Consider the following 57,671-nt stretch of genomic DNA (forward strand, 5'->3'; position numbering starts at 1 on the left):
AATGCAACACGGGGGATTTTCAGAGCCGCTTCAATTCAGCTCGCGGCGGTCGCGAACGACTCCACGCGCTCATTCACGCCAAACACCCCAACGTGCTGGACTTATGAAACTGAAAAGACGCGTCCCGCGGCGCCCTGCCGATTGGAAATCGGCGATACCGCAGATTGAAAATCTGCGCTACGGTTCTCCGCTCGATCTGTCGCCAATCTCAGGGTTTGCACAATAACGTAGTTGAGGTGGGGCGAGGCTGCGAGCCAATGCCATCGAAGAAAAGCTCCGCAGGAGCGTCGCTCCACCGCCGTTACCGTCGTTAACTGAGGGGTTACGGAACACGTCGGGCTCGGCTCGCTGGGACAGCTCGCCCTACCTCTCTCCCCACTGGTTCCTCGCGAGGAGAGAGAGGAAAGAACCACGCGCGCGCAGCAGCGCCCCAAAACCGTCAGGCCAAATCATCGCGCGAAAGCCGGCCCCGCGCGGAAGTTGCCCACCGCCTCGCTGGTCCGCAGAGCGCGGTTGTAGATGCGCAGCGACCCAACCGCAGGGGCGATCTTCGCCGCGGCGGCGCCGGTTGGGGTGCGCAGGTTCGGACTAAACCTGCCCCAGCCAAACTGCCGCTCCTCGCCGCCATCACAGAGCACGCCGTTGACGACGAACGTAATGATCTTCGGTCCGCCGTCCACAGTGATGACCCCATGTTGCAGCTTGGCTGCCTCAAGCATGCCACGGTCACTTTCCCAACCACATTCCTGCCGGCCATCATTCAGGGTGATACGGATCGTGCCGGAAGCCGTGCTGGAGATGAGGAAGCCCTTGCCTGTCTCGTCACGACTGTCAAGCAACCGGGTCTCCGCCGCCACCGAATCGAGCCTGACCCACAGCTCAACGCTGAATCCCGCCCGCAAATCTTTGCCGCGTTGATCTTCAGATTTGGCATCGCGTTGATGGAAATCCGGGAGCCGCGGCATCGGCACCTGCGTCGGCATTGGCCCTTCCAGGTTCAGCAACAGTCCATTCGCGGCCACTCGCCGATTGTCCCACTGGTTGAACAGGCCTTCGATCAGCGCTTCCGAGATGACGTGGACTCGCCCGATCGTCTTCTGAGTTTCTGTGACGTAGAACTTGCCACCGTCCTCAACCAGGTCAGGGTAGCTCATCCGGATGAACGGGTCGTCGTCGTAAAGCAGGATTTCCGGCTGCGACCATTCCATTTTCAAGCCTTGAGCGGTTTGAACTTCGCGGCCCGCCATCAGCCAGGCGGGATTGCGATCGTCATAAGGACTGCGCCCGGCCTTGCCGGCTGCGCCCAGTTCGCCGATGAATCGGCCGCCGTGATTGTGGAACCAGTAGAGGAACTGCCCGTTCCCGCAGTTCCACACGAAGTTGGCGGCGCGCGGATGTTTCACGCGCCGCCCGCCTGGCGAGTGAGTCTTGTAAGCGGGCGTCGTCCACGTATGACCGCCATCTCGGCTGTAAGCGCTGGCTGGCCAGCCGTCAATCGTGCGATAGACACAGTAGAGCGACCCATCACTGAGCTTCACGATGCTTTGCTCCTCGGCGACGCGCCCGCCACCCGGCGGGGTGCGCAGGCCGATGTCTCCATCGGGCAACGTCTCGAACGTGATCTTGTTCGGGTCGCGTTCGGTGAGGAGGTTCCGGCTCTTGAGAAACGCGCCCTCCGACTGCGCGAAAAACCCGGCGCCCATGGCGCAAACCTTGTGGATCACCAGGATTGCGGCGTCGCCGAGCAGGAGCGGCCGGCCCACGTTCCAAAAGAAACGCAGCTTGCCGCCATAGACGTTGTGGCGGTCGCACTCGAATTCACGCACCGGCACCGCATAACGCTGCGCGGACCAGGTGCGTCCGTGGTCATCGCTGTATTTGAAGACATAGTGACCGAGCGAATCGACGCGTTTAAAGACGCCCTGGTCTTCGCGCTTCACCTCGCGCACACCGTCCGTGTTGTGATTATAGAAGGCGTAGATGCGGCCGAACGGAACCTTGAGCAGGACCGCGTAACTGGCCTCCGGACCGTTTGCCGGTTCGATCGGCACGATGCTCTCCCAGGTGCGGCCCCGGTCCGTGCTGCGCATCGAGACGACGTGCTGCCCGGCCGCGCCCTCCACGCCTTTGCCGGTGGTCATCACGCACAACCAGGCCCCGTCGTCGGTTTTCACGATGTAAGGTTGGTCCGCGTAACCTTCGCTGGGAATGACCCAGCCGTTGTGGATGTGTCGCGGGTCGGGAATAGTGGGTGCGGCGTGCGTTGCAGCCGAACGACAACAGGCGATCCCGATGAGCAGGAGAAACGTCAGGGACGCAGTCTTGACACTTGGCGCGGCGAAGCCGAAGGCGCCAGCCGGCCAGGGAACGGCAAGAATGGTCCGCGTTGGATTCATCAGAGGCGATGACCCTGACAAACTTTGAGCCACGGTTCAAGAAATCGAGTCACGGCGGCGGAAGCGGCGGAAGGTGGCGGAGGCAAATTCTGTTCGCACGGCAATACGCGAGTTGGTAGGCTTCCCACATGAGTTACCTGACGCTGGAAGTTCAGATTGACCACGGCAGAGTTTTGCCCAAGGAACCGGGGAAGCTTCCTGAAACTGGCAGTGGTTTATTGACAATCCTTGAGTCGGCTCCTACGGAAACGTCGTCGATGACGCCTTTGGAGGCGTTCAGAGAGCTTCAGCGCCAACTGCAACTCACGCCAGAAAAGGCACAAGTTTGGAAGGCGACCATTCGTGAAGCTCGCCGCTGAGACGCGGTTCATGGTCCATCTGGATTCGAATTATCTCGTGGATGCCCTGGTGCCCGGTTCGTCGGCGGAGGCCATGATCTTGAGCTGGCTTGCGGCAAGAGAAACTCTGGCAATGAGCGCCGTTGCTTGGGGAGAATTCCTTTTCGGGCCTCTCTCTTCATCCGCCGAGTCAGCCGCGCGACAGACCGTGACGACAATTGAATCCCTTCAGCAGGGAGATGGAGAACAGGCCGCAAAGCTATTCAACCAGACCGGACGTCGTTCCAGAATTTTTCAGGATTGTATGATCGCCGCCGCTGCAATTCGTTGCCGAGCGAGGCTGGCCACTTTGAATACGGCTGATTTTGTGCCCTTTGTCCCGTACGGCTTGACCATCGCCTGAGCGTCTTTCTGTGTCGTAAAGCCGAGCATCGAGGCTTTCAGCGCTACGGTGCCCAGGACTCCTTTACCCCACTACTCCAACACCCTGTACGGTTCCCACTCCTGCGAGCTTGTCATCTCGAACCGCTTTCCCGATTCTCCGCGCATGGACCTGGCCGCGAATCTGGAAATGGTGAACGCCCGCATCCGCGCAGCATGCAAACGGGCGCGGCGCGATCCGGCGTCGGTCACTTTACTGGCCGTGACGAAGGGCCAGCCGCCGGCTCGAGTCGAGGAAGCGGCCAACCTGGGCTTGGCGCTGTTTGGCGAGAATCGAGTCCAGGAGGCGAAGGCCAAGATTCCGCAGTGTTCGGGCCGGCTCCGCTGGCACATGATCGGCCATCTGCAATCGAATAAAAGCCGCGACGCCGTTCAACTCTTCGAGATGATCCACAGCGTCGATAGCGCCGGCCTCGCGCAGGAAATCGACAAATCGGGCGACAAGCTCGCAAAGACGATGCCCGTGTTGCTTGAAGTGAACGTGGCGGGCGAAGGCTCGAAATTTGGGTTCAAGCCGGATCAACTGCTCGCCGATCTCCCGGCCCTGAACAAGCTGCGCCGCGTGGAAATCCACGGTTTGATGACCATGGCGCCCTGGTCGCCCGAACCGGAAAAGGTCCGGCCCGTTTTCCGGCGCCTGCGAGAATTGAAGGAAGCTTGCGAAAAAGCTCTGGGCGCGCCGCTCGCTCATTTGAGCATGGGCATGAGCGGCGATTTCGAGGTGGCGATCGAAGAAGGCGCAACCCTCGTGCGGCTCGGCACGATCCTGTTCGGCCCGCGCAATTCGGCCAAGCCCGCTACAGGGTGACGGCCAATAGCCGATTCAAGTCCACGTGATGAGATGGCCATGGTCTGGTCAGATGCATTAACCTGGTAATTGGTGTGAACCGCGGATTTCGCGGATGCACGAATTCAACGACCTGGAGATTGTGAAGGAACCAGAATGAAGAAACTGTTGACTGCAACAGGCTGGCGGGCGGGGTTCATCTACGGGCTGCTCGCCGTCGTTCTCGTTTATGCCGACGTGCCTCTCGCCCTTCAGGCGTTCATTGTGATCGGAGTGACCGCCGTGGGAGCCGCCGCCGGTTATTTGATCGCGTTATTGGTTTGCTCCGGCGCGCCTGAAGAAGATCGTTGAATCCACCTGCCATGAACAAGAGAAACGTTACCTTGATCGCGATTCTGATTCTGCTGCTCGCGGCTGCGCTCGGCGTTTGGCTTCGTCGGCCAGTCCCGGCGATCATGCGCCTCAATCTGACCGGAACGCCCGGACTCAAGATTTCCGGCACCCTGGTCGCCGACGGGATTGCGCGAGAGTTCAGCGACGTGCTGCCCACGAATGTGACGGTCGAGGCTCGAATGTTTGAATAGACGTCATCGCGGTTGATGTGCAAGCGGCCATGCTGGCCAAGGTTCAAAAGCGCGTCGTGCGAGCCGGCGTGCAAGATCGCGTCGAACTGCATCAATGCGAACCCGATACCATCGCGCTGCCAACCCGCGTCGATTTCGTTCCGGCGTTCTGGATTCCATGAAGTTCCGGGTGTTGCGGCGCTCTTCGCAGAGATGCACGAAGCCCTGAATCCCAATGGCAAGCTCCTTTTGGTCGAACCCAAGCTCCACGTTCGCCCCAGATATTTCGAGCGCGAAGTGAACGCCGCGTTGCAGGCAAACTTCAAACTGATCGAACGCCCCTCCGTCCGTTTGAGTCACGCGGCGCTGTTTGTTTGTTCTACACCAGCTTCACCACCGGATGATCGCGAAAGGCCACTTGGCCGGTTTTCAAGTCCCGGGCCGTGATGAGCAGGCGTTTGTGGGCGTCGATTCCAAATTCCACCGCGAATCTGGGTTCGCCTTGCTGGGCGGGCGGCTTGGCGCGCAAGAACGTCGGTGATTGCTCGTTGATCCAGAAATAACTCCGGCGCTCTTCTTCGTCCGGCGTCACTTCCATCACGCGCGCCGCGCCGCCGGGATCGAAAACCAGTTCCACCACCGGTTCGCTGCCGCGCGCATGGCGTTCGCCGAGTTCGAAGATCGCGATGCCCAGCTCGGTTTGGCCGCTGTAGGACGCTTTAACGCTCAGGCGCGCAATCGCATCTCGGGTCGGGTAAGGCGTGCCGCGCTTGACGATGACGCGGTAATCGTAGTCGCCTTTTTGAGGGTTGGACCAACGAATCGCGTAATCGTGCTGAATGTGATCGTAAAAATCGACGCCAGCCACAAAGGCGGCCGCCCCGCGCGCCACAGCGTCGAGCGGACGCTCCAGCCGAACCAGTTCCTTCCCGAAAATCCGCTGCACAGTCTTTTGCACCGAGGGGATCAAACTGCTGCCGCCAACCATGAGCACCGATTTGACCTGGCCTTCGCCGTAGCCGCGATCGCGCGCCGCATTCAGGGCGCGTCGGATCGTCTGATCGATTTGACTGAAGACTTCATGCCGGTCCAGCAGCTCCTCGAACCGCTGCCGGCTCACTTCGGCGGAAATTTCTGCGCCGCCCGCCCGGTTTGCCGCCTTTACGACTGCCTGCTCGTGCGTCGAAAGTTTCTCTTTGGCAGCGCGGCAGGCGGCCAGCAACTCCGCGCTCGCACGCCGGACATCGTCATCGGAGTCGAGCCGATTGTTCTGCCGGAGCACTTCCTGAAAGAGCCACGTGTCGATGGTGCTGCCGCCGAGTTCCCGGCCCGCTTTGCCCAGAACCCGGCAGCGGCGGCCGGATTCGGACTTGTCCTCCTCCTCGACCAGCGCGACCGCCACGTCGAGCGTGCCGCCGCCAAAGTCGAAGATCAAATACAGGTGGCCCGGCTGAATGTGAGTTCCGTACCCCAGCGCAGCTGCGGAAGGCTCGTCAATCAGCCGAAAGCGGGGAAGTCCCGCCGATTCCACCGTGCGCGTTAGCCAATCCACGTAATGTTCGTAAGCTTCGACCGGAACGGTCAGCGCGACCTCTTCGTCGCGGACGTTCAATTCTTCGGCGGCGAACATGATGACCGCCGATAAAAAATCCTTTCCCGCGTCGAAGTGCGAAACCGGTTTCCCTCCGAGTCGCCGGGCCACGGGGCTGCGGTTGGCAATGTAACGTTTGATCAAACTGAACGTGCGCTCGGAAGCGGCGAGATTCTTCTGGCAGACCTGTTCGCCAATCCAGCGCCGGCCATCTTCCGCATAGTGAATTAGAGTCGGGATGATCGAAATGGATTCAGCGCCGGGACTCGTCGAGGAATTCTCGGCGGCGCCGATCACACAAACCCGGCCAAAGTCCGGCACGTGCACCGGGACGCCTTCGCGCCGCGCCTCGTCCCAGACGGCGACGACGGTATTGGACGTCCCGAAATCAATGCCCAAGCGGCCAGCCATGGTTGGCAAAATAATGCATATGAAATCCGACTCCGAATATCGAATTCCGAAACAAATTCCAATGACCAAAACCGGTGTGCGTCAGATACTTCCCCTGAACCCGGTAGGGCGAGCCTGTCCCCAGCGAGCCGAGTCGGACGTGTTCCACGCACGTCGAGCGGCTCGCCGGGACGGACTCGCCCTACCAGGTTCAGGGGCCGTATGCATGCATGCCAATTCTCCAGGCACCCTTTCGCCACGGCCACGCCATCGCCGAAGTTCACTTTCAGGATTCTGGGATTTCGGAGATTCAGCCGTTGGGGGCCGTCCGGTTCGTTGGGTTCGGCGTCGGTGACCAGACAAACCTGCTCGTCGTCGCGGTCGATGGTTTGCCGGAGCAATCGGGCGGCTGGGCCCATGCGTGGCGGACTCGACGAGGGCCATGGGGTCGCCTATGGAGCAAAGGCCTCGGAACGCGGCTGGGCATTCCACACCTTCAACTCTCCGCGCTTTGTTCTGTCATACTCGCCGCCAGCCGAGGCCAGCCGTTTTCCGTCTGGACTAAACGCGACGGCTTTGACTCCGCCGACGTGTCCTTTCAGCGTGAGCATTTCCTGACCGGTCATGGCGTCCCAAAGCTTCACCGTCCGATCATCGCTCGCCGACGCCAGTCGCTTCCCGTCCGGGCTAAACATCAATCCACGGACCTCGTAGGCGTGCCCTTCCAACGTCAGGATTTCCTCGCCTGTCATGGCATCCCAAATCTTCAGGGTCTTATCAAAAGAAGCCGAGGCCAGCCGTTTTCCATCCGGACTAAAGGCGACGCGATTGATCCCGTGAGTGTGCCCTTTCAGCGTGTCTGACGACGCCTCCCTGAATCGGGGTCACATCTCACAATTCAACAATTCAAGAACCTGTTTCATTCGGGCGTTCTCCGCGCAAGGGGCCTGTGGACCGTGGCAGGCCACCCTCATTTGGACACCATTTGGACCTTCCCAAAGGGAGGTTGAACAGTATCTTTGTTCATATGAACGAGCGGATTTCGATTCATCCGAAGATTTGCCACGGGCAAGCGTGCGTTGCCGGCACCCGCATCCCCGTGCACCAGATCGTTCGTATGTTTGCACACGGCGATACAATCGAAGGGCTTCTCCGAGCATATCCTTCTCTCACACGGGACGACGTTTTGGCTTGTTTGGATTATGCCGCCTCGCTTGCTGAGGAGCAGGTGACACCGCTGGATGACTTGGTGCTGACCAAGTGAAAATCTTCGTGGACGAGAACATCCCGGCCGTCACCGCCGATGCACTTCGCGCTGCGGGCCATGACGTATGAGACATTCGCGGCACTTCGCGACAGGGAATCTTCGATGACGAGCTTTGGTGGCTTGCTCAAGCCGAGGGACGCATGCTCATCACGACGGACAAGGGATTTGCAGAGCACCGCGATGAGCGGCATCACGCGATCTTGATAGCGCGATTGCGCCAACCAAACGAGGAGCGGATTCACGCCAGAGTCATGACAGCATTCCAGCAGTTTTCTGCTGAGGACTGGCCGAGATTCCTCGTCGTGATGCGCGATGTGGTGCAGAGCACCTACCGAGCACCGTGACGATGCCGCCGAACAGCCATATCTTTTACCGCAGCCATCTCCCGCGCCGTTTGCTCCCACGAGAGCTTCTTCCTTCTTCCGGCCAGCCTTGGGCTTGACCCGAGCCAACGCACCTCCTCTCCCAGCCCACTCCTCCCTTTGGGAAGAGAGGGAGAAGACTTCGTTGACCGACAGTTTTAATCACCCAGTTGCCTGGGCGGAAGGCAATCAATGCTTTGGTTGGGACGCGCGGAGGAGAGCTTCCGCCTGGCCCAGCGTGCGCCAGGCATAGGCGTAGCTGCGCTGGTCGAGATAGGTTTTGAGATCGGCGAATAGCGCGAACAGGCTGGAGATTTCCTGGGGCGTCAGTCGATTGGGCAGCGCCAGAAGTGATTCGAAAGCGCGATAGGCTTTTGCCGCGCGCGGCCTCAGGCCGGCGTCACGGACCCCTTCGCGGTCGAGCCATTGCACGACTCGGCCGATCCAGAAACCCGCCAGCACGACGCCGATTGCGCTCAACATGCCGGTCAGGATGGCTCCCATTTTCACCGAGATTCGATACTCGGCTGCGGTGAAGACAAAGAGCCCCGGCACGGGCACAATGAAAAACCAGACCAAAACCAGCAGCGCGAGCACGAAGGCGCGCTTGAACTCCGAGATCGCGCGGCTCTGGAATGAAAAATCCTGTGGCAGATCCTGAACCGGTTCGCGCAAGGCGGCGCCGAGCTTCTCCTGAGCCCAATGCAAGAGAGCGGAGCGCTTTTCGAGCGGAACGTTCGCGCGTTCCAGGCTCGCGGCAATTTGCGCCGGATTGTTCCCGGCAATTTGGAGGATCTCCCTGGCGAGCTTTTGGGCCGCCTTGCCTTCTATCCCGGAAGCGACCAGGAGACGCTCGGCTTCCTGAGCCAGCTTGCCGAGCTCCCTTCGGAATCGAAGATATTTCGCGCCCTGGACGAGCACCGCAGCCAACAGCGTGAGACCGAGTGTCGAACCGAGCCAGGCCAGCGCGCCGCCGTTCCCGATCAGAATGGAAATGATCGTGTAAAACAGGAAGGCTGCCAGCCAGGCCAGTGTTTTGGGAATGACAATCCAATTTCCCATCGGTTTCCCGAGGGCCGGCCTCAGAATGAACGGCCCGGCCACCAAACTCACGCTGAAGAGCAGCGAAGGCAGGAGCAACAGGACGTTGAGCATGTCCAGATTCGAGAGCGCGAAGAGATTCAGCACCACCGAGGGCAAGCCGACGAACCAGACGACCGTTTTCAGATTGATGAAGTGCGGGTAAGTGTCGAGCGGGCGGTCTTCGCGGGGCCCGACCCACGCGCGGAACGCCATGTTCACGCTTTTGGCATCGGCGGGCGCCGCGCCGGAAAGCACAAACTCCAGCGATTGGCGCACGCACTGGCCGAGCGCGTGCAGCACCAACTGCGGCCCGAACAGCACGATGTCGCGCACGCGCGAGTAGAGCCAGCGGTTGAGGCCGACGATGAATCCGCCGCACAGAAACCCCAGCGCGATGAATCCCGGGGCGAAGGCCTGAAGCCCCGGCGCGAAATAGGCCGCAAGCCCGGCCGCTCCTGCGACGAGCAACGCGGGGACGCGATAGAATACGCCGCTCTCCAGATACGTGTTCAGCCCGTGCAACGTCAGGACCTGATTCATCAGAAATCCAAAATTCCAGAGGACGACCAGGATTTGCACGAACGGCGCGAGGTCGAGCAGGATCGCCAGCGGCATGAGGAGAATGTTCAACAACGCAAACGGCGCCGTCAGAAAATTGCGCCCGCTGTTGGCGCGGATTTCTTTCGCGAACACGGAGGAAGAACCGAAATCGTTGATCCGTTGCATGATCGGGTCGTGCATCATTTGCAGGTAACCGCCCGACCACCGCGGGAAAGAAGCCAGCCATTCCGCGTGGCTCCAGGTCTCGCGAATCTTGTGCCAGAACGCGCGGGACAACAAAAACTTCACGCGCGCGCCAAAGGCCATCGCGTTGTGCGCCGTCTGCGACACCGCCCATGTGTCCTCGGAAATCCCGACCGCGTGCGGAGCGAATCCGATCAGGCCTTCGGCGCGCGCGGCGAAGGAGCACCCGCGTTGGATCCGCGACGTGATCGGCATTTTGGGCGTTTGCCAATCCACCATGGCCCGCTGTACGCGCCCATAAAAAACGGCCAGCAATTTCCCCAACCCGTGCCGACCGATTCGCTGGCCGTGCCGCCGAGCATCGACATGAGTCCCTTGAGGAACGACCGGTGGCCTTCCTCGACCAGTTGCGAACCCTGGCCGACGGGCGTGAGCGTGTTGGTGGTGCCCCGGCCCGGAATGACGATGATGACGTCCGGATCGGCCAGTGCGCGCGCGAGATCTTCCATCAGCGCGTCCAGGTCGTGAACGGTGGCGTTGCGATCGAGCAAGAGCATGGTCGTCAGTTTCAGCGACTCCTCGTAAATCAGATCCATGCCCGTGAGGCCGCCCGCCTTGAATCCGAAGGGCGTCCAGTTTTGGATGCTGTAGGCGCGGGCGCCCGGCGCCGCTTCGCTCAGCAAGCGCGCCAGTTTGTTGCGCTGGCCCAATTCGCCTTTGTCGTACGCCGTCTGGACCGGGCGATTGCTGTCATTGTTATCGTATTTGTTTTGGATCAGGTAAAAGACGGTGTTGGGCGCGAGACCTTCGCGGGCGAGCCGCAGGGCGATATCGACGAGATTCACGGCGGTGTCCTGCGCGTGGCCCGCCGAGGACATCATGGTCACGAGCCAGCGCCGGATATGCCAGGCGTGAAGGATTTGCTGGCGCTGTTCCTGGTTTTGCACCACGAGATGAAGTCCCAGTTCGGGGCGGAAGCGCGGCGCTTCCTCCGCCAGGCAAACCTGGGAGGGATGCCAGAGAGTGACGTCGAATTTCTTTTCCAGTTCGTACAAGGCGCTAAACCAGCCCTCGAGCACGGCTGGATTCGGGCGTTGCGCCATGTCGTGGAGCAAACCGATGGCGTCGGACGCCAGTCGATCGCGCAACAGATTCCAGCGGTCCATGAGCAAGGCCGGCGTCAGTTTCTGGTAAGACAGATCGTCGCCGCCCATATAGACAACGCCCAGCGCCTGAACCGATGTCTTGACCGCGGATTTCGCGGATTTCGCGGATGCAGAAGTGGTCCTATCCGTGTGATCCGTGTCATCGGTGGTTGAATCAGGTTCGTGGGGAGGGAATGCTGGGGCTCGCGCATCGATCAATCGGGCACGGCGGAGCGCGGCGAGAATTGAGCTTTCAAACCCGGCCAGGAGAATGCCTCCGCAGAGGATCGGATAACTCCAATACGAATAGGCATTCGCGTCCACGTTCAGCACCGGCGAAAACAACGCGAAAACGGCGTAACCCAGCGCGAGCAAACCCAGGCTGGCCTTGATCGGAAACGCCGCCAACGCGGAAGCGATCCCGGTGAACAACACAAACAGCCCGTAACGCAGAAGATACATGGTGTTCCAGAACAGCAGGCTCCCCAGAAAAAGTTTCCAGTTGGACGCCAGGAGATACGTGTCGGTGAACCACAACGAGAGAATCTCCTGGCACAGATAGCCGCCGACGAAAAAGAAGACCGCCGCGAGAACGAAGTAGAACACCACCGCCTGTATCATGCCCCAGAAACCGCCCGACGGCACGGACGGCTGCGTGTGATATTTGATCGAGAGCCAAAGCGGCGACGCGGGCGTGGTCGCCGTCAGATTCAGCCGGTTGAGAAACTGGGTGAAGGGGGACGCTGCAGGAGGCCTTGTGACGCGGTCTTGCAGGTATTTGCTGAGCAGCGTTGCGGCCAGAGGCAGGATGATCGCGAGCACTTCCGCGAAGGCGAGCATCGCGAGCAGTCCTTTGACCACGAGAAACGTGGCGAAACTCGGCGTCGGCTCGCGCAGCAGTTGCAGACCGAGAAAAGTGAACGCCACCGCGCGCAGTCCCCAGCTTGCCCATTGGTAAGGCTTCGGGTTCCACGCGCGGCCCGTTTTGATGCCCGGCATTGCGGAGTCGCGTTTGATGAAAAAGCTGGTGAGCGTGGCATCGAGCACGAACCGGGATTGCTCGCGCGAGAGGAGGCTGCCTTCAAATCGATAAACGCGGACGCCGTGGGCGGCGACCGCCGCCGCCAGGCTTCCCAACAACGGCAAGGCCCAGACCAGGGAAACCGGGTTGAGCGCGAAACCGCTGATCACCGACCAGAGATAAGGCACGATCGCGCTGTCGCCGATGCGTTGATTGTACCAGACCAGCGCGCCCAGGCCCATCAAGAGGAAATGGGGCAGCATCTTCGCAAACTCGATCAGGTACGGATGGACCGGGTGCGGTTCCTCGCGGCGTTTGAACTCCTTGTATTTCTCCACGAATCCCACGAGGTGGGTAAAAGGAATTTTCAGCTTCAACGAAGCTTCGAGCATGACCTTGCTGAGCGTCATCCCGGGTTTCTGAATAATGAGCAGGTCCATCGCCGAAGGATTCGCGGGAAAGTTGAAGAGCTTCCGCGCGTCGAAGCCCTGGCTGCGCTGCCGGATGCCCAGCGCCTGGAGCAATTGGGAAATCTGGCCGTAGCAATTGGCCTTGTCCTGATGCGTGACCAGATTGCTGTAAGTCTTCATCAGGGTGAGGAATCCCCAATAATGTTCGGACAAATACATCACCAGGCGCGACCAGATGTGGTTGCTGTCTTCGTTCTCTTCGAGGACTTCCTTCTTCGAGAACCCGTCCTTGGCGCCGGCTTTGATCACCCAGCGCATGTAAAGGCCCACCACGCTGGCGAACTCGTCCAGGCCATTGAGCCATTCGTCCGTGTCGTCTTCCGCCAGGCGCGCATCGTCCTCGTCCCAGCCGTTTTCCTGGCGGCGCCATTCGAGGACCAGCTTGTAGATGGCGCGCAGTCGCATGAGGAAGTTCTGCTCGACCGTGGCGTTGGAGAAGCGCGTTCTCTCGGCGTTCCCCGGGCTTTGCGCGCCCAGGACGCGTTTCGCCCAGCGTTCTTCGGCCCGTTGCATGACCGAATCCGGCACCAGTTGGCTGACCAGAAATTGATCGGCGGCGGCCGCTCCGGATTTCTTCTGTCCGCGGAGGCTGCGGAACAGCCACCAAAAAAATGCGGTTGATAAAATGAACCCGTAAAACGCGGCCGCGATGAGAACGAAGACGGTCAAATCATCGAGCGCCAGCCCGCCGTTTTGCGGTTCGCCGTGTTGGCCGAGCCCAATTCGGTTCCCGCCGCGGCGCGCCGCCTCATTGGGGGAGGGAAGCGCGGCTGCGGCGAGATTCTGTCCGGCGCCCAGAATCTCGCTTTCGACACTGTAGGCCGGCGGCCAGGACTGGAGATTGGTCCGGGGATAGAGGAAGAATCCTTGCCCGGACGGCAAGGGCAAAGTCGAAGGCGCGTCTGTTCTGAAGCTGGGGAAACGTTCGGCCGTTCGGAGCGCGCTGAGTTGGCCGCTGGCAAAAGCGGCGGCCTGTTCGTGCCCGATCAGCCCGGCCACGCGCGAAAACTTGGCTGTCAATGCAGAGGAAATGACCGGCGGCCGCAGCGCCGGCAGGCTGAAATCGATTCCCCAGTTCCGGCCCACCTGGACGCCATGAACGCGCGCCAGATTCTCCAGCCAACGCTGCGTTTTCTCCGGAGGAACGCCCATCCGATGGGCCGCCTCCAGAAACGCGAGCCAATCCTCCGCCGCGCTCGCACGCTCGACTCCGAAATCCGTCGTTCCTTCGTTGATGTCCTGAATCTCGAACACGTCCTGAGGCACGACGCCGCTTCGTTCGACCTGCGCCAGGATATGTTTTCTGAGCCAGGCTTCCTGCTCAGCGAGCGCGGCGGTGATCTTCGATTGCCAGATGAGTGAGGTGGGAATCAGATAAGGCCAGAGCGCGGCGGGAATCGGACCTGATTTCGGTGGCGGATATTTCGTCACTTGCAACTTCAACAATTCCAATCCGAGCTTGCGCCGGTCCACTTCGATTGCCGGCGCCTGCGCCGAGGCATTGGTGTTCCAGGGAAGGGGGCGCGCCGGGAGAATGGCTTCCGCCAGGAAAGGCAGCTTGTCGATGTCGCGCGCCTGGATGTGGGCGTGATGGAAATGAGAATAATGGTAACGGCTGGAAGGCTCGCTCGTTGGCCGTGGCGCCGAAAGCCATTGCGCCGCCTGTTCGCCTCCCTGTTTGAACAGGTTCGCCCCGATCCGATTGTTCAAGGTCGCAAGCGTCTGCGCCAGAAGGCCGCTCCCCTTCGCGTAGCGGACGGTGACGCGGTAATCGTATCCGTAATGAACGCGACTCGCCGCGATTTCGTCATCGAGGATTTTGGCGTCGAACACTTCGAGCTTCGGCAGCGCGAAGCCCTGTGCCACGGTGAAGACGTAGGAGGCGCCTCCATCTTTGAGCAGTTTGTAGTGCTCAACGAATCGGCCGGTGTCGGGCGACACCGCATAGAGCGGACGGGGAGCGTCTGCGTTGGCGTAGTCCACCACGATCAGATTCCGATATTCCGAGCCGCGCACCGGCTCGCGCGTCACAGCCACTGGCGAACCACCGGACTCGACGACCGCATTCAGGCCGTAACCGGCGTATGGCTTCCCCGGCTTCGGCAGCGTGTCACTCCAGGCGAATTGCGTGAATCCTCCGGTAATGGCCTCTTCCCGATGCGTGGCGGGAAGATAGTCGTGATCCGGAACGAATTCGCCATCGTGCGCCAGGCGATAAACAGGCGAGAAGCTGACGGACGTCTCCCGGTCCGTCGTGATCTGGAGCGCGATCGAGTTGAGCCGCCGAACGTTCAATCCCTTCGCCGCCAGTTCGGGGACGCAGACGGCCAGAATCCGGTTGGACGGGCGCAAGGAATCCGGAGCATCCGCAACCACGGCGCGTTTGGGGAACACTTTGTTCGGCAGCCATTTCACGTGCGAGGGATGAAGCGACCAGAAGGGCAGTTCACCCGCGGCATTTTCCGATCCAACCGTCACGGTGCGACCTCGATCATCCGTGATGAGGAGTCCCAGACGGGCATTCGGACCTCTTCCGCGATCCCCTTCAGCAGTCCTGCGGAGACCCTCTCTCCCACGAACGGACCCCCTCACCCCGTCCCTCCTCCGAGGGGGAGAGGGTGTCCGTAGGACGGGTGAGGGGGCCGTTCGTGGTGAGCGGGATCGCTTCATCGACCGCGCGCCCTTCTCCGTGGAACGGGCGGCTCTCCACGAAAACATACAGAAAGTCCGCTCCCGAAAAATCGGTCGCGCCCCCCGTCCCAAGCGGAAGGACGCTACTCCCCTGGGCGACCGTGTTGGATCTCAAAACCTCGTGGAGCGGAGGTACAATGGAATAGGCGAATTTCGCGGCGAGCTCTCCAGTGCTCGTCCCTTTCGTCGTTTTTGTCACCGCGGCGCGGCCCTGGGCATCATAAACGGTCCTCGAATCGAAAAGGCGGCGGCCTTCCGAATCGAGTTCGGTAAGAGTCCATTCGGCCCAGGCATCGGCGCGATCCGGCAAAAACGGATTCCGCTCCAGCTCGCGCGGGGCTTGCGCCTGCCGGAACACGTGCCACCCCGCTCCCGACGGGACAAGGCCGGTGGCCGCGTCTTGCTGCCCTTCGATTCTCGTGACCACTTGCCTCCACGCGCCTCGATTGACGGGCCAGTTCCTGATTGTCGCGGCGGGCGCTTGATTGGTGAACGCAACACTCCGTCCTTCGGCGGGCCGGGTTGTTTGTTCGACGAGCCAACCGGAGTCGTAATGGCAAGTGAATCTCTGAAAGGGGACCGCGTTGGCGCCGGCACGCCAGAGCGCCGTGGCGGTGTAGTTCGTTTGGCCAAGGCTTGGAATCAAAGTCGCCTCTTCCTCCAGCAGGTTTCCAGCCCGGTCAAATTTCTGCCGCGCGACTTTGTGCTGGAAGAGACCCCGCAGATCGACGGCCTGAATTCGGAGTGCGATCTCTGCGCCCGGATTGGCGCCTGTCGGGTTCTCCAGTCCGTCCGCCTGAGTTGAGAATACTTTGATCACGGAAGACCGAGCCGCGCCGTTGATCGTGACCGGAATCCCGCTTCCACTTCGCGCATCCACGGCGTAAAGGGGCGCTTTGTAAAGCCGGGTTCGGTCGTAGTAGGTCCTGGCTTCCGCTCCGTCGCTGAACAACGGCAAATCCGGGCATCGCGTTGGCCATGGTCCCAGCGGTAGTCCTCTTCGACGTGAGCAAGCAGATCGAATTGGCCCGAGGCCGGGTTCCGGCGAAACGTGCGCCGCGACTCCTCGATCCCGTCGCGATTGTAGATTGGCCGCGCCTCAAAGAGGCCACTCGACCGCGTGGCAATGAGTCGTCCAAATCCGCTGTAGAATTCCGATTCGGTGCGATTGGTGATTCCGGGACGAAACCACAGGGTCCGATCCATGCGCCAGCTCGCCGCCGCCGGATCGAATTGGCCGGCAAACCGGCTCAGCTCTTCGCCGGACGCCCGGCTGACGGTGGCGCCGGTGGCCGCGGTTTCATCACGATTGAAAACCGTCACCGTCCGGCGCGCAGCCGTTTCCACATGGACTGGACTTTCCCAACGGGAATCCCAAACGTTCGTGGAGAGTTTGCCCGTGTAATCTTCAACAGTTCCGGTCAGCCGCCGTGAGCGGGGATCGTAGCTTTGCGTCCGCGTCTCGGCCAACCGGACATCGTTGGCCGCGCTTTGGGTCACTGCCCGCCGCGGGATCAGTCCATAAAAAAAATCATCCGCGTATTCATAGATCGTGCTGACTTCGACCGAATTCGTGCGGTCGTATCGGTCGGCGTAACTCTCGCGGGTCTTCCTGCCAAAGCAGGCGTTGTCGAACGCAACGACATTTGTGCGTTGCCGGGTCAGGTCCACTCGCTCGATCGTGGTCCGAAAATTCTCGGTCGCAAGGAAGGAGCTATCGGCGAGTTCGCCCGCCGTTCCATTGAGGCGAAACCTCTCCCGGCCCGCGACCGGGTTGAGCAGCTTTTCAGAAAGCGCGCGTGCAAAATCCGGCTCGGCCGCGCCGTTTTCCACGACCGAGCCTGACTGAAAGATTCCGTAGCTGTTAAACCGGTTGCGCATGATGAATTGGTCGTCCGCAACCGCGACCGGCAGAGCAAACAGCCCGTAAGTTTCGCGGCTCGCCAGGCCGGTGACATGATCGAATTTCAGTTTTGAGATGGCAGGCTGGTGCGGATCGGCGTTCGCTTTGCCTGGATCGGGATGCCAGATTTCCAGCGTGCGCGTCTCGGACAGCAGCGGGCCGGGAATCGGTCGTTCGCGGCTGCCCAGGTTGAAGTGCGTGCGGCTTCGAGTTTCCTCGGCGCGCTCGCTGTAATCGATCTCGACGATCCGCTTCTCCGTCACGACGCGCTTCAGGAGACCGTGCTCGTAGTGCTGGGTCTCGGTTTCGCCCGTCAGCGGGTTCCTGGACTGCTGCCGGACTGCGCCGCCGGGAAATTCCATCGTCAAAAAAAACTTGCGCCGCTCGCCTCCGCCGGGCGGCAGTAACTCCACCAGCGTGGCGGAGAAATTGTTCAACTTGATCCGGGCCTGCTCCTTCACCGGGAGTCGATGGATTCGATCGATCATAGCCTGCAAGTTCGCTCCGTTGGTGATCACGCCGGCGCCGAAGACTTCATTCTGCGCCGCGGCCAGCAGAGGTCCGGCTTCATACCGGCCGTTCACGAGTTTGGCTTCGTTGAGAAAGATCACCGCGGAACTCCGGTTCAACGCCACGTCCCGCCGCGCCTGCTCGACGCGCCAGCCTTCCTCCGCCTTTTGCAGTTCGCGTTCGATGTCTTTCAAACTCGGAATGACCGTCAGCTTCATCAGCCGCGACTTTCCGTTCACGACTTTGCGATAAAGGAACGTGCTGTGGGAGCGGTCCACGCCGACGAGCGCGTCGTCCTGGTTCACGCCGAAGTTCCCGCGCGCAAGTTCCTGGCGGATCGCTTCGGCGCGCGCGAGATCGTTGGTGGTGGCCGGCAAATGCCAGGCGCGGCGTTGGGAATGGCGTTTGATCTCGATCAGGCCGCCAAGCAAGGGCGCGTAAACACGCTCCACCGCCTCCGGGCCGGCGGTGATCTTGGGTTCGAATGCTTCCGGCGGAATCTCGGCCCGGTCCTCGGCGTCCTCCAGTTTTTCGATGACGGCGCCGTTCTGCAGGGCTTTCTCAAATTCCTTGAAACGGAGCAACTCGCGCTCGACGTATCGGGAGTGATCCTCGTAAGCCCTCAGTCCGTAAATGATCAGCACCATCCGGCCTTTGTATTTGCCCCCTGGAATCTCGTGCGCGAAAACCGCCAGATTGGTTTCGCGCCACCCGCCTTTTCCGTCCGGGACTTTGACGTAGCCAATCGGCGCCATCCGGCCCGCGCGAATTTCCCGGTCCATTTCCTCCTTGGTCCTGAAGTGCTCCAGGATTCGGGCGCCGTCGATTCCGTAAGCGTAATCCTCCTCGAACCGCTTTCGCGAAATGGTTGGAATCATCGACTTCGTACTCGACGGCCACGAACAAGTCCTGCGGGCGCGCTGGTCTTGCGGGCGGTTCGGCGAGGAGAATCGACCCGTCCTCGACGGCCTGTTGCAGCGCGTTCCACTGGGCGACGGCGCTGAGTTTGCCGCCGGCGTCGCGCGCGCTCAGGACGTTCTGCATCGTGATCTGGAACTGACGATGCCGCTGATAAGCTTGCTGTGCGGCCAGCGCCTTCTCCGCCGCGGTGAAACTGAATTCGACCTGTGCGGTCCGAACCTCGTCCGTCGAAGCGCCGCGCCAGGTGACGGTGATAAAAGTCGGCTGTTCGCGGGGTTCGTTCTTCAGCTTCCAGAGTTCCGTGGCTGGAATGCGCCGGGCTGGAACGGTTCCGCCTTCGCCATAGCTCCAGACGTCCACGAGCGCGTTGTGTTCCCGCAAGAAATCGACAAACCCATTCCAGGTGGCGAACCGTCCCAGGATGGCGAAGGAATCGTCCACCAGCGCCGCGAACCATTTGTCCTCGGCTTTCTCCGCGAGAAATTTCTGGTAATTCTGCTGCCGTTGCCAGCGTTGCTCCACCTCGCGTTCAGACAGATCGTCGAAATGTCTGATCAGTGCGGGGGCTTTCTCGAAGAGCGCGGAGGCTTGAGCGGCCAGCTCATGTGCGACGGCCTGGGCGGCAACCGTTCCGTCCGTCCGGGAGGTCTGAGCCGGGGAACTCAGTTCAAATTGGAGCGCCCAAAGGACGCAAAAGGCAGCCGAGGGTACGGAGCGGGAGACTCTCTGTCCCAACATATGTTCTTGGGTCGCGTCAGGACTAGCATTTCAAGGAGGGCAGAGCAAGACCCGAAGCAAGATTCCGAGATTCCCTAACACAGAGATTGGTAAGGACGCGTTCCACCGCGTCCCTGAAATTGTCTTTCCGATTGCAGAGTAAAGTCAGGGACGGAGTGAAATCCGTCCCAACCGGTTCATGGGAAGCTGCCTTGGTTTCAGAACCATGCACTCGGCCCGTGAACCCGGTAGGGCGAGTCCGTCCCGGCGAGCTGCTCGACGTGCCTGGACCACGTCCGACTCGGCTCGCTGGGTACAGGCTCGCCCTACCGTCTGATTCATGGGAGGCTTCCACGGCCTCCTGAACCGTGCGGACCGCAGATTTCAGATGCTTCCTGCCACGTTCTGGAGTTCGACGTGAAGGCGCCTAACGTCGCCTAAAGGCCACGGTCCGAAGAGACAGTTCATGGCCAGGTTGAAGATGCAGGATCAGAGGTTGAAGGCAGGTCGCTAACCAGATACCCTGCCTGTCGGCTTAGGTTGCTGGCTCCAGTCCGTGGCAGTGAAATGAAACTGAAGTTTGCGAGTCTTGTTTTGGCGTTTTGGGTTCTTCCGCTCCGGTTCGTTGCCGCGGCGGAAAACCTGCTGCTCACCGAGGTCCCGGATTACACCTGGTACGCGGGATGTTTTGGAACCGCGTCCGGCAATCTGATGGGTTATTGGGATCGCTGCGGACTTCCGAATCTTTACACGGGACCTACGGCGGGCGGGGTCGCGCCTCTGGACAGCGACCGCTCCAATGAAGGCATTCGCTCCCTGTGGGCCACGAAAGCCGGATTCGATGGCCGGCCCGCGAACCAACCCGGACACATCGACGATTATTGGCGATTCTACACCGCGGAGGGCATCAACAGCTACGAGAGCACCGCGCCCGATCCGTACCTGGTCAATGGCCGCCCGGAACACGCGCCCGATTCGATTTGCGATTTCATGGGGGCCAGCCAGAACAAATGGATCAATCTCGATGGCGAATGCGACGGCAATATCGACGCCTACGCGGTCACGTACTGGGATCGCGCAGGCGATCGCCGGGTGAACTACACGCCGCCGCCCCAGGGCGAACTGGCGGTGCGAGACATTCCTTCGGGCTTGCGCGCCTGGACGCAGCATCGCGGTTATGATTGTGCCGTTTTCTCCCAGTTGACCGATTTCAACCCGACGGTTCCCTCCGGGAAAGGATTCACGTTCGAGGATTTGAAGCGTGAAATCGATGCCGGTTACCCGGTCATGCTCTTTTTGCAAAACTTTCGCGAAGTGTCCCGTCCGCTGGCCAACATGCCTCTAGCGAACCCAGACGTTCATGGCATGCTGGCTTTCGGGTACTTCATCACGGACGACGGACGAAAGTTCGTGCGCTACCGGACGAGCTGGGGCGGCAGCGGGGACAACCGGATGCGGATGTGGAATTCAGATCCGTGGGAGGCGGAATTGCCGGTGCGCGGAGTGATCGGATTCCATCCTTTGCCGCGCATCACGAGCATCAGCCGCAACAACGGTTCCCTGACGGTGAAGTGGCACGGGCCGTCCGCGACGCTGCTCAACGTCACCACGGGCACGGCGGCGCCCGTGCACTATTACGTGCTCGAACGTTCCACGTCGCTTGCGCGGGACGGCTTCACCGCGGTTTCGGAAAAATCGACCAGCCTTGAAGCCACGCTTCCGAATTGCTGCGACGGAACGTCCTATTTTCGGGTGCGGCTGGCGCAGCGTTAGTGATGCGTGAAACGTGAAACGTAAAACGTAATGCATGATTCGTGATAACCCTCGGCTAACGGCGGTGGGGCGAAGCTCCCACCGAGCCAATGCCAACGACGAAAGCTCGGCAGGAACCTCGCTCCACCTGCCGCTGGCCACTGACAACTGACCACTGAAAACTGACAACCGATCCTTCCGGAAATGCACATTGAAAAGACACCCCCGACGCGTAGAAGGGCTTATGCGACGGCTTCCCACAAGATTCGTTTTCACCTTCACGGTTTCCGTCTGGTACATCAATGAGACCGGCCAGTTCGATCAATTTTTTCCGAACAGCGATAGGAAACATTGATGGAACAGACCATTGAGCCTCGGCATGCCCTGGACGCGCTTTTTGACGCTGAGCCTATGATGCATCCTGCCGTTACGGAAGCGTTTGAAATGGCCGCCAGCCTCCTCCGGAAAAACCGAATTCGGTTTCGTGCGATTGGCGGCATCGCGCTGAATCTGGCCGGCGCGGGCCGGCCCACCAAGGACGTCGATTTGGTGGTGGCCCGTCGAAATTGGCATCGGGCGCGCGGCGTCCTCCAAGGGCTTGCCACCCAGGTTCAGGGGATTCGGCTCGGCCTGGCAGACGAGCCTGAGAGCCTGTTTGGAAGATGCCCTCCTGGTCAATGACCACCACCATCTTGGGATTCATAGCCCTTGGCCTTCTGCACATCTCCACCGCTGCGCCCGCCATCCAACGCGTTCAAATCGGTCCCGTCGCAGACCGGTCGCAAGTGCCCGAGGTCACGGCGCAAGGCCGTTTTCTCTCGCCGCAAGCCGTGTCCACGATCGACATCAGCGCGGACGGAAAAGTTGTCACGGTCGGCACGATGGCTTTCAGCCACGATGCCAACGTGTGGCAGTTTGCGCCGGACGGAACAATTCTCGCCAAACGCCATTTCCCGCCGTGGGCGCCGATGCAAGCCGCTACACTGCCCGGCGCAAGAGCCGTGGCTGTGGGATTGGCTTACTCGCGCGTGACTTCGCCAGACCCAACCGTTTGGTTTGGCCGAGCCGAGAATCTCTGGGCGGGGAATTTGACGGACGATCTCGTCGAAGCCGATTCGCGTGATGCCCAACTGGCGCGGTTGCGTCCGGGCGCGGGTGATTGGCGCGCGGGCTGGTTCGCCAGCGTTTTCGGAGAACTGTTCGTGCGCGGGCCGGATTGGATCTTCAAGCCGCCCGCGCAGTTTCTCGACGCCGACGGCCAGCGCCTGCAACTGCGCCACGCGGACAACAACCTTCTGCCAACCAGCCGGGCCATGCGCATGACCTCCAGCCAGGATGGAAAACGCGTGGCGTTCGGCTGGCTCGGCTTTTCGCGAAACATTCCTGGACTCCCAACCCACGCGGACGCAGTGAGCGTCTGGCGCGTCAAACCGAACGAGCAGCTTTGGTCGGCGCTCCCAAGCCTCACCAACACGCCGCCCTCGCTGCCGGATCCGGCCCAAGATATGCTCCACCGCTGTTGGGGCGACATCGAAAAAGCCCGCGCGCTGGCGCCGGTGATCCGCGACAAGCTGCTCGCCTGGCGTCCGGACATCGTTTTCACCGGCCACGGCGTGCGGCCCAACGGAACGGAGTTCATTGAAGCGCTGGTGCAGCGGACCGAGAAATCGCTCCTCGAAAAATGACTCGCCCTGGTTTGCCATTGGCTGCGCGTGGACAAGAGCCGCGACTACAAGCCGCTGTTGAAGCAGGCCCTGCCGCGACCTTGAAGGATCTGGGTTATCAAGGTCCGATTGGCCTGCAGTGTTACGGCATCGGCGGCGACGCCCGCGAACACCTGACGCGGCCGATGGCGGCGTGGAGAAAACTAAATTAGAGCCTGTCTGAAAATTGTCTTCTGGGTGGAACAGGCCACTGGCCTGTTGCGGCGGGCTACCAGCCCGCCGGGCCTTTTGGCGGCAGGTTACCGCCAAACACGGGCTGGTAGCCCGTTCCACCCATTTTTCAGACAGGCTCTAAGAACGTGTACAGCCGCGTTCCTGTTTGTTGCCGCGATGCCCGCCGCGATGCCTGCTCACGCTTTTGTTCGCTGCCTGCCGAAGTCGCGAGTGGCCAGGGCTTCGACGATTTGACCAAGCACGGCGCCGAACAGCAGCAGCAGACCGTGGTTTCGGTCCTGTTCCTCGGCAAGCCGCGCCTTCTCCCAGCGCCGGGAGATCACAATGCAAATCTCCATGAGAATCTGTACGGGAATCACCATGAAAAATGTGCTGAGGGTGTCCGGAGTGATGAACGCGCACAAGGCGACGTTTGCGAACAGAAAATACCGCCGGCCTTTGGCCAGCCAGGCGTGCGGAATGACGCCCAGACGAACCAAAGTCAGGACCACAACCGGTATTTCGAGGCTCAGCCCGGTGCCCGCCATGAGAATGATCACAAAACTGAGACATATAATCTCCGTCGTCATTTCTCCCCGCCTTGAAAGTGACGAAAGGCTTCCAGCATCTTCAATGGCACCTCCGCGCGGCTGGACAGCCGGCCATCCAGATCGACACGGAATCGCACGTCTCCGCCTTGGGGATTCAACCGCTCGAACTTCTCTTTGATTTGGGGCGCGAGCATGGGGTTCATCGCCAGCATCTGTTTGATCAACGCCAGAACGTTCGCGCGCCCGATCAAGGCGGTATTCGCCGTCGCTCCCGAACCGCTTGCGGCGGCTGGCCGCGCTGGAGCGTTGAGGAGTTCAGTCATTTTGTCCGGGCTGGCGAGATACAAGCGGCTGGCTTTCACGGCGTAATCGAACTCCATTTTGCCGCCGTTCCACATTCGCTCCAGGGCTTCCCGCTGTCCGGGCATCTTGAACATCGGAGCATCCAGGTTGAGAGCCAGGCTAAATCGGTCCACGGGAGTTCCGTTCACGTTGTGATGGCCTTCCTTGAAGTCGAAGGACGAATACGGCTTTCCTTTGCCCGCCAGGGAAGGCATGGCCTCGGTGAAGAATTGCTTGAACGACGCATAAACGTCCTTCGCGCCCCGATTCGGAAATTCGTAAAACCCGGAATACGAAATCCCTTTCCCGAAATCCACCGACCCGACAAATTTCATCGGCGCCAGCCCATCCATCATGCGGTCGATCTGGCCCGCCAGCTTTTCGTTTCCTTCCTGGTTCTGTATCTGGAAACTGACGCGGGTGAATTTCTTGAGCAGCGGAAAGAAAGCCGGATTTTCGCCGATCGCACCGGCCACCGAGGCCGTGGCTCTGGGATCGAGCTGGCTGGCGAGATCCGCCACGCCTCCGCCGCTCGCCTTGAACCAGCGCGACAATTCCGAATCCGGCAGAGGCTGGACCAGTTTTGTGAACGTGATCGCTTGCGCGCCAAAATCGGCCTGAACTTCCAGGCGTTGCAGTCCTTTGATGAGCGTATCAATTCCGTCGAAATACAGCCCGATCATCTGGGTCATCGCCTGGGGATTGATCGCGACGCCGGCGGGCAGCTTTTGCTGGCCGAGGCTTTGCGACACGATCATCCGGCCCATGACCAACGCTTGCAGCACTTGCTGCCGCGTGACCTCGTCCAGTTGCAGGCCGAAGTCGATCAAATGCGAACCTGCTCCGGCCGCCGGAACCCAGGCGGACAACTTCTTCTTTTCGTCATCGGAAAGCTCCCCGCCCTGGCCGAACTGGAAAACCACGACGGCCGACTCGCCCGCTTGAATGATTGGATTCGGCTTGTCGCCTCCCTTGAGCAGGCTGGAATCCTTCAGGCCGTTCTTGAACGTCTCAAAGTTCGTGACCGGCACGTAGAGGGCGACGAGCGGCAGCGCGCCGGGACCTTTGGTCGCCACGGCCAATTGCCACGTCCGCTTGCGGTCCACGCCTGCGAGGTCCGGGCTGCCGATGACCTCGGAGAGTTTGGCTCCGGGATCCACATCGGCGTTCAGTCCCAGAGCGGTCGCGATACGTTTGGCGTTCGCGTTCAGCGCGTCGAAGCTCTGAATTTTCAACTGGACGAGCGGCGGTTGGGGTTTTTCTTGAGCGACGACCGTGCAGCCGCAAAGCGCCGCGATGAGAAGTTGGATGGAGATTTGTATTTTCACCTTGGCGCGGAGCATACGGGTCGCTCCGCGTCCGGCAAGAAAATACAATTTACCACGGATAAACCCAGCGTGGCTGATGTCGCAACCGAACGAGTGCATGCCTCGCCTGCCGCGCTGGGAGTTCAAAGTTCAAGGTTTCAAGTTCATTAGTCTCAACGCTAGGCCTGTCTGGCGGCATTTTCAACGCCAGCGTTGGGGGACGCGAAGATTCTTCGTTGCGCAGGTTGCACTCTATCAGTATCGCTCGAAATCGTCGCAGACCGCACAAGTTCTCTCGTCCTGGTCGTGATCGCGACAAACGTTGCCTCGCTACACTTATGAAAGGACCGATTAAAGCCGAAGCGGTTTTGCGGAAAGGACAACTTGCTTTCCATGAACCGGGTAGGGCGAGCCTGTCCCCAGCGAGCCGATCTGGGCGTATTCCAAACACGTGGTGCGGCTCGCCAAGACAACCTCGCCCTGGCTCATGGGCCGTTTGCATGGCGCTGTAGCCGCCGCACTCGCTCTTCTTGCCATTGAAATGCGCGGCCCGGACTTGCTGGAATCGCAGCCGGCGGCTTTGGCGCGATTGGCCACTCGCTCGGCGGCCACAAAGGCTGGACGCAGGAGCGCTACATGCCACGGCTCGCGGACTACCGTGGACGGCTGGCCGAAATCCCGTTCGGTTTTCACGAACTTATCGGCGCCCTGGCGCCGCGCGTTTGTTACCTCAGCGCGCCGCTGCACGATTCCAACTTCAAATGGCGAAGCGTCGATGGCATCGCGGCCGCGGCGTCGCCGGTCTATCCCCTTCACGGTGCCCCACAAAATCTGCGAGTTGACCACCCCGATTGCGATCACGATTTCCCGATATCCTCGCGCGAGACTGCTTACCGATTGTTTGACGCACATTTGCGCTGAGCGCGCTGCCTGGCGCATCAAAACGGTAGGGCAGACCTGCCGGTCCGCCGATCTTCGTCGGGCCTGACCCAGCCATGCCCGTGAATCTCCTGAACTTCACAAGTCGAGGCGGAGCGGCAGCTCCACCATACCCGGCGGCTCGCGTGCTTCGCCGCGGCATTCTCTTCTTTTCATTCGCGAACCGTCGTGTTTAGTGGCGGCCAATGCAAAAGACCGCTTTATTGTTCGCTGGCCAGGGCGCGCAAACTGTCGGGATGGGGAAGGACCTGGCTGCCGCCTTTCCGTCCGCGAAAGGGCTATTCGATCGCGCCAATGCTGCGCTGGGCTACGACCTCGCTTCAATTTGCTTCGACGGGCCGGAATCCGAGCTAACCAAGACCGAACACGCGCAGCCAGGAATCTTTCTGATCAGTTGGGCAGCTTTTGAGTTGTTGAAGGAGCGCGTTCCGCCGGCTTTCCAGGCCACGGCAGGATTGTCTCTCGGTGAATTCACCGCGCTGGCCGCGGCCGGCGCGATCTCGTTCGAGGACGGCTTGAAAGTCGTGCGCGCACGCGGGCGATTCATGCAGGAAGCGTGCGAAGCGACGCAAGGAAGCATGGCCGCGATTATTGGTCTGGACGAAGCGCCCGCGCGCGAGGTGTGCCGCGAAGCCGGAGTCGAACTGGCCAACCTGAACTGCCCCGGTCAGATCGTGATTTCGGGCGAGAGCGCCAAGATCACTCAGGCTTGCGAGCTGGCCAAATCGCGCGGCGCGAAAGGCGCCCTGCCGCTTGCCGTGGCTGGGGCTTATCATTCCCGGCTCATGTCGAGCGCCCAGCCGAAGTTGCGGAATGTGTTAGCCGGCGTCTCGCTCCGCAGCCCCAGCGTCCCCGTCATCAGCAACGTCACGGCGCAGCCGCATGGCGAACCGGCGGATATTTTGTCGTTGCTCGTGGATCAGGTGACGTCGTCCGTGCGATGGGAGGAATCGATTCGCTTCTTGTTGGCCCAAGGATTCACGCGTTTCATTGAATTAGGCCCCGGCACAGCCTTGACCGGTTTCATGAAGCGGATCGACAAGGGCGTGCAAGCGCTCAACGTGGCGGACATTTCCAGCCTTGAGGCTACGGTCAAGGCGCTCGTCACGTAAAACGTAAAACGTAATACGTAACATATTGGGATTACGCATTACGTTTTACGTTTTACGTTTTACGAAAGGTTGACAACCGCCCCCTGACCACTCACAAGAGGGCGGAGTATGAACCAGCTCGCGAATCAGATCGCCGTTGTGACCGGCGCCGGACGCGGCATCGGGCGCGCCATCGCGCTGAAGTTTGCCGCCGAAGGCGCGGACGTCGTGTGCGTGTCCCGAACCGCGGAGAACTCCGAAAAAGTGGCGGGCGAAATTCGCGCTTTGAATCGCAAGGCCTGGGCCTGCGCGGTCGATGTCGCGGATTCGGACGCCGTCGCCGCCGCCGCCGAGAAGATCCTGACGGAGGCCGGGCGCGTCGATGTGCTCGTGAACAACGCGGGCGTGACTCGCGACGGGCTGCTGGTCCGCATGAAAGATGAAGATTGGGACGCGGTGTTGAATACGAATCTGAAAGGCGCGTTTGCGTTCACCCGCGCGCTGGCGCGCAGTTTTCTCAAGCAGCGCTCCGGACGCATCATCAACGTGGCGTCCGTGGTCGGGTTGATGGGCAACGCCGGCCAGTGCAATTACGCGGCCAGCAAGGCGGCGCTCCTCGGCTTCACCAAATCCATCGCCCGCGAGCTGGCCTCCCGGGGCATCACGGTGAACGCCCTGGCGCCGGGTTTCATCGAGACGGATATGACGGCGGGTTTGAATGAGGAATCCCGGCAGGCATTGCTGGCGCGGATTCCGCTGAACTGCCTGGGCCAGCCCGAGGACATTGCGAACGCCGCGTTATTCCTGGCGAGCCCGGCGGCCCGCTACATCACCGGGCAGGTCTTGACAGTGGATGGCGGACTGGTCATGTAGAGCCTCACGGAACCGGTGTGAAGCGGCATTTTTGAGGGACTGAACGCGTTGAAACGAACCGAAAACGTGCGGAAACAAAATCACGAATCGGGGCTTGACGGGTCCGGGAACGTCGCTTAGACACACAACGAAACCTAAACCGAAGAAACTCATGGGTGCCGATAAATCGATCGAACAGAAAGTCAAAGAGATCATCGTGGAACAGTTGGGCGTGAACCCGGATCAAGTCACCCCGGAGGCGAAATTCATCGAAGATCTCGGAGCGGACTCCCTCGACACGGTCGAGTTGGTCATGGCTCTCGAAGAGGAATTTGGACAGGAGATCCCCGACGAAGAGGCGGAGAAACTCCAGAGTGTGGGCGACGTCATCAAATACATCGAAGAATCCCAGCAGCGATAGTTTTCCGAACCATTTCCGGGGCAGCTACGGCTGAACACAGCGCGAGCTGCCCCCTTTTTATGGCAAACGGTCTCCAGAATCGAAGAGTGGCCATCACCGGCCTTGGCGTGGTCAGTTCCCTGGGGCACGACTTCGACACCTTCTGGAAACACCTCCTCGCCGGCGAATGCGGGATCGACAAAATCACGCTGTTCGATGCTTCCGCCTACGATTGCCAGATTGCCGCGGAGGTGAAGAATTTCGATCCCAACCCTGCGTTCCCTTCCCCCAAGGATGTCCGCCGCGCCGATCGCTTCACGCAATTTGGTGTCTATGCGGGACACAAAGCGCTGATCGATTCAGGACTCGACCTGGATAAAGTAAACCGCGATGAGGTCGGCGTTTTCATCGGATCCGGCATTGGCGGCCTGAACACGGTGGAGGAACAGCACAAAATTCTATTGGCGAAGGGACCGGGCCGCGTTTCGCCGTTCATGATCCCGATGCTCATCCTGAACATGGCCTCGGGGTTGTTCTCGATGTATCACAAGCTGCGCGGGCCGAATCTGGCCACTTGCTCCGCCTGCGCCACCTCCAATCACGCCATCGGCGAAGCCTGGCGCACGCTCAAAATGGGGGACGCGACCATCATGTTCGCCGGAGGTTCGGAGGCGACGATCGTTCCGCTGGGGATTGGCGGCTTTTGCGCCATGAAAGCCATGAGCACGCGCAACCACGAACCCAAGCGCGCTTCGCGGCCTTTCGACCGGGATCGCGGCGGCTTTATCATGGGGGAAGGCGCCGGCGTGATCGTGCTGGAAGAGTTGGAGCATGCCAAAGCTCGCGGCGCGCGCATCTACTGTGAATTGATCGGTTACGGCAACACGGCGGACGCCAATCACATGACCGCTCCTGCGCCCTTTGGCGAAGGGGCCGCGCGCTGCATGAACATGGCCTTGCGCTCGGCGGGTCTCCAGCCGACGGACATCTCGTACATCAACGCGCACGGCACCTCGACGCCTCAAGGCGACTTGTGTGAAACGCAAGCGATCAAGACCGTTTTCGCGGACCACGCACGCAAGCTCGCGGTCAGTTCTACCAAAGGCGCGACCGGCCACATGCTCGGCGCGGCGGGCGCCGTGGAAATGGCGATTTGCGCGAAGGCCATTTACACGAATCTCGTGCCGCCCACGATCAATCTCGAGAATCCCGATCCCGAATGCGATCTGGATTACGTGCCGAACGTGGCGCGCGAAATGGCGGTGCACGCCGCCGTCAATAATTCGTTCGGATTCGGCGGCCACAACGCCAGCCTCGTTGCACGGAGGTTTGTGTAGGGATGCTTGCGCCAGTTTCCCCCGTCTCTCGGCTGCAGGCAGAATTCGAGGATGGCGTGTGGATCGTCAGTCTCGAAGATCACTCGCCGCCGCGTCGTTCGCAACCAGCTTGGCGGCTTGGGTCACGATTGGCCTGGCGGTTACCCTCACGGTCACCCTCCCGAAGCAGAAAGCTGAACCTCTCTCAAGAGAACCCAACGGGGTGGGTCCAGGCTTTCACTCACCTGCACCTGCAAAGCCCGGCCCGCGGTCCCTTGAATCGTAAAACGCAGGAGGTCACCGGGGGCGAGATGAACGCCAGCTACGCGCGGCGGACGCACGCCGGCAAACGTCAACACCAGATCAGTCCCTCGCGCCTCCACGTTCAGCTTTCCGCCATTCAGCCGATTGGCCAATTGCGTTGTCACAATTTCAAACGTTCCGGCCGAGAAATTCCACCGAAGTGTAATACGCCGCGATGATGCCTTTCTTTTCCCGTTCGGTCAGGTCGTTGCTGACAAAACTGAGGCTTGCCCGCACAGTAGGTCGAGCAACTTGGACCATCGATGACGACTCCCGACCTCCAGGCTCGCCACATCTTATCGGCCTTGGCCGCGCCGCAGACTGATCCCACGCCGATCTTTGAATTCTTCCGGGGCAATTACGGAACCGAGTTGCTGGTGGCGGCGGCCCGGCACTTCAATCTTTTTGCGCGCCTGGCATCGGCGCCTTTGTCATTCGCGGACCTTGGCCGAGAGTTGAAGCTGGCGGAGCGGCCGGCCACGGTGCTGCTGACCGCGCTGCGCGCGTTCGGTCTTTTGACGAAAGACTCCCAGGACCGCTTCGATTTGTCACCGCTCGCACGCGAACATCTGGTTCCAGGCGCACCCTTCGACGTGAGCGATTATCTGAGTCCGGCGCTCAAGTCGCCCGGTGTGCAAGCCATGATCGAACGGTTGCAGACCAATCGCCCGGCCGGCGTGAAACAGGACGAACCGGGCGCGGCGTTCATTTATCGCGACGGAATCGAGTCCGCGATGGAAAAGGAAGCCAGCGCGCGATTCCTTACCCTGGCCCTGGCAGGGCGCGCGAAAAACGTAGCCCCAATCCTGGCGGCGCGAGTTCCGATGACGGGCGTCTCTTCGTTGGTGGACATCGGAGGGGGAACCGGAATCTACAGCATCGCTTTCCTGCAAATGAACCCGCGCCTCCGCGCCATCGTGCTCGATCGTCCGGAAGTCTTGAAAGTGGCGTCGGAAATGGCGGCGCGCTACGGCGTCGCGGACCGGCTCGAATGCCGGGCAGGTGACATGTTCGTTGATCCATTGCCGGAAGGCGCCGAGGCGATCTTGCTCTCGAATGTGTTGCACGATTGGGACGTGCCGCAGTGCCGGACGCTTGTGCAACGCTGCGCCGCCAGCCTCGGGCCTGGAGGCCGGTTGCATATCCACGATGTCTTCTTGAATGACGACCAGGACGGTCCGCTGCCCGTGGCATTGTACTCGGCGGCGTTGTTCACGCTGACGGAAGGCCGCGCGTACAGTGGCGCAGAATTTCGGGAATGGCTGGTGCGCGCCGGATTGAGGCCCGGCGAAGTTGCTCCAACCTTGATTCATTGCGGCGTATTGACTGCAGCCAAAACTCCTTAGCGTGACTATTCAAATGGAAGAGTGAATCGTTACGGCTTAGTGGTCTTCGCAAGCGTTACGGCTCCAACCGCGTGCAGAGACGAACCCGGGAGATCGTCAAGCGGACCCGGGCGAAGTTCATTTTGTTTCTTTTTGACCCGCGTCAAGGAATCGCCTCTTTCCGGTCGGCACCCAGCGCGGGGCCGACTATTGTCTCGGCCGTCCGACAACAAATCGAAGATGAATGTGTTACTCAAACGAATGAAATCGACGGCGCTTCCCAACCAGACGGTAGGGCGAGCCTGTCCCCAGCGAGCCGAGTCGGACGTGTTCCACGCACCTCGAGCGGATCGCCGGGACAGACTCGCCCTGCCTGTCCCTGGTTGCCGGGTCCTACAGCCGCTGGTCGTCTTCTTAGCCGCCGGAATCGTTCTCGCAGACGACTTCCAGGGCTCGACCCATCAAGTGGCTTACGATGGCGAAGAGATTCGGTATTCAATTGAGGCACCCGACGATCCGGTCGCCCGGCTCCAAAAACGAATCGATAACGGGGAAGCGCGACTGAAGTTCGACTCCAAGTTCGGATACCTGCCCGCGCTCCTTGAGTTTCTCCATGTTCCGCAGGCCTCCCAGATGCTGGTCTTTTCCAAAACATCGCTGCAACGGCACTTGATCAGTCCGAGCAACCCGCGGGCGATCTACTATAGCGATGACGTGTATGTCGGGTACATTCCCGGCGCGCCACTGCTGGAGGTCAGCGCCATGGATCCGAACCTGGGCGGGGTCTTTTACAGCCTGGCGCAGGAGGAAACGGCGCAACCCAAGTTCAAGCGCAGTGTCGATTGCCTGCAATGCCACGGCGCAGCCAAGACAATGGGCGTGCCCGGGCATTTCGTCCGCTCGATTGCCACGGACGAAACCGGCGAACTCGATACGCACAATGAAGCCAGTTACATCACACATCGCACGCCGTTGGAGGATCGATGGGCCGGGTGGTACGTCACCGGCACGCACGGAGATCAAATCCATCGCGGCAATCTTATCGGCGCGGCGGCATTCGAGCAGGCCGCGAAAGAACCCTACGAACTCGGCAACCTCGCGGACTTGAGCCGCTTTTTCGAGACCAGGAAATACCTCGGCACCGGCAGCGATATCGTCGCGTTGATGGTGCTGGAGCACCAGGCGCACATGCAGAATTACGTGACTCGCCTCAATTTCGAGAGCCGGATCATGCTCCGGCAGTACGGCCACATCCGTTACCTCAAATCACAATCCGAAGCGTTCCTGCGTTACCTGCTCTTGACCGCGGAAGCGCCGCTCACGGGCCCGGTTCGCGGCAATCCGGAATTCACGAAGGAATTCCAGTCGCACGGCCCGCGCGACCGGCGAGGACGTTCGCTGCGCGACCTCGATCTGCAGACGCGGCTTTTCAAGCACCCGTGCAGCTATGGGATCTACTCACCCGCGTTCGACAACCTCCCGGCGCCGATGAAAGAGCACCTTTACCAGCGGCTCTGGAACATCCTCACGGGCCAGGATCAAAGCCGGGACTTTGAAAAGGTCCGCGCGGAAGATCGAGCCGCCATTCTGGAAATCCTTCTCGAAACCAAGTATGGACTGCCGGAGTATTGGCAATCCGGGCGAACCCGTTCCTCCGCGACTGCCGGCCGTGAGCTGGCGAATTAGACCGAGGGTGCGATTAAGACTGTCGGACGACAAAGTCTCCTCCTTCTCTTCCCGAAGGGAGGAGAGGGCTGGGGAGGAGGTGCGTTGGCTCGCTTCTCCTGTTTCCAAGAAGCCCCTCTCTCCAACTCTCTCCCCACTCGTTCCTCGCGGGGAGAGAGAGAAGTCAATCGGAGTCGCTGACCGACACTTTTAGTCGCACCTTAGACCGATGCCGGGGTTGACACATGATGCACGGCTGACGATAGTTTGGCCAAACCTGTCCGTCCTGTGTTTGCGCCAAAACCAGTTTGGGTCGTGCTTCTGGGCGCTCCTTTAACTCTGGCCGCCCCGCTTCTTTGCCAGGTCGGCGAAGTCCAGGCCACGCCCGCGAACAAAGCCAGCCTGGAGCGTCATTACGACAAATTCCTGAGCAAAGAACTCGCGCGCTGCACGACTTGCCATTTGCCGAGCGCCAAGACCGCGCCGGAAAGCCTTGCAGAATTTCCGCACAATCCGTTCGGCCATCGGCTGCGTCTCCTGGGTGAAGAACTCCGAAAAGCTGAGGCGAAAAGCGACTTACCCACGCGCCTCGCCGTGATCGCCAAGGAAGATTGCGACGGCGATGGCGCCGAAAATGAAACCGAACTGTTGTTGGGCCGCAATCCGGGCGACGCCAAGGATTCGCCGGGCCAGGCTGAGATTTCGGAAGCGGACAAACGGCGCGCAGATTTCGCGAAGTTTCTTGCCTCGTACCGCTGGCTGCCCTTCGAGAAGGTGAAACGACCGCCGGCGCCAACATTTCCACGCTCTTCAGAACCAACCCACCCCTTCGCCCCTCCCAAGAGGAGAACTACGCCGGAGGCTGCCGGATCAAGCTCCCCTCCCTGGGAGGGGTCAGGGGGTGGGTTACTCGTCCGCAACCCCATTGACTCCTTCATTGCGGCCGAGCATCGAGCGCGAAACCTTCAGCCTCGCCCGGAAGCGTCCAAGGAAGTTCTGCTGCGGCGGATTTATCTCGATTTCATCGGGCTTTCGCCAACTCCGGAAGAACAGCGCGCTTTCGCCCAGGACGGTTCCCGTGCCGCTTACGAAAAAGTCGTGGACCGCTTGCTGAATGATCCGCGCTACGGCGAACGCTGGGGACGCCACTGGATGGACGTTTGGCGCTACAGCGACTGGGCCGGGTGGAGCGGCGGCAACCAGATCCGCGACAGCAAACCGCACATCTGGCGCTGGCGCGATTGGATCGTGGAATCGCTGAACCAGGACAAGAGCTATGATCGGATGATCCTGGAAATGCTCGCGGCGGATGAACTCGCGCCGGACGACACGGATGCGCTCCGGGCAACCGGTTACCTCGTCCGAAATTACAAAATGCTCAGCCGCGAGCAGTGGCTCGAAGATACGATCAAACACACGGCGCAGGCGTTTCTCGGATTGACTGTCGGTTGCGCCAAATGCCACGACCACATGTTCGATCCCATTTCGCAGGCGGAATATTATCAGCTCCGCGCCGTGTTCGAGCCGCATCAGGTTCGCACCGATCGCGTGCCTGGCGAATACGACACGGGCAAGAACGGTCTGGTGCGCGTCTTTGACGCGGGCACGAACGCGCCAACTTACTTTTTCATCCGCGGCGACGAGCGGCGGCCGGACACGAACCGCGTGATGCAACCCGGCGTTCTTCAGATTTTAGGCGGCAAGCTGCGGCTTCAGCAAGTCAGTCTCCCGCGCTTCGCCACGCTGCCCGACAAGCGCGATTTTGTCGCGAGAGACGCGATCGCCGCAAGCGAACACGCCTTGGTCGCAGCGCGCGAGGCTTTGGAAAAGCTGCGGAACGACAAGGGTGCCAAAACCGAGAAACTCAACGAGCAGGAATTGAACACCGCCCTTGCCGAGACGAAGCACGAATCTCTCCTCGCTTCCATCCGCGCCGAGAAACTCGAAGACCAAAACAAGAAGGGCTCGGACGAGTGGAAAGCCGCCGCCACCGAGGCGGCCGAAACTCAACTCAAGCTGGCGGTCCTCGAGGCGAAACTGAAACTTCACTCCGCGCAGGTCGCTCAGGCGGATGCCCAGAGCAAAGCGGACCAAGCGAACAAGGCTGTTGAAAGCCTCGCCAGCACCAACAACGAGTCGAGTGAGAAGACTGAAACGGAGAAAGCCATCGCCGATAAGCTGGCCGCGCGAAAGAAGGATGCCGAAAAAGCGGCGAAGAATCTGGAGACGGCGCAGAAAACAACCGCGGAGGCCGAGAAAGCGCTGGCGGACGCCGGGAAGAAACTTGATGAGCCGGCCACAACGAATTACAAGCCGCGTCCGATGGAGACGTATCCGGCCGCCAGCACGGGGCGTCGTCTGGCGTTCGCCCGCTGGATCGCGAGTCCCGACAATCCGCTCACGGCGCGCGTGGCGATGAATCACATCTGGCTGCGGCACTTCGGCCAGGGAATTGTGCCCACGCCTTCGGATTTCGGCCGTAACGGGCGCCCGCCGTCGCATCCACAATTACTCGATTGGCTCACGGCGGAATTCATGGCTCAGGGCTGGAGCATGAAAGCGATGCACCGGTTGATCGTCACGAGCAGCACGTATCGCATGGCTTCGACTCCAGATGAAGCGAATGCCGGTATCGATCCGGACAACGTTTATCTCTGGCGGATGCCTTCGCGCCGCATGGAAGCGGAACTGGTGCGCGACAATTTGCTGTATGTCTCCGGTGATCTCGACGCGGCGATGAGCGGGCCCGACATCGACCACAAATTGGGACTCACCTCCAAACGCCGCAGTCTTTATTTGCGCATCGCCGCCGAGAAGGAAGTTGAGTTTCTCAAGATTTTCGACGGCCCCAGCGTGACCGAATGCTATCTGCGCCGCCCGACCGTCGTGCCGCAACAAGCGCTGGCGCTGGCCAACAGCGGCTTGACCCGCAGCGAGTCCAAACGGCTGGCCGAACGGCTCGCACAAGAAACCGGGGATGACGACGCCCAATTCGTTGCGCAAGCGTTCCGCCGCATCTTGGCCCGCGAGCCGAATCTGACCGAGATCCGGCATTGTCAGGATTTCTTGAGCAAGCAAACCAGGCTGTCATCCCCCGATCGCGCGCGCGCGAATCTGATTTTGGTCCTGTTTAACCACAACGATTTCGTCACGGTGCGATAGCCGTGCATCGCATCTTCCAACCGCCGATGAACGCAGATCGAACCATGAGAAAGTGCCGCTGCGCGTGTCGATTCAGTCGGCGAGACGCCGACGGATGCAACCGAGACGGCTGCTCTCCCGCTTTCTTCCACCCATTTAACCGATTTAACGATTTAACCTTGTAACGTTTTTAACGTTTTAACGACTTCGCCTGCGGCTTTATGAATCCATCATCTCAATGCAAATGCCCCGGCGTCACACGCCGCTCCTTCCTCGTCGATACCGGTATGGGTTTCACGGGGCTGGCGTTATCCGCGATGCTTTTTCGTGACCGCGTTGCCCGGGCTGAGGAGCCGGATTCAAACTGGCGCCCGCCGAACGGCCAGCCGCATTTTCCGCCGCGCGCCAAATCTGTGATCTGGATTTTTCTCTGCGGCGGCGTCAGCCATCTGGAGAGCTTCGACGTCAAACCGGAGTTGAACAAATACGGCGGCAAATCAATCGACGAAACGCCCTACAAAGACGTGCTCGACCCCAAACGCGTCAACGCGAATATCGTCGGGGCGAATCCCTCCCACGGCAATCGTAAGGTCATCATGCCGCTGCAGGCGGGCTATCGGACATACGGCCAAAGCGGGCTGGTGGCCGGCGATTGGTTCAAGCACGTCGGCGAATGCGCGGACGACCTCGCCGTGGTGCGTTCGCTCTGGACCATTCACAACGATCACGGCGCCCAACTCACCTGGCAGACCGGCCGTCATCCGCGCGAACTGGAATACCCAACCATCGGCTCGTGGGTTTGCTATGGCCTCGGCACATTGAACGAGAATCTGCCAGAATATGTCGTGCTCGGCGTTCCCACGGGCGATTGCTGCGGCGGCGCCTTCACACACGGCGCGGCCTATCTCGGCCCCGAATACGGCGGCGTGCGTTTGAACGTGGATCCGAAGAAGCCGCTGCCGTTCATCGCGCCCAGCGACAGCTCCATCACGCCCGCAGAACAATTGGAGAATTTGAGCTTGCTCGGAAAACTCAATCACCTCGCCGGGATCGATTATCCCGACGACAAAGACCTGCGCGCGCGCATCAAATCCTACGAACTGGCCTTTCAGATGCAGACGTCGATTCCGGAGACACTCCAATTGGAAAAAGAGACCGAGGCGACGCGCAAGCTGTACGGCCTGGACAAAACCGAAACGAAAACCTTCGGGGAACAGTGTCTGGCCGCGCGGCGGCTCGTCGAGCGCGGCGCGCGCTTCATCCAGATCTTCCACGGCGGCGGCGGCGGCGGCGAATGGGACGCGCACTCGGAAATCAAATCGAACCACACGAAACTGGCGGCGCAAGTGGATCAGCCGATTGCCGGCTTGCTGAAGGACCTCAAGCAGCGGGGCATGCTGGACGAGACGCTGGTGGTGTTCGGCACGGAATTTGGCCGTTCACCCGGCGCGGAAGGCACGGGCCGCGACCATCATCCGCAAGGGTTCTGCGCCTGGCTCGCGGGCGGCGGCGTCAAGGGCGGCGTCATCAACGGCGCAACCGATGAGCTGGGCTTTCACGCCATTGAAGATCGCCATTACGTGACCGACATTCACGCGACGGCCCTGCACTGCCTGGGCTTGGACTCGCGCAGGCTTGAACTTCCCGGACGCAAGCGCCTCGAGATCGACCACGGCGAAGTCATCAAGGAGATTTTGGCCTGATGCGTATCCCTTCAGGTTAAGTTACTGTGCAGACCGTGGGATTGACGACAGATCGACCGGAGAACCGTAGCGCAGATTTTCAATCTGCTGTATCGCCGATTTCCAATCGGCAGGGCGCCGGCAAGTCCCAGCGGGCTCGGACTGGGAGACGCCCCGCAGAATACAATTCTGCGATACGGCAGAGTGCAACTCTGCGCTACGAGCTTTGTCGTCCATTCCGCGGATCCCGCGGACCAAGCAGCAATTACCTTTTGACTCGTCCGGGCAATAGGGCTAAAAGGTTGCGATCTCCTCAACGAGCGCTTGCTATGAAGACTTTCCTCAAACAACCCAACTCCTTCTCGGCCCGCGGAGCCTTCACGCTGATTGAACTCCTGGTCGTCATTGCGATCATTGCCATTCTCGCCGGCATGCTCTTGCCGGCTTTGGCCAAATCCAAGACCAAGGCGCAAGGCATTGGCTGCATGAACAACCTCCGCCAGATGATGCTGGGCTGGCGGCAGTACGCCGACGACGACAACGACACGCTGCTCCTGGCGCGCGACATTATCGATGGCCGGCGCGCCGTCTGGGTGAAGGGGTGGTTGGACTATTCCTCTGCCCCCGCGAATTGGGACGTGAATGTCGATGTCGCCAAAAGTCCGCTCATGCCTTACATCGGGAATAGTTTTACGCTTTGGAAATGCCCCGCCGACAAAGTCTCGGTAAAAAACAACCAGGGGCTGAAATTGCCGCGCGTCCGCAGCAACTCGATGAGCCAGGTCTTTGACGATGGCACGTGGCTGCCGGCCAGCGCCTGGCGCATTTACAAAAAGACCAGTGACATCATCAACCCGGTCAAAACATGGGTGCTGCTCGACGAGCACCCGGACAGCGTCAACGATCCGGCGTTTGCGGTGCAGATGTACAAGCCCGATGCGAAGAACGCGCAGATCATCGACGTGCCGGCGTCCTATCACAATGGGGCCTGCGGTTTTTCGTTCGCGGACGGCCACTCCGAAATCCACAAATGGATCGGTTCAAAGATCAAGGTGCCTGTGCGAAACACGCTGTTGCCGCTGCCGCTGGGCCCGGCCGGCGACTCGCTTCGGGATGCCTTGTGGATGTGCGAGAACACCACCGTCTCCGTCAAAGAAGGCACTTACCCGTAGCTGGCCGATGTCCTGATTCTAAATTCAGCGACAAATTGGTTCCGCTTGTCTCGCGAGACCGTACTGCCGTTGGCGAAAGAGAATCCCATTCACGGAGAACCCAGGCCGGATCGCTCAAGCACAGATAGCCTCATTGAAATCGGCGGTGAACCTAGTAAGTTTTCCCTCGGTAATGGCAGAATCATAAGACATCCGAGCACAAACAGGTTTATCGAGCAACTGGAGGCACATCGAACCGATATCCGGCGGTTCGGGGTCAGCCGCGTCGGATTGTTCGGCTCGTGCGCCCGGGGCGAAGAAAGCACGGCCAGCGATGTGGATCTGCTTGTGCACTTCGAAACGGGCCGAAAGACGCTCGCGAACCTGGTGGAGCTGGGAGACTTCCTGCAAGCCCTATTTGGACGGCGCGTCGAACTGGTGACGCCAGAATCTCTCAGTCCTTACATTGCCCCAATGATTCTCCGAGAAGTGCGATATGCCCGCCTCGCCGCTTGAACGGCTTCGGCACATCCGTGACGAAGCGGTTTATCTCGCACGGCGGACTAAAGACTTGCGGGGCGACGACTTCTTGACCAACGAACACTTGAAGCGCGCCTTTGTGCGCAGCCTTGAGATTATTGGAGAAGCCACCAAACAGATTCCATCCGACTTTCGCCAGGGCAATCCCGAATTGCCGTGGCGGCTCATGACCGGAATGCGCGACCGCCTAATCCACGACTCCGGCGGTGTGGATTACGAGATCGTTTGGCAAACGGCAACCGAAGACATCCCCGGCGTGCTCGAAAAGGTGAAGAGAATTCTCGAAACCGCTGAGTGAGGCGTCAGGGGATTCCATGGACAAACGACAAGCGCGATTGGATCGTATGCGCTTTGACTCTTCTTCCGTCCCTCGAAGTCGATTCGTCGAAGCACCCGTGGAAGTTCATGGAATCGATTCATCAGCACCTTTTCTCGCAAAAGTAGCTTGATCGAAGGCGAGTCCCTGGCAGAGCGATGGCCACGGCTTTAAGCCGAGTCGAAAAATATTCCCGATATCACCGTTCCGTTGTCCTCAGCGGTATTGTCCTTGATGCGAAATTTGATGTGGCCTTTGACGCGGTACTTCAAATAAACGCCGTTGGGAAATTCGGAGAGGCTTTGCGAATTCAGCACTTCTTCCGTTTCCCCGTCCAGCGCCTCGACGGTCATCGACAGCTTCGCGCCTTTGAAGTCAGCAAAATACAACGCGACTGATCTTGGGCTGTAATCGTTGATCGCGACATCAACGAGGATGCCTGAGTGGCATTGCGAATAGGGCGTGTGCAGGCTTGCGATCGCTCTTCCGACTCGGCCCTCGTCCGAGCCAGGTTTCTGCAGCGCGTTGTCGCCCGGCGAGCTCGTGAAGAACGCCGACGTGGCGGTGACTGGCCCTGCGCCTTTTCCCCAGGGCGAATATTGGAACTCCAAAATATCGCCGTAGTCCATAAACCGCGCCGTGACGTATGCGGGAAGTTTTGAGGGATACCCCGCCAACAAATAGCCATCGGCGCCATAGATGCCCTTCCAGTTGCCGGAAGTCGTCGCATCCTTGCCAGCGAAACTCACCGAGTTTTCATAACCGAAGAAGACGTCGGGGAGAACCGCGCCTCTGTCATTCTTCCCCGTCAACTGAAACCGGATGCGGCCTTTAAGGTGGTACTGCAGATACACGCCATTCTGAAAGTCATCGACCGTCTGCGACTCGATCAATGTGTTTGTGTCCGGATTGAACGCTTGCACCGTTGCCGATCGGCCGGACCTGTCATAGTCGCAGAAATACAAAGCTACCGGCTTTGGTGTGTTGCCCTTGATCGTGACGACGACGGACAGTGTTTTGTCCTGATAATTCGCCGCAATGCGGTCCGTCGTCGAATCCGGCATCTGCAAAGCGTTCGGCCAGTCGCGGGCCTCCTTCACCACGTTTGGTTTCGCATTCGCATACGAAACCGTGGCATAGGCCGGCAGCCTTGGAGTGACGCCGGCCATTGAATATCCATCGATGCCGTACAAATTCTTCCAGCCGCCCGAGTGAATCGTGTCCTTCATGGCAAAGCTAACCTGGCTTGGACTGTGCGGAATAATGGCGACGCCCACGTCTCCGTAACTGTTCTGAATGGGATGCCCCATCATGGCGAAGCCGACAAACACCGTGGATTGGTCGGACGGCAAGATCGCGATGCCCGCGCCTTTGTCCGCTCCGTTGGCCTCGGGATGATAACCGGTGAAATTGATGACTTCCTTGCCGTCATCGGAGAAACTTGTGTCTGGCGACCCATCCGCATTTAAGACGACCAGGCCGTACGCACTCGGCAGATGGTGCATGTCGATCAAGTCCATGTATTCCAGAAAGACCATGCCGCCGATCACGATTTTCCCGTCGGAGCGCACCTGAATATCGTTGCCGCGGTCGCGCACGCCGCCTTTGGCGGGATTGCAATTGAAAGGAATGATGGCGACGCCGTTTCGGCCAAAGGTTGCATCGGGAGTGCCATCCGGATTCAGGCGAGCGGCGGCAAAATCCGAATCCATCGCCGCCGGGGACATCGCGCCGCCGGGATCCCTCGCTCCTCCGCTGGTGCCGCCAAAGACAATCTTGCCGTCGGGTTGAAGGTCCAGCCCGGCGGCTCCAATGCCGATCAGCGCTTTTCCATCTTTGTTCGCGCCAAAGGTTGGGTCGAAGGTGCCCGCCGGCGTAAGGCGATAGCAGTATCTCCCGCCGATGAAGATAGCGTTGCCGTTTGCATCCACCGCAATATCGGCCGCGGCGCCGCCGGGAACGGAAAGTTTGCCTGTGCCGTTGAAACTCGGGTCCAGCGCGCCATCGGCGGTTAACTTCGCGACGAGCGCAGTCGGTTGCATCATCCTTCCTCTGTCGCCCCGAGTCAGCCCGGCGACCCAAATCGCTTTTCGCTTCTGATCGTAAGCCAGCGCCGTGGCCACGTCGGCCAGACCATTGAAATCAAACGAGACTCGGCCGCTCTTCTTGCCTTGCGCATCCGTTTCGCCGAACGCCGTGTCCTCCAGGCCGTTTTCCGTAAGCTGGATCACGCCGATGTCAGTCAGTCCGGGCGAATTCTTTTGAGGAGCGGAGCCGGCCAGAAGGATCTTGCCGTCCTCCCGGACCGCGACGCCTTTGATGGTGAACCCATTTCCGGGCGAGTCCTTATCCGTCCAGGAAAGCAGGGAATACCCCTTTCCGTCAGGCCCGAACCGGGTGTCCGGCGTCAAATCCGTGTTGTATTTCAACACGTACGACCGCGGAGGGCTGTTGAGGATGATGCCCGGAACGATGATTTTCTCATTCTTCGGATCCCGGGCATCCACGACGGCGTCCCAGGATTCTTCCCACGCGACAGTCGGAGGAGGGTACAGAAAACTAAAATCGAAATTCGTCAACCGGACGCCGTTCCTCGCGTACGAGGCTGCGTTGGCTTCCGGCGCGCCCCAAGAAACCACCGCCGCGCCGAGGCACAGAACAAAGGCCCATTCAGCCCAAACGCACCCATTCAGCCTTGCCGCGAATTGGCCCGCCCTGTCTGGAGTGCTTCGGGAAATCCTGGTTGGATCCGGATGGGTGTCCATGGTGTCGCTCTGCCAACCACTGATCACATGACGCCGACATTCCCGTCGGCAAGTTCTGAAGGCGCTCCTGCCTCAACGAAGGCAAGGTTGGGAAACCTCGCAAGCCGCCGGCTCGAAAGCCGGCGTTCGGATCACTCGCCCGCCTGGAGAGCCGGCACGGGAGAACCGCGCCACGCGTTGTGCTTGGCCCAGGCGATCAGTTCCGGATACAACTCGGATTGGATCGGATCGGGGAGATAGACTTTTTCCAGAGTTTCTTCCCAGATCAGGCCGAAGCTTTCTTCGACGGAGAAGCCACGTCTCACGCATCGGGCCAGGGCGCGCTTGAATCGAAACTGAAATTCAGTTTTCACTTCCACTTCGCGAACCCGGTCCTTCACCTCCTGCGGAGCGACGATTGCGGAGTCCCACGAATTTTTCATGCGGGTGCAAAACTGAACTTGCCGAAAAAATAGTCAAGTCATCGCGCAAAAAAGTTGTCCACTCTGTTCACACTGTTCACAAGCGCGGCCGCAATTCTGCCCATGAACCGGACAGGTCGGAAAGCGGTTCAAGCGGGGGGCGCGGCTTCGAGAGATTTTTTCATGGCTCGTGGTTCGTCCACGCTCAACAGCCATTCGGCACTTTCGATCGTTGCAAAAACCGGATGATCGAATCGCCGTGCTTGAGCACCTTGATCTCCTCCCAGCCGCCGGGAAGGCTCAAGGTGTCGCGCCGGGCGTGGCCGAGAATGAATAGCCCATCGGGAGCAATCAGGCGGGGAAGTTGCGCGTCGTCCAGGAGTTGTTGCGCGAACGAAGTGGAGCGGCGTCCGAGGTTTTTCTCGCCGTAAGGAGGGTCCGCGACGGCCATCTCAAACTGGCGGCCCGCCGCCGCAAGCTGGGTCATGGCTGCGAACGCGTCTTGCACGCGGAGCTCGAAGCGCGCGCCGTCGAGATGCGTCGTCCGCAGATTCTCCTCGATCAACCGCGCGTGGCGGCTGGTTTTCTCCACGCACGTCAGATGGGCCGCGCCGCGGCTCAGGCATTCCAGGCCGAGCGCGCCCGTGCCCGCGAAAAGTTCGAGCACGCGCGCTTCGATGACCCGCCCGCCCAGGCTGTTGAACAGCGCTTGTTTGACGAGGTCGGGCGTGGGCCGCACTTCAAATCCTTTCGGCGCCTTGAGCAACAGGCCCGCCGCAGTTCCGCCAATAATGCGCATATCGTGTTCGGGGAGGCGCGCGTCTCGCGTGCCGCGCTCGGCGTCCTGCCGAGTTTCTGTTTAGCGTACCGCAGATTTGTAATCTGCCGTATCGCGGAATTGCATTCCGCAGAGGCTCGACAAGTTTGAGGGCTCTCGAACTCGCCGAAGCGCCGCCGATTGAAAATCGGCGATACGGCAGAGTGCAACTCTGCGCTACGGCGGAAGGCACGCTAAACACATGCCCCGTCGAGCAGCCGGAGCGTTCGGCGGGTTCTATTTGAAATGGGGGGCGGGCGCGACTGGTTTCAGTCGGCGAGACGCCAGCCGAGACAGCCGCGCTCCCCATTGCGGACCGAGTTGCGGCCAACAGGACCCTCAAACCCCCTTGCTCACGATGTATTTGAGCAAATCGCCCACGCGGCAACTGTAGCCCCACTCGTTGTCATACCAGCTCACCAGCTTGAAGAACCGCTTGTTCAGTTCGATGCCGGAGCCGGAGTCGTAAATCGAGGAGGCGGGGCAATGGATGAAGTCGGTGCTCACGACTTCATCGCTGGTGTAGTCGAGAATCCCTTTCAGATAAGTCTCGCTGGCTTTCTTCATCGCCGCCGAGATTTCCTGATAGCTGGTCTCCTTCACCGTGCGCACGGTGAGATCGACGCAAGAGACCGTCGGCGTCGGCACGCGAAACGCCATCCCCGTGAGCTTGCCTTTGACTTCGGGGCAAACCAGGCCCACGGCCCGCGCCGCGCCGGTGGTCGAAGGAATGATATTGATCGCGGCAGTGCGTCCGCCTTTCCAATCCTTCTTGCTGGGACCATCCACGGTCTTCTGCGTCGCGGTGTAGGCGTGAATCGTGGTCATCAATCCTTCTTCGATCCCGAAACCTTCTTTGAGCAACACGTGCACGAGTGGCGCCAGGCAATTCGTCGTGCAGGACGCGTTCGAGATGATGTGGTGTGTCTTGGGATCGTATTTGTCGTGATTGACGCCCAGGACGACGGTGAGGTCTTCGTTCTTGGCCGGGGCGGAGATGATGACTTTCTTCGCGCCGGCGGCGAGATGGCCTTTGGCTTTTTCGGCCTCGGTGAACAGCCCGGTCGATTCGATCACGACCTCCACGCCCAGTTGCTTCCACGGCAGACCGGAAGGATCTTTGGCGCTGACGACCTGGATTTCCATGCCGTTGACCACCAGCACGTCGTCCTCCACGCGATCCGGAAAAGATTTCTTGGAGCTGACCTCGCCCTGGAAACGGCCCTGGGTCGAATCGTACTTCAGCAGGTACGCGAGGTTATCCGCCGGGACGATATCGCCGGCGGCGACGACTTCGACGGCTTTGCCTTTGCCCACGAGCCCTTGTTCCAGCATGGCGCGAAACGCCATGCGCCCGATCCGACCGAACCCGTTAATCGCAACTTTGAGTGCCATAAACTTCCCTTTCTATTTCCAAGTGAACTTAAACGAGCCGTGGATGTAAACCGCCCGCCCCGGAGCGTCAACGATGAATTCTGGATTAGAGCGCGGTCGTCGCGGTTGTGCAGCAGTGCATCTCCAACTCCCACCGTTGGCTTCTCCCTCCCCACGAACCGTCGGAGGTAATGCGGACAAATTCCTGTTGCATATGCAACCCGAATTTGTCCAAACGGTTCGTAGGTTCAAAGGGTCATCCAGGCCTCCAACGATCTGAAAGTCTGAAAGACCGGGCTACGATCTCCACCAATTCAGCTTCGACCAATTCCCTGCGCTCCGTCTATCCCGTCCCTCCGCGCGCTCAGCGTTTCTATCGGACCTTCGTGCTCCCTCGCTGACGCTGACTCTCGCCTCGCCTACGGCGCGAAGCCAAACGCCGTCCCCCATGTAACCTTTTTAACCCATTTAACGCCCTCACCAATGGTTCCTCCGCGCCGTCCACCAGCCCGCGATTGCGCCCGCCAGATGCCCTTCCCACGACACGTGACCTTGCTGAGGCAGGACGCCGTAGAAAATGCCTCCGTAAATCACGAAAACGAAGATCGCCACGACAGCGGGACGCCAGCGTTTCATCCAGAACGCGGCCGCGATGAGATAAACCACCAGCCCGTAAATGATCCCGCTGGCCCCAATGTGGATCGACTGGCCGCGGCCAATGAGCCAGGTCCCAAGACCGCTCGCCAGCCATACAACCGCCAGCGTCTCGAACGGGTGATATTTCCGGTCCCAAAACAGAAGAATGAGCAGGACGAAGAGCGGAAACGCATTGGCCATCAGGTGCGACTTGTCCAGGTGCAGCAGCGGGCTGAAGAAAATCCCGAGCAACCCCGGCAGCGTGCGCGGGATGATGCCGAGCGCGTTGAGCCCCAGCTTCAAGAAGTGATCCACGGCGGCTACCAGAACCATCAGGCCCACCACCAGCGCGCTGCTCTCGACGGCGTTCGACCAGTTTCCGAACTTAAGTGTCTTCGCCACGAGCGGGGATTATTGGCATCAGCGCAGGCAAAGCAATGCCGGGCGTCTGTGTTCAAAGTTCAAAGTTCAAACTGGAATCGTTGAATCGCGGAAATCTTTTGACGGGACGGCAAGACTTGACGGATGCTTGTGGCCAACCGAAATGCGCGTCCTGGAAATCTCAGACCTTCGGAGATCCTTTCTTCGACCGGACGGAACGCGCCACGACGTGGTCCGCGTCCGCGACTTTGCGTTGGAGGAAGCCGCGCACGTCGCGCTGCGAGGGGAAAGCGGTTCCGGAAAAACGACCTTCTTGAATTTGATCGCCGGCATCCTGAAACCCGATTCCGGCCGCGTCGCCGTGGCGGGCCGCGAAATGTCCGCCCAGCCGGAGCCGGAGCGGGACCGGATTCGAGCCACGACGCTGGGCTACATTTTTCAAACGTTCAATCTGCTCCAGGGCTACACCTGCCTGGAAAACGTGCTCCTGGGAATGTCTTTCGGCCGCGGCGCGGATCGCGAAAAGGCGCGGCGGCTTTTGGACCGCGTGGGTTTGAGGGATCATCTGAACCATTATCCGCGACAGCTCTCCACCGGCCAGCAGCAGCGGGTCGCCGTGGCGCGGGCGCTGGCGAACCAGCCCAAACTGGTGCTGGCGGACGAACCCACGGGCAACCTGGATCACGCCAACGCGCGCGAAGTTCTGACGTTGATTCGCGAAACCTGCCGCGAGAACGGCGCCGCGCTGCTCCTGGTGAGTCACGACCGGGAAGCGCTCGGCCAGTTCGAGCAGGTTCGAGATTTTGAGAGCCTGAACAATTCCAACGCGGTTGAGAAATGAGATCGTTTCGGTTTCCCATGAACCGCTGGGTAGGGCGAGCCTGTCCCCAGCGAGCCGGTCCGGACGTGTTCCAGGCGTGTCGAGCGGCTCGCCGAGACGGCCTCGCCCTACCATCGACGGGTTCAAGGGCCGAGTGCATGGTTCCGAGACCAAGGCAGCTTCCCATGAACCAACCCACCCCTTCGCCCCTCCCGGGAGGGGAACTGAGCCATGCGACGCCGGACGGAGATACCTTCCCGGGTCCGGCGAGCCTGTCCGCAGCGAGCCGTGTCGGACGTGTTCCACGCGCGTCGAGCGGCTCGCCGGGACGGACTCGCCCTACCCGCCTGCTATGACCTTGTGGCTGATCATCTATAAAAGCCTTCGCCAGCACGCGTTCTCGACCGTGCTCACGGCCTTGTCCATCGCGCTGGCGGGAGGCTTGTTGATGTCTGTGTGGACGGTTCGCGAACAATCGCACGCCGCCTTCACGGGCATGAGCGGCGGTTTCGACGCCGTGCTGGGCGCGCGTTCTGCCAAACTTCAGTTGGTTCTCAACGCGGTCTTTCACCTCGAAGAATCACCCGGCAATCTGGGGTGGTCCGATTACCTGGAGATTCAAAAAAATCCCAACGTCGAATTGGCGGTCCCGATCGCGATGGGCGACAATTATCGCGGCTACCGCCTGGTGGGAACTTCGCCGGAGTTTTTCACGAAGGCCGAATACGCGCCGGGCAAGCGTTGCGCCCCGCGCGCCCCAGGGCGAATCTTTGATCCCACCGCGCGCGAAGCCGTCGCGGGAAGTCTCGTGGCGGAGAAGCTTGGCCTGAAACGGGGCGACGTGATCCATCCCTTCCATGGCCTCCTGTTCGACGAAGAAAAGGAACACGCGGAAACCTATTTGGTCGTCGGAATCCTGGAACCGACGAACACTCCGGCGGACCGTGTGATCTGGATTCCACTGGAAGGTTTGCAGCGAATGAGCGGACACGATCCCGCCGCCGCCTCGGACATCAGCGCCGTGCTCATCAAACTCAAAGCGGGCAGCGCGATCGCCGGGCAGCGCCTCAACTTGCTCTACAACAAGGAAGGAAGCCGGCTCACGTTCGCCTGGCCCATCGGGCAAATCATGGCGCAACTTTTTGGAAAGATCGCCTGGTTCGATCGCGTGCTGGAACTCGTGGCGTACCTGGTCGCGCTCGTCGCCACCGGTTCGATTCTCGCCAGCCTTTACAATTCGATGAATGAGCGCCGCCGGGAGATCGCCATCCTGCGCGCGCTGGGCGCGCATCGGCGCACGGTGTTGGCTTCGATTATTTTGGAAGCCGCCGCAATTGCCACCTTGGGCATGGCGATTGGATTTGGATTTTACGCGGTGATTCTGCTGGGCGTGGCTTCGGTAGTGCGCGCGCAGACGGGCATCGTGCTCGACCCGCTGGCGTTTCACGCGATCATGCTCTGGGCGCCGCTGGGATTGATCGGGCTGAGCGCGTTGTCCGGCATTGTTCCGGCCGTGAAAGCGTATCGCACGGACGTCGCGGAGAACCTGGCGCCGATTTCTTAGCCAACAATGCAGTCGAAACCGGGGAGCACACGCGCCCTCGCGTGTTCCGACCGGCGCCTCGCCGGTCGGAAGGAACGCGTCAGAAGGTCAGTCGATGGTGAGTGTTCGACGGAACCCTCGTGGTCGGCGAGGGCGCCGACCACGGCACGCGAGGGCGCGTGCGCTCCCCGTCGAAATCAATAGATGGCTTAGCCGTAACGATGAGCAGAGTTGAAACCGCGCCTGGACCAGAGTAAAAGCAATGCCGAGACGTTATGAGCAATCCGATGTGGAATCTAAGCGCTGAATTGCGAGCAGCATTTTGCGCTTCCCTGGCCGCCTGCCTCCTCGCTGGCTGCTCTGCGTCAAGCCGGTCCTCCGAAGACAACGCGCCGGCGGACATCCGGGGCGAACCGATCAATCCGTCGAAGCCCGAATCCAAACCTTCCGTTGCCGATTCCAGCGGATCCGCCTCGACGAATTCGACCCAGAGCGAGCTCCAGCGCTCGGAACAGGTTCAGACAGCGGCAGGGCCGAACCTCGCCCAGCCGCAGGATTCCCAGGCTCCGAATTCCACCACCGAGGAATTTGTTCCCGTGGCATTCGACAAACTGGCTTCCTTCAATTTCGTGATCCCGGATGACCGGCCTTCGACCAACCAGGTCGCGACCCCTTCCAAATCCGAGGAGCAGATTCCGGCCGGCGTGAAGGCGCTCGATCAAACGAAGGTCGCGCTCAAAGGTTTCATGCTTCCGCTCCGCGTCGAAAGCGGACTCGTCACGGAAATGCTCATCATGCGCGACCAATCGATGTGTTGTTACGGGACCGTGCCCAAGATCAACGAGTGGGTGAGCGTCAAAATGACGAACAAAGGCGTGAAGCCCATCATGGATCAGCCCGTGACGGTTTTTGGCAAGCTTCGCGTCGGCGAAATGCGCGAGAACGGCTACCTCGTCGGCATCTACGCGATGGACGGCGAAAAGATGGCCGTCCCGGCGGATCTCTGAAAGCGTGAGCGGGGCGGTGCTGAGGCGCTGCCGCATCGACAGAAGACCGACTGCGCGGCAACGAGACCTACCGGGTTCATGGGAAGTTCGCTAGGTTTCAGAATCATGCACACGGCCCATGAACCCGGCAGGGCGAGTCCGTCCCGGCGAGCCGCTCGACGTGCGTGGAACACGTCCGACTCGGCTCGCTGGGGACAGGCTCGCCCTACCGTCTGGTTCATGAGAAGACAAAAACCTGTGGCATTGTGGCACCGATTGGCGCTGGGCCTGGCCTTGCTGGCCCTTCCCGCACTCGCCGCGGAACGCCTCGAATTCACTCGCCTGGTCGCCCATTGGTCGGATTACGCTGATCCGGGTTATCTGCCGTTTATCGAGGAAGTGAAACCGGAAATCGCGCAGGTGGGTTTCTACGGGGCGCACTTCTGGAGTCTGGCCGACACTCCGTATGGCAAGGGTTATCCGGCGCATTTCCCAGTGCAAGGCCATCGCCCCTGCGCGGAATGGTTCGCGCGCCTCAACGCAGAGTTGCATCGCCGCGGGGTGAAAGTCGTCGGCCACATGAACGTGAAGTTCCTCGTCGGCGATCCGGAAAGTGCGGAAGGGCCGCGCGGCTTTTTCCGGTTTTATCGGCAGCAATGGGACGCGGATCAACTCGGCGCGAAACCCGCGGAGGATCCGCTGGAGTTCCTCGAGAAAGGTCGGGACGGCAAACCGATCTCCAACCAGAACTACAGCATCGGCGGCATGCGGGAATACTGGGCGTGCCTGAACAATCCGACCTGGCGCGAAGTGTTGAAAGCGTGGACGCGCTTCGGCATTCGGCAAGGCGTGGATGGGTTCATCGTCAATTACTTCTACCGCCACGATTGCCATTGCGAACACTGCCTCCGCGGATTCAAAGATCACCTGCGCGAACGCTTCTCTCCACAGGAGCTGGAGCGCCGCTTTCAAGTTCGCGACCTCGCGGAGCATCGCTTCGATGAAATTGTCGGCTGGCATGATCCGGCGCGGTCCCCGCCGATCCGCCGTGAGATGCTTGCGTTTTCGCAACTCGCGAACAAACGCGCGTTCGATGAAGTGTTCGTGCAGTTTGGACGCTCCCTCAAACCGGACCTGATCGTGGCCCAGTGGAATCATCTGGGGAACTTCAGCCAGATCAGCGGGGATGAGCGATGTCTGCTCCCGGCGGATGTTTGGGGTCGAGATGAAGATTACCTCTGGTACAGCACCGGCGACGCCGCCAACTTTACTGACATCACGGCGGGACTTCTTGGCGAAGCGACTCTGCAAGCGCGTTACATTCGCGGCGCGTTCGCCGACAAGCCGTTCACGCTGGGCAAATACGAGAGCACCCGCATCCGCGCCGCCATCGCAGAGCTGGCCGCGAACGGCGGCGCGCCCATGGGATTCTACACGCGCTTCACCGATCCGCTGGCCCGCCAGGAAATCGTGCGCTACTACGGCTTTCTCCGCCGCCACGACGCGCTTTATCGCGGCAACGGCTCTTACGCAGAGTTGCTCCTGCTTTTTCCGCGAGCCCGCGTGCATCAAGGCGACGTGACCGCCGTCGAACGATTCAAGGAGATCGGCCGGCGGTTGCTGGATGCGCACGTGTTGTTCGATGTCGCTCCCGATGACCTGAAGGACGCGCGGGGCCAAAACCGTTACGCTGCCGTGTTCGATCCGGGCGATCCACGGCTGGAGGCCCACGCGGTCACGGCGCGGTTCCCGGAATCCCTGAGCCGATTTGAAGCGCCGCCGGCCGTTCGCGTGTCCGCCAGCCGTCCGGTCGCGGACGAAGAAATCGATCTCCATTTCGTGAATTACAATCGCGTGGAACCGGCGCAGAAGCGGAGTCCGGGCAGCGGGATTCAGGATGAAAAACCCATCACCGCGCCCGGATTTCGCGCGCGCTTTCGTCTCCCGCCGGGGACGCGGGCGGGGCGGTTGGAATTCGTAACGCCGGAGAAACCGGCCGCCGAGATTCTGAAATTCGAACCGAGCGGCGCCGAAATCCGATTCGAAGTGCCCTCCTTCCTCGTTTACGGAGTCGTTCGCGTGCAGATCCAGTCCGGCGAATGACGCTTGGCAAGGCGGCGCTGCCCCCAGCGAGCCGATCCGAACGTATTCCCAGCACGCCGCGCGGCTCGCCGAGACGGGCTCGCCCTACCAGGTTTATGGGAGGTGTGGATGACACCGAGATCACTGCTTGTCAGGGAAGTGAGTTGCGCCTACAAGAAGCGCATGAACCGTCGAAATTTCCTCAAAACTGGCGCGGCGGGTTTGGCCTTGTCCGCTCTTCCCAACTACGCCGCAGAATTCGCCGATCAAAAGAAACGCGTCGGGCTCATTGGCACGGGCTGGTACGGCAAGTGCGATTTGTTCCGATTGATCCAGGTCGCGCCCGTCGAAGTCGTCTCGCTTTGCGACGTGGACAAGCGCCTGCTGGCGGAGGCCGCGGACATGGTCGCGGCCCGGCAAGCTTCGAAGAAGAAGCCGCGCACTTACGCTGACTACCGCGAAATGCTGAAAGAGAAAGACCACGACATCGTGCTGGTCGAAACCCCGGACCACTGGCACGCCTTGCCGATGATCGCGGCCGTTCAAGCGGGCGCAGATGTCTGGGTGCAAAAGCCGATCAGCGCCGATGTCGTCGAAGGCCAGGCCATGCTCGCCGCGGCGCGCAAATACAACCGCGTCGTGCAGGTGAACACGCAACGCCGCAGCACTCCGCATTTGATCGAGGCCAGGGACCGAATCCTCAAGGAAGGGAAGCTGGGCAAGATCGCGCACGTCGATATCTGCTGCTACTGGGGCATGGGGCGAGCTGGCCGGACGCCGGACGTGCCCGTTCCCGATTACCTCGATTACGAGATGTGGACCGGCCCGGCGCCGATGCGGCCCTTCAACCGCCGGACCCATCCGCGCGGCTGGCGCGCCTTCATGGAATACGGCAACGGCATCGTGGGCGACATGTGCATCCACATGCTCGACATGGTGCGTTGGATGCTCGATTTAGGCTGGCCGCAACGGGTCAGTTCCACTGGCGGCATCCTGGTCGAGAAAGAGAGCAACGCCAACACCACTGACACGCAGACCGCGACGTTCGACTTCGGAGACCTTCAGGTGGTTTGGAAACACCGCACGTGGGGTGACATGCCGGATCCCGATTATCCCTGGGCCGCGACGTTTTACGGAGACAAAGGCACGCTCAAAGCCAGCGTGTTCAATTACGAGTTTTTCCCGCGGGGCAAAAAGGAGCCGACTGCCAAAGGCGAGCCGCTCTACGAGTACGACAAATATCCCGAAGACCAGACTGAGAAAGATTTGGAAAAACATTGCGCCTCAGCGATTCGCTGGCACATGAAGGATTTCCTGTCAGCCATCGCCAAGCGTAGCAAGCCGGTAGCCGATATTGAGCAAGGGTTCATTTCGAGCGCCTCCTGCATTCTGGCCAATCATTCCATGAAACTCGGCCGCACTCTGACATGGGACGCCGCGAAGGGCCAGGTCGTGGGCGATGACGAAGCCAATCGCCTTTTGCGCCGGACTTATCGTTCGCCCTGGGTTCATCCGGAGCCGGCGAGCGTCTGAGTCAGGCGAAGGTATCCCCTCGACGGTGGGGCGACGCTCCTGCGGAGCCTTTCCTCGATGGCATTGGCTCGGCGGGAGTCTCGTCCCACCCTCAACTGAGGCCATACCAGGCCATACCAGGCAGGCGAAGATACTCCTTGCGTTCTCGCGAAATTGCGGGGAGCGTAGGGCATTCTTGAACGATCTGATCGTCCCGGTTTCCCAAAAGGCAGCCAAGCAACCCCGGATCGTCCTGTTTAGGCTAACATGACTGAAATCAAACTCAGGAGAGGCGACGACGTAGGCAAGGCGCTGCGGCGATTGAAGAAAGCGCTCGGCCGAGAGCGGCTCTTCGATGAACTCAAAAAGCGGCGCCATTTTCAAAAACCGAGCGATTACCTCCGGAAGAAACAGAAGGAGGCGCGGTTCAACGCCATGCTGCGCCAGCGCCACGCCGACCAGTGAGGCGGCGCAAGGCACGCAAGCGGAATGTCAACGCGGCGGCCAAAGTCCCACCAATGGTAGCGCGTGCTGCCGCGCCGCCGCATCGTGCGGACCGCAGCCTTCAGGCTGCATCCGCGCACTCTCCGGAGTCCAGCGCTGAAGCGGCCTAAAGGCCGCGGTCCAGAGGAACGCGTCATGGGAAGTTCCCCGGATCCTCGGAACCATGCGCTCGGCCCAAGAAACTTTGAACTCCCAGCGCGGCGGGAGAGGCGCGCACTCGTTTGGTTGCGGCGTCAGCCGCGCTGGGTGTTTCGTGGGCCAAACCCCTTTTCCAGTTCAGCTCGGCACGATCACGCTCTTGGCGGATTCCCAGCGGGCGGTCGTGGCCAGGGCTTCGTTCGCTTGATCCAAGTCGAAGCGATGACTGACCATGGTGTGGAAGGGGAATTCCGTCTGGTGCGTCCGGAGAAAATCAATCGCGACCTTCAGGTGACGCGGTTCGCTCGACCACGATCCGAAAACCTGGAGTTGTTTGCGCGTGATGACCTGCGGGTTGAAGACCACGGTCCCCGCGTCGCAATAATGGCCCAGGACGAGATATTTGCCCCCGTCGCGGCACATTTCCATGCCTTCAGGCACGGCTGACGGGATTCCAACGCATTCCAGGACGGCGTCCGCGCCGTGGCCGCCGGTGAGGTCGTGGACCGCCGCGATTCGCTGTTTTGGATCGGACACGTCGGACAGATCGATGACGTGATCCGCGCCGAAGCGCCGCGCGGTTTCGAGCCGATGTTTGGGGCCTCCGATCACGATCACTTTCGCCGCCCCCGCGCTCCGCGCCACCGCCAGTGCGGCAATGCCCACCGGTCCGGCGCCCTGAACAACCACCGTGTCACGCCACGCCACACCGGTGCGTTCGATCCCATGAATGGCTGTGATCAACGCGCAACCGGCGCCGATGAGCGATTCGGTGAGCAGATCGTCCGGGAGCTTGAAGATCGTCGTGCGCGGCCGGAGATAGTGAAATTCAGCGTAACCGCCGAGAAAATGCGGCGGTTCGTCGCAGCGATAACCGATGCCATACGCGCGCCGCTGGGAGCACTTCGTCGGCTGCCGGATCTCGGTGCAGTGGTAGCATTGCCCGCAGGACGTCGCGGAGTTCCACGTCACGCGATCACCGGCGCGCAACGGCTGTCCGGTCCAGTCGCGGCTCAATCCCTCGCCGAGTTGCTCGATGCGCCCGACGGTTTCGTGGCCCATGATGACGGGCAGCGCGATCGGGAGCTGGCCTTTCCAGAGGTGGACATCCGTGCCGCAAATGCCGGCCATCTCTGTGCGGACGAGCGCGGCGCCGGGATCAATTTTCTCCGGGAGCGGGAACGATCTCAATTGCAGGGGCGCGTCAAACTTTTCAAGAACCGAGGCGCGGGCGTTTCGCATAAAATGTGGCTCGAATAGGAGTCAACGGAACTAGAAGCTTGGGCCGCGCCGGGACTTTTTCAAGGTATTCCCTTCAGTGAAGGTGAGGGGAGCGTCCTCCCGCGCCTTCGCGACGACGCAGCCGCTCCGGCGGCGCAGGCTGCTCCGCTGATTGCTTGGGGAATCGCGGTCGCTGTTGACTACTTTATCCCTCCTTGGGGATCCTGGATTATTCCCGGTTTTCACGGAGTTCTATTAGTAATCACTGTTGTGATCATGATCCGAGATGTGCGCTGCCTGAGGGGGCTCAGAGCATTACCAAGCCGAACCAACGGATCGAGCCAATGACGAGGAGCGCGATGACGTTGCTGTTCCAATTCGGATCTGCCTGCCGCGCTCCTCGTCATGGCTCATCCTGATCGTTCGGCGGCATTCACGTATGCGTATCCGTCCTTATTTTTCAAACCCTGCTGAGTTTCACGCATACGAGCCAGAGGTCATCGAGATTGCGCGTCGGCTTCGTAGCGGCATTCAAGGTGTGGAACCAGCGTTACAGGTTGAGCACGTTGGCAGCACCTCCGTTCCAGGTTGCGGTGGGAAAGGCATCATCGATCTGGCCGTTCTCTATCCGGAAGGGTTGCTTGCCCGCGCGAGGGTGGTTCTCGATGAACTTGGATTTCAGAAACAGGGCGGGCCGGAGCCATTCCCCGAGGACCGGCCGATGCGCGTCGGATGTGTTGAGGACGATGGCCGTTTGTATCGCATTCACGCCCACGTCATCGCGCTGGGTTCGGAGGAGCATGACGAGTTGGCGTGGTTCCGAGAAGCGCTCCGTCGCGATTCAACTTTAAAGCAGAGCTATGAGGAGCGGAAGCGCGCGATTCTCGCGGCGGGGATTCAGGATGAGCTCGAATACTGCAAGGCGAAGGGAGCGTTCGTCACCGATGCGCTTAAGAGCGTGTCCGAAAATTGCGCGGGGTCCTGCGGCGAGGGATTTTGGCTGTGGCCAAGGCGGCGAGGTCCGAGCATCCCCAACGCGGGCTGTAAGGACCGAGCCAACGCAGGCCACGGACAAAAGACCCGCCGCCCGGAGGGTTTTCGCGCCAAAGGCCGCCTGGCTTCGTTGCTCCTCAGTCGAAGATCCAGGGAGGATATTCTCCTTCGTCGCGCCTCGCCATCCGGCCTTTGGCGCGAAAACAGGACCCCGCGGAATTTTCGGACACGCTCTAAGGAAAGACAACCTGCCGAACCAACCGCGGCACCGAATGGCGGCCCCGCGACGCGGTTCGGCCATTCGGAAGCCACGGAGGGCCGCCATCGGTGAGCCGAATCCTTCGGCAAATCGCCGTTGAACGCGCTGGGGTCATCGTTTAAGCTTTGCAGCATGCAAAGTCAGGTTGATCTCAAACAGATGGCACTGTCCGAAAAGCTTCAACTTATGGAGGCACTTTGGGATGAACTGTGTAACCGGGAGGAGGAGATTCCCGTTCCGGATTGGCATAAGACGGTCCTCGATGAACGAGAGCGACAGGTCGCCGAAGGCAAGGCAACGTTCGTTGATTGGGAGACGGCCAAGCAGAGAATTCGGAAGCGGATTTCATGACGATCGAGATTCTGGACAAGGCTGAGAATGATCTTGTTGCCGGATTTCACTTTTACGAGGAGCAAGAGATTGGTTTGGGGACGTATTTCCTGGAGAGTCTCTATTCGGATATTGAATCACTGAAACTGTACGCGGGGATTCATCGGCTGGCGTACCGAGATTTCCATCGCATGCTCTCGAAGCGGTTTCCATTCGCGATTTATTACAGGACGGCTGCGAGGATTGCTTACGTTCATGCCGTCGTTGACTGTAGGAAGAGTCCAGCATGGATCAGGGATCATTTGACGTGAACTTGCCGAACCAGATCACTGGACCGAACGCGGGCGGGCCATGTCAGTTGACGATGCGGACGCGTTGGGCCGCCCGCGTCGCTCAGTTTTGTCGTTCGGTGAAACCCAAGGACGTGAGCGCATGAAGAGAAGCTTGGCGAGAACAGCCCTCATTGGTGGAAGCGTTGGCATTCCGCTATGGCTTCTGTCCTACTCGTGGCTTCCGTTTGCCTTGGCTGGGCGTGATGGGCAATTCGTGCTCCACGCGGTGGTTGTCGGCGAGGTGGGCGCCTTTGCGGCGGGAGCTCTCGGCGTTGGTTTGGGCTTTACGGCCAGGAAACGCTCCGCACCCGGGTCACGCGAGCACCGGTTGGCCTCACGCAGCGTAACCGTGGCCTCGGTGGTACGAACGCTAGTCCTGATCCCGAATGTCCTGGGCCGTCTATTGCATGCTCAATAACCATGGCTCCCATCTTCTCCATCTTCTCTGCATTCACCGGTTGAACCAAGCCGCGTAAAAGCTTCGCTCACGCGGCAGGCCGCGTCGAAGGTTCGGAGGGCGGTTCTCAACGGGAGGGTTTCCTTGAGGAAAGATCGGTGCTTCGTCTCGAGCGCGATTGCGCAATTATTCAAAGTCCTCGTTCAGCGAACGGAGAAATGCGGACAGCGGGGCCTGGGCTTCCTTGGTGAGAAGGACTTTGGCCATTTCCGGGTCGCCATTGCGAATCC

Annotated in this window: 49 protein-coding genes (1 of these 49 running past the window's edge); 32 read left to right on the plus strand and 17 right to left on the minus strand. The window is 60.4% G+C overall.

The window, feature by feature from the left end; all coding sequences use genetic code 11:
- Nucleotides 1–449: 449 nt before the first annotated feature.
- Nucleotides 450–2,396, minus strand: a complete 1,947-nt coding sequence (locus tag FJ398_01670) for a hypothetical protein (protein MBM3836664.1) — start codon at nucleotides 2,394–2,396, stop codon at nucleotides 450–452.
- Nucleotides 2,397–2,524: 128 nt separating this feature from the next.
- Between FJ398_01670 and FJ398_01675 the strand changes: the two genes are divergently transcribed.
- The 5 genes from FJ398_01675 (at nucleotide 2,525) to FJ398_01695 (ending at nucleotide 4,546) form a co-directional block, all read left to right on the plus strand.
- Nucleotides 2,525–2,755, plus strand: coding sequence for a hypothetical protein (locus FJ398_01675; GenBank protein MBM3836665.1), 231 nt, complete (start codon nucleotides 2,525–2,527; stop codon nucleotides 2,753–2,755).
- On the plus strand, nucleotides 2,739–3,137 hold the full coding sequence (locus tag FJ398_01680) for a PIN domain-containing protein (protein MBM3836666.1): 399 nt from the start codon (nucleotides 2,739–2,741) through the stop codon (nucleotides 3,135–3,137). Before FJ398_01675 ends, FJ398_01680 begins: the two co-directional genes overlap by 17 nt.
- A gap of 144 nt (nucleotides 3,138–3,281) precedes the next feature.
- Entirely contained in the window at nucleotides 3,282–3,983 is a 702-nt protein-coding gene (locus FJ398_01685) for a YggS family pyridoxal phosphate-dependent enzyme (protein ID MBM3836667.1), read from the plus strand.
- A 135-nt stretch (nucleotides 3,984–4,118) separates the two neighbouring features.
- Nucleotides 4,119–4,313 (plus strand): hypothetical protein, encoded by a 195-nt coding sequence (locus tag FJ398_01690; protein MBM3836668.1) that lies wholly within the window; start codon nucleotides 4,119–4,121, stop codon nucleotides 4,311–4,313.
- Nucleotides 4,314–4,324: 11 nt separating this feature from the next.
- A complete protein-coding gene (locus tag FJ398_01695; GenBank protein MBM3836669.1) occupies nucleotides 4,325–4,546 on the plus strand; it encodes a hypothetical protein in 222 nt (73 codons plus the stop codon).
- A 358-nt stretch (nucleotides 4,547–4,904) separates the two neighbouring features.
- Here FJ398_01695 and FJ398_01700 read toward each other — a convergent pair whose 3' ends face one another.
- On the minus strand, nucleotides 4,905–6,527 hold the full coding sequence (locus FJ398_01700; GenBank protein MBM3836670.1) for an Hsp70 family protein: 1,623 nt from the start codon (nucleotides 6,525–6,527) through the stop codon (nucleotides 4,905–4,907).
- 431 nt (nucleotides 6,528–6,958) lie between these two features.
- Entirely contained in the window at nucleotides 6,959–7,360 is a 402-nt protein-coding gene (locus tag FJ398_01705) for a WD40 repeat domain-containing protein (GenBank protein MBM3836671.1), read from the minus strand.
- A gap of 173 nt (nucleotides 7,361–7,533) precedes the next feature.
- On the opposite strand from FJ398_01705, the gene FJ398_01710 reads away from it, so the two are divergent.
- Together FJ398_01710 and FJ398_01715 are read left to right on the plus strand one after the other, a co-directional pair.
- Nucleotides 7,534–7,770, plus strand: coding sequence for a DUF433 domain-containing protein (locus FJ398_01710; protein MBM3836672.1), 237 nt, complete (start codon nucleotides 7,534–7,536; stop codon nucleotides 7,768–7,770).
- A gap of 143 nt (nucleotides 7,771–7,913) precedes the next feature.
- Entirely contained in the window at nucleotides 7,914–8,117 is a 204-nt protein-coding gene (locus tag FJ398_01715) for a hypothetical protein (protein ID MBM3836673.1), read from the plus strand.
- Between the two features lie 207 nt (nucleotides 8,118–8,324).
- On the opposite strand, the gene FJ398_01720 is transcribed toward FJ398_01715, so the two are convergent.
- From FJ398_01720 to FJ398_01730, 3 genes are all read right to left on the minus strand, one after another.
- The gene (locus FJ398_01720) at nucleotides 8,325–10,241 is read right to left on the minus strand and encodes a hypothetical protein (protein MBM3836674.1); all 1,917 of its coding nucleotides are present in this window, start codon (nucleotides 10,239–10,241) and stop codon (nucleotides 8,325–8,327) included.
- On the minus strand, nucleotides 10,157–15,076 hold the full coding sequence (locus tag FJ398_01725) for an acyltransferase (GenBank protein ID MBM3836675.1): 4,920 nt from the start codon (nucleotides 15,074–15,076) through the stop codon (nucleotides 10,157–10,159). The genes FJ398_01720 and FJ398_01725 overlap by 85 nt, the downstream gene beginning before the upstream one ends.
- Before the next feature lie 1,029 nt (nucleotides 15,077–16,105).
- Nucleotides 16,106–18,580, minus strand: a complete 2,475-nt coding sequence (locus tag FJ398_01730; protein ID MBM3836676.1) for a hypothetical protein — start codon at nucleotides 18,578–18,580, stop codon at nucleotides 16,106–16,108.
- On the opposite strand from FJ398_01730, the gene FJ398_01735 reads away from it, so the two are divergent.
- From FJ398_01735 to FJ398_01755, 5 genes are all read left to right on the plus strand, one after another.
- On the plus strand, nucleotides 18,567–19,439 hold the full coding sequence (locus tag FJ398_01735; GenBank protein MBM3836677.1) for a hypothetical protein: 873 nt from the start codon (nucleotides 18,567–18,569) through the stop codon (nucleotides 19,437–19,439). The two genes, FJ398_01730 and FJ398_01735, sit on opposite strands and share 14 nt — an antisense overlap.
- A gap of 468 nt (nucleotides 19,440–19,907) precedes the next feature.
- Nucleotides 19,908–21,113: a hypothetical protein gene (locus FJ398_01740; GenBank protein MBM3836678.1), complete on the plus strand. Its 1,206-nt coding sequence runs from the start codon at nucleotides 19,908–19,910 to the stop codon at nucleotides 21,111–21,113.
- Between the two features lie 390 nt (nucleotides 21,114–21,503).
- Nucleotides 21,504–21,773 (plus strand): hypothetical protein, encoded by a 270-nt coding sequence (locus tag FJ398_01745; protein ID MBM3836679.1) that lies wholly within the window; start codon nucleotides 21,504–21,506, stop codon nucleotides 21,771–21,773.
- On the plus strand, nucleotides 21,770–22,777 hold the full coding sequence (locus FJ398_01750; GenBank protein ID MBM3836680.1) for a hypothetical protein: 1,008 nt from the start codon (nucleotides 21,770–21,772) through the stop codon (nucleotides 22,775–22,777). Before FJ398_01745 ends, FJ398_01750 begins: the two co-directional genes overlap by 4 nt.
- A complete protein-coding gene (locus FJ398_01755; protein ID MBM3836681.1) occupies nucleotides 22,774–22,968 on the plus strand; it encodes a hypothetical protein in 195 nt (64 codons plus the stop codon). The genes FJ398_01750 and FJ398_01755 overlap by 4 nt, the downstream gene beginning before the upstream one ends.
- Before the next feature lie 198 nt (nucleotides 22,969–23,166).
- Here FJ398_01755 and FJ398_01760 read toward each other — a convergent pair whose 3' ends face one another.
- From FJ398_01760 to FJ398_01770, 3 genes are all read right to left on the minus strand, one after another.
- On the minus strand, nucleotides 23,167–23,559 hold the full coding sequence (locus FJ398_01760; GenBank protein ID MBM3836682.1) for a hypothetical protein: 393 nt from the start codon (nucleotides 23,557–23,559) through the stop codon (nucleotides 23,167–23,169).
- A complete protein-coding gene (locus FJ398_01765) occupies nucleotides 23,556–25,205 on the minus strand; it encodes a hypothetical protein (protein ID MBM3836683.1) in 1,650 nt (549 codons plus the stop codon). Before FJ398_01765 ends, FJ398_01760 begins: the two co-directional genes overlap by 4 nt.
- Nucleotides 25,206–25,520: 315 nt before the next feature.
- Entirely contained in the window at nucleotides 25,521–26,030 is a 510-nt protein-coding gene (locus FJ398_01770) for a hypothetical protein (GenBank protein MBM3836684.1), read from the minus strand.
- Between the two features lie 263 nt (nucleotides 26,031–26,293).
- On the opposite strand from FJ398_01770, the gene fabD reads away from it, so the two are divergent.
- The 4 genes from fabD to fabF all read left to right on the plus strand — a co-directional run bounded on the left by fabD (nucleotide 26,294) and on the right by fabF (nucleotide 29,788).
- Nucleotides 26,294–27,220, plus strand: a complete 927-nt coding sequence (gene fabD / locus FJ398_01775) for an ACP S-malonyltransferase (protein MBM3836685.1) — start codon at nucleotides 26,294–26,296, stop codon at nucleotides 27,218–27,220.
- 108 nt (nucleotides 27,221–27,328) lie between these two features.
- Nucleotides 27,329–28,072 (plus strand): 3-oxoacyl-[acyl-carrier-protein] reductase, encoded by a 744-nt coding sequence (gene fabG / locus FJ398_01780; protein MBM3836686.1) that lies wholly within the window; start codon nucleotides 27,329–27,331, stop codon nucleotides 28,070–28,072.
- Nucleotides 28,073–28,223: 151 nt separating this feature from the next.
- Nucleotides 28,224–28,472: an acyl carrier protein gene (acpP, locus tag FJ398_01785; GenBank protein ID MBM3836687.1), complete on the plus strand. Its 249-nt coding sequence runs from the start codon at nucleotides 28,224–28,226 to the stop codon at nucleotides 28,470–28,472.
- 59 nt (nucleotides 28,473–28,531) lie between these two features.
- Entirely contained in the window at nucleotides 28,532–29,788 is a 1,257-nt protein-coding gene (fabF, locus tag FJ398_01790) for a beta-ketoacyl-ACP synthase II (protein ID MBM3836688.1), read from the plus strand.
- 152 nt (nucleotides 29,789–29,940) lie between these two features.
- On the opposite strand, the gene FJ398_01795 is transcribed toward fabF, so the two are convergent.
- Nucleotides 29,941–30,195 (minus strand): hypothetical protein, encoded by a 255-nt coding sequence (locus FJ398_01795; protein MBM3836689.1) that lies wholly within the window; start codon nucleotides 30,193–30,195, stop codon nucleotides 29,941–29,943.
- 138 nt (nucleotides 30,196–30,333) lie between these two features.
- Here FJ398_01795 and FJ398_01800 point away from each other — a divergent pair, with 138 nt between their 5' ends.
- The 7 genes from FJ398_01800 to FJ398_01830 all read left to right on the plus strand — a co-directional run bounded on the left by FJ398_01800 (nucleotide 30,334) and on the right by FJ398_01830 (nucleotide 39,872).
- A complete protein-coding gene (locus FJ398_01800; protein MBM3836690.1) occupies nucleotides 30,334–31,416 on the plus strand; it encodes a methyltransferase domain-containing protein in 1,083 nt (360 codons plus the stop codon).
- A gap of 240 nt (nucleotides 31,417–31,656) precedes the next feature.
- Nucleotides 31,657–33,081 (plus strand): hypothetical protein, encoded by a 1,425-nt coding sequence (locus tag FJ398_01805; protein ID MBM3836691.1) that lies wholly within the window; start codon nucleotides 31,657–31,659, stop codon nucleotides 33,079–33,081.
- Nucleotides 33,082–33,327: 246 nt separating this feature from the next.
- Complete coding sequence (locus FJ398_01810) at nucleotides 33,328–36,222, plus strand: DUF1553 domain-containing protein (protein ID MBM3836692.1); 2,895 nt, start codon at nucleotides 33,328–33,330, stop codon at nucleotides 36,220–36,222.
- A 200-nt stretch (nucleotides 36,223–36,422) separates the two neighbouring features.
- A complete protein-coding gene (locus tag FJ398_01815; protein MBM3836693.1) occupies nucleotides 36,423–37,904 on the plus strand; it encodes a DUF1501 domain-containing protein in 1,482 nt (493 codons plus the stop codon).
- Between the two features lie 308 nt (nucleotides 37,905–38,212).
- Nucleotides 38,213–39,055, plus strand: coding sequence for a type II secretion system protein (locus FJ398_01820; GenBank protein ID MBM3836694.1), 843 nt, complete (start codon nucleotides 38,213–38,215; stop codon nucleotides 39,053–39,055).
- A 183-nt stretch (nucleotides 39,056–39,238) separates the two neighbouring features.
- Entirely contained in the window at nucleotides 39,239–39,550 is a 312-nt protein-coding gene (locus FJ398_01825) for a nucleotidyltransferase family protein (protein MBM3836695.1), read from the plus strand.
- On the plus strand, nucleotides 39,531–39,872 hold the full coding sequence (locus FJ398_01830; GenBank protein MBM3836696.1) for a DUF86 domain-containing protein: 342 nt from the start codon (nucleotides 39,531–39,533) through the stop codon (nucleotides 39,870–39,872). Before FJ398_01825 ends, FJ398_01830 begins: the two co-directional genes overlap by 20 nt.
- A 188-nt stretch (nucleotides 39,873–40,060) precedes the next feature.
- Here the strand turns inward: FJ398_01830 and FJ398_01835 are convergent, their stop codons facing one another.
- The 5 genes from FJ398_01835 to FJ398_01855 all read right to left on the minus strand — a co-directional run bounded on the left by FJ398_01835 (nucleotide 40,061) and on the right by FJ398_01855 (nucleotide 46,285).
- Nucleotides 40,061–42,655 carry a hypothetical protein gene (locus FJ398_01835; GenBank protein MBM3836697.1) on the minus strand — a complete coding sequence of 865 codons (2,595 nt, stop codon included), beginning with the start codon at nucleotides 42,653–42,655 and terminating at the stop codon, nucleotides 40,061–40,063.
- A 131-nt stretch (nucleotides 42,656–42,786) separates the two neighbouring features.
- The gene (locus FJ398_01840; GenBank protein ID MBM3836698.1) at nucleotides 42,787–43,077 is read right to left on the minus strand and encodes a hypothetical protein; all 291 of its coding nucleotides are present in this window, start codon (nucleotides 43,075–43,077) and stop codon (nucleotides 42,787–42,789) included.
- Between the two features lie 184 nt (nucleotides 43,078–43,261).
- Nucleotides 43,262–43,855: a methyltransferase gene (locus FJ398_01845; GenBank protein ID MBM3836699.1), complete on the minus strand. Its 594-nt coding sequence runs from the start codon at nucleotides 43,853–43,855 to the stop codon at nucleotides 43,262–43,264.
- 357 nt (nucleotides 43,856–44,212) lie between these two features.
- On the minus strand, nucleotides 44,213–45,268 hold the full coding sequence (gene gap / locus FJ398_01850; GenBank protein MBM3836700.1) for a type I glyceraldehyde-3-phosphate dehydrogenase: 1,056 nt from the start codon (nucleotides 45,266–45,268) through the stop codon (nucleotides 44,213–44,215).
- Nucleotides 45,269–45,724: 456 nt separating this feature from the next.
- Nucleotides 45,725–46,285, minus strand: a complete 561-nt coding sequence (locus FJ398_01855; GenBank protein ID MBM3836701.1) for a rhomboid family intramembrane serine protease — start codon at nucleotides 46,283–46,285, stop codon at nucleotides 45,725–45,727.
- Between the two features lie 142 nt (nucleotides 46,286–46,427).
- Here FJ398_01855 and FJ398_01860 point away from each other — a divergent pair, with 142 nt between their 5' ends.
- From FJ398_01860 to rpsU, 6 genes are all read left to right on the plus strand, one after another.
- Nucleotides 46,428–47,105, plus strand: coding sequence for an ABC transporter ATP-binding protein (locus FJ398_01860; protein MBM3836702.1), 678 nt, complete (start codon nucleotides 46,428–46,430; stop codon nucleotides 47,103–47,105).
- Nucleotides 47,106–47,436: 331 nt separating this feature from the next.
- Nucleotides 47,437–48,648 (plus strand): FtsX-like permease family protein, encoded by a 1,212-nt coding sequence (locus tag FJ398_01865; GenBank protein MBM3836703.1) that lies wholly within the window; start codon nucleotides 47,437–47,439, stop codon nucleotides 48,646–48,648.
- 254 nt (nucleotides 48,649–48,902) lie between these two features.
- Nucleotides 48,903–49,634, plus strand: coding sequence for a DUF3299 domain-containing protein (locus tag FJ398_01870; GenBank protein MBM3836704.1), 732 nt, complete (start codon nucleotides 48,903–48,905; stop codon nucleotides 49,632–49,634).
- A gap of 219 nt (nucleotides 49,635–49,853) precedes the next feature.
- On the plus strand, nucleotides 49,854–51,716 hold the full coding sequence (locus FJ398_01875) for a hypothetical protein (GenBank protein ID MBM3836705.1): 1,863 nt from the start codon (nucleotides 49,854–49,856) through the stop codon (nucleotides 51,714–51,716).
- Between the two features lie 162 nt (nucleotides 51,717–51,878).
- Complete coding sequence (locus FJ398_01880) at nucleotides 51,879–53,228, plus strand: Gfo/Idh/MocA family oxidoreductase (GenBank protein ID MBM3836706.1); 1,350 nt, start codon at nucleotides 51,879–51,881, stop codon at nucleotides 53,226–53,228.
- A 246-nt stretch (nucleotides 53,229–53,474) separates the two neighbouring features.
- Nucleotides 53,475–53,672, plus strand: a complete 198-nt coding sequence (rpsU, locus tag FJ398_01885) for a 30S ribosomal protein S21 (protein ID MBM3836707.1) — start codon at nucleotides 53,475–53,477, stop codon at nucleotides 53,670–53,672.
- Nucleotides 53,673–53,987: 315 nt separating this feature from the next.
- Here the strand turns inward: rpsU and FJ398_01890 are convergent, their stop codons facing one another.
- Nucleotides 53,988–55,091 carry a zinc-binding dehydrogenase gene (locus FJ398_01890; protein ID MBM3836708.1) on the minus strand — a complete coding sequence of 368 codons (1,104 nt, stop codon included), beginning with the start codon at nucleotides 55,089–55,091 and terminating at the stop codon, nucleotides 53,988–53,990.
- 418 nt (nucleotides 55,092–55,509) lie between these two features.
- Here FJ398_01890 and FJ398_01895 point away from each other — a divergent pair, with 418 nt between their 5' ends.
- From FJ398_01895 to FJ398_01905, 3 genes are read left to right on the plus strand one after another with little or no spacing between them, the layout of a single operon-like run.
- Nucleotides 55,510–56,394, plus strand: coding sequence for a GrpB family protein (locus tag FJ398_01895; GenBank protein MBM3836709.1), 885 nt, complete (start codon nucleotides 55,510–55,512; stop codon nucleotides 56,392–56,394).
- Between the two features lie 60 nt (nucleotides 56,395–56,454).
- Complete coding sequence (locus tag FJ398_01900; protein MBM3836710.1) at nucleotides 56,455–56,673, plus strand: addiction module protein; 219 nt, start codon at nucleotides 56,455–56,457, stop codon at nucleotides 56,671–56,673.
- A complete protein-coding gene (locus FJ398_01905) occupies nucleotides 56,670–56,963 on the plus strand; it encodes a type II toxin-antitoxin system RelE/ParE family toxin (GenBank protein ID MBM3836711.1) in 294 nt (97 codons plus the stop codon). Before FJ398_01900 ends, FJ398_01905 begins: the two co-directional genes overlap by 4 nt.
- 604 nt (nucleotides 56,964–57,567) lie before the next feature.
- Here the strand turns inward: FJ398_01905 and FJ398_01910 are convergent.
- On the minus strand, nucleotides 57,568–57,671 hold the final stretch of the coding sequence (locus FJ398_01910; protein MBM3836712.1) for a hypothetical protein. The gene runs 2,062 nt beyond the window's last position; only the last 104 of its 2,166 coding nucleotides appear in the window; its start codon lies off the right edge, out of view; it ends in the stop codon at nucleotides 57,568–57,570.

This window comes from Verrucomicrobiota bacterium, from assembly GCA_016871535.1.
GTDB lineage: Bacteria > Verrucomicrobiota > Verrucomicrobiia > Limisphaerales > SIBE01 > VHCZ01.

What these genes read in the sequence shown, in the direction of transcription:
- FJ398_01670 (MBM3836664.1), bottom strand. Translation starts at nt 2,396, where the DNA reads ATGAATCCAACGCGGACCATTCTTGCCGTTCCCTGGCCGGCTGGCGCC.
- FJ398_01675 (MBM3836665.1), top strand. Translation starts at nt 2,525, where the DNA reads ATGAGTTACCTGACGCTGGAAGTTCAGATTGACCACGGCAGAGTTTTG.
- FJ398_01685 (MBM3836667.1), top strand. Translation starts at nt 3,282, where the DNA reads ATGGACCTGGCCGCGAATCTGGAAATGGTGAACGCCCGCATCCGCGCA.
- FJ398_01690 (MBM3836668.1), top strand. Translation starts at nt 4,119, where the DNA reads ATGAAGAAACTGTTGACTGCAACAGGCTGGCGGGCGGGGTTCATCTAC.
- FJ398_01695 (MBM3836669.1), top strand. Translation starts at nt 4,325, where the DNA reads ATGAACAAGAGAAACGTTACCTTGATCGCGATTCTGATTCTGCTGCTC.
- FJ398_01700 (MBM3836670.1), bottom strand. Translation starts at nt 6,527, where the DNA reads ATGGCTGGCCGCTTGGGCATTGATTTCGGGACGTCCAATACCGTCGTC.
- FJ398_01710 (MBM3836672.1), top strand. Translation starts at nt 7,534, where the DNA reads ATGAACGAGCGGATTTCGATTCATCCGAAGATTTGCCACGGGCAAGCG.
- FJ398_01715 (MBM3836673.1), top strand. Translation starts at nt 7,914, where the DNA reads ATGCTCATCACGACGGACAAGGGATTTGCAGAGCACCGCGATGAGCGG.
- FJ398_01720 (MBM3836674.1), bottom strand. Translation starts at nt 10,241, where the DNA reads ATGGTGGATTGGCAAACGCCCAAAATGCCGATCACGTCGCGGATCCAA.
- FJ398_01735 (MBM3836677.1), top strand. Translation starts at nt 18,567, where the DNA reads ATGGTTGGAATCATCGACTTCGTACTCGACGGCCACGAACAAGTCCTG.
- FJ398_01730 (MBM3836676.1), bottom strand. Translation starts at nt 18,580, where the DNA reads ATGATTCCAACCATTTCGCGAAAGCGGTTCGAGGAGGATTACGCTTAC.
- FJ398_01740 (MBM3836678.1), top strand. Translation starts at nt 19,908, where the DNA reads ATGAAACTGAAGTTTGCGAGTCTTGTTTTGGCGTTTTGGGTTCTTCCG.
- FJ398_01745 (MBM3836679.1), top strand. Translation starts at nt 21,504, where the DNA reads ATGATGCATCCTGCCGTTACGGAAGCGTTTGAAATGGCCGCCAGCCTC.
- FJ398_01750 (MBM3836680.1), top strand. Translation starts at nt 21,770, where the DNA reads ATGACCACCACCATCTTGGGATTCATAGCCCTTGGCCTTCTGCACATC.
- FJ398_01755 (MBM3836681.1), top strand. Translation starts at nt 22,774, where the DNA reads ATGACTCGCCCTGGTTTGCCATTGGCTGCGCGTGGACAAGAGCCGCGA.
- FJ398_01760 (MBM3836682.1), bottom strand. Translation starts at nt 23,559, where the DNA reads ATGACGACGGAGATTATATGTCTCAGTTTTGTGATCATTCTCATGGCG.
- FJ398_01765 (MBM3836683.1), bottom strand. Translation starts at nt 25,205, where the DNA reads ATGCTCCGCGCCAAGGTGAAAATACAAATCTCCATCCAACTTCTCATC.
- fabD (MBM3836685.1), top strand. Translation starts at nt 26,294, where the DNA reads ATGCAAAAGACCGCTTTATTGTTCGCTGGCCAGGGCGCGCAAACTGTC.
- fabG (MBM3836686.1), top strand. Translation starts at nt 27,329, where the DNA reads ATGAACCAGCTCGCGAATCAGATCGCCGTTGTGACCGGCGCCGGACGC.
- acpP (MBM3836687.1), top strand. Translation starts at nt 28,224, where the DNA reads ATGGGTGCCGATAAATCGATCGAACAGAAAGTCAAAGAGATCATCGTG.
- fabF (MBM3836688.1), top strand. Translation starts at nt 28,532, where the DNA reads ATGGCAAACGGTCTCCAGAATCGAAGAGTGGCCATCACCGGCCTTGGC.
- FJ398_01800 (MBM3836690.1), top strand. Translation starts at nt 30,334, where the DNA reads ATGACGACTCCCGACCTCCAGGCTCGCCACATCTTATCGGCCTTGGCC.
- FJ398_01805 (MBM3836691.1), top strand. Translation starts at nt 31,657, where the DNA reads ATGAAATCGACGGCGCTTCCCAACCAGACGGTAGGGCGAGCCTGTCCC.
- FJ398_01815 (MBM3836693.1), top strand. Translation starts at nt 36,423, where the DNA reads ATGAATCCATCATCTCAATGCAAATGCCCCGGCGTCACACGCCGCTCC.
- FJ398_01820 (MBM3836694.1), top strand. Translation starts at nt 38,213, where the DNA reads ATGAAGACTTTCCTCAAACAACCCAACTCCTTCTCGGCCCGCGGAGCC.
- FJ398_01830 (MBM3836696.1), top strand. Translation starts at nt 39,531, where the DNA reads ATGCCCGCCTCGCCGCTTGAACGGCTTCGGCACATCCGTGACGAAGCG.
- FJ398_01835 (MBM3836697.1), bottom strand. Translation starts at nt 42,655, where the DNA reads ATGGACACCCATCCGGATCCAACCAGGATTTCCCGAAGCACTCCAGAC.
- FJ398_01840 (MBM3836698.1), bottom strand. Translation starts at nt 43,077, where the DNA reads ATGAAAAATTCGTGGGACTCCGCAATCGTCGCTCCGCAGGAGGTGAAG.
- FJ398_01845 (MBM3836699.1), bottom strand. Translation starts at nt 43,855, where the DNA reads ATGCGCATTATTGGCGGAACTGCGGCGGGCCTGTTGCTCAAGGCGCCG.
- gap (MBM3836700.1), bottom strand. Translation starts at nt 45,268, where the DNA reads ATGGCACTCAAAGTTGCGATTAACGGGTTCGGTCGGATCGGGCGCATG.
- FJ398_01860 (MBM3836702.1), top strand. Translation starts at nt 46,428, where the DNA reads ATGCGCGTCCTGGAAATCTCAGACCTTCGGAGATCCTTTCTTCGACCG.
- FJ398_01865 (MBM3836703.1), top strand. Translation starts at nt 47,437, where the DNA reads ATGACCTTGTGGCTGATCATCTATAAAAGCCTTCGCCAGCACGCGTTC.
- FJ398_01870 (MBM3836704.1), top strand. Translation starts at nt 48,903, where the DNA reads ATGAGCAATCCGATGTGGAATCTAAGCGCTGAATTGCGAGCAGCATTT.
- FJ398_01875 (MBM3836705.1), top strand. Translation starts at nt 49,854, where the DNA reads ATGAGAAGACAAAAACCTGTGGCATTGTGGCACCGATTGGCGCTGGGC.
- FJ398_01880 (MBM3836706.1), top strand. Translation starts at nt 51,879, where the DNA reads ATGAACCGTCGAAATTTCCTCAAAACTGGCGCGGCGGGTTTGGCCTTG.
- rpsU (MBM3836707.1), top strand. Translation starts at nt 53,475, where the DNA reads ATGACTGAAATCAAACTCAGGAGAGGCGACGACGTAGGCAAGGCGCTG.
- FJ398_01890 (MBM3836708.1), bottom strand. Translation starts at nt 55,091, where the DNA reads ATGCGAAACGCCCGCGCCTCGGTTCTTGAAAAGTTTGACGCGCCCCTG.
- FJ398_01895 (MBM3836709.1), top strand. Translation starts at nt 55,510, where the DNA reads ATGCGTATCCGTCCTTATTTTTCAAACCCTGCTGAGTTTCACGCATAC.
- FJ398_01900 (MBM3836710.1), top strand. Translation starts at nt 56,455, where the DNA reads ATGCAAAGTCAGGTTGATCTCAAACAGATGGCACTGTCCGAAAAGCTT.
- FJ398_01905 (MBM3836711.1), top strand. Translation starts at nt 56,670, where the DNA reads ATGACGATCGAGATTCTGGACAAGGCTGAGAATGATCTTGTTGCCGGA.